Consider the following 42877-nt stretch of genomic DNA (forward strand, 5'->3'; position numbering starts at 1 on the left):
TATAGTTTTTATTTAAGATAAATTTAGTTTGTGAAAATATTAATAATGTTATTTACTATTATATTACAATTTTTCTATAAAGTCCATTTTAATTAATTACTAAACTTATTTTCATAAAAATGAAAAATATTTATATTAAATATATGATTGTCATTAATTATATTTATAAAAGCTTTACAGAACAAATTTCCAAACTAACTATTTAGCTTGGAAATTTGTTATTTATTATAATTTTATATGTATATTTTTACCTTTTACTCTTTAGGTTTAGGAAAAATCATATTTGGATATACTTTCTTTAGGTACGAATTTGGATAATGAGTATCTAAAAATCTATCCATACCGTTATCAGCTTTAACATGGTTTATTCTAGCAACTTCTCTTCTTACAGCTAATGCAGATAATATAATATTTGGTATCATAAATATTAAAAAAATATATGTCAATATCTTTATAGTTTTAAAAGAAAAATAATTAAAAAATTTATTAAACCAAGGATAAACTTCTTTTATAAAAAATAATCCTAATATACCCCAAAAGAAACAATATTCAACACTAGTTCTTCCATTAATACTAAGAGCTTTACTGCTATAATCCCAGGATATTGTTCCTACCATTTTTTGTTGTGTCCATGAACATAGATATTCAAAAACTCCTCCTAAAACTGCACTTACAAAAAAGATTATTAATCCATCACTTTTAGCAAATCTATATAATAATATAGTAAAAAGAACACAGCCTACTCCATATACTGGACTAAAAGGTCCATATAACAAACCTTGTCTACTTTCGAAATATCCATTTCTAATATAACACCAAAGCATCTCTACTGAATAACCTAAAACAGATCCTACCATAAAGATCCAAATTAGTTTATAAAAATTTATTTCTTTTCTTACATCAAACATATTCTTCCCTTCTGTTCTTATAAATTTTAATATTTAAAATCATACCATTATATTAAGTATTAATAAGAAAGTTTTTTTTAATTTTCTTTAAATTTTTAACATCATATTCCATATTGCTATTTAATTGTAAATACTTTATGAATAAAACTTATAGTCTATCTAAAATTAAATTAACAAAAAAAATAAATAAAGATACCATTGCTTATTTTTTATAACTAAAAATATGTTTTCTATTTATTTAATAATAACTAAATAGTTATTTATATATGTATCTCTCTGTAACAATTTATTTTTATTTAAATAAAATATTATAAAAGCTTTTTTATTTAGGAGGATTTCTATGGATTATGAAATGCTAGATTGCATAGATGCAGGAACTGAATATTGTCCTTATGACCTCTAATAGCGATATTTAAATTATTCATAAATAAATCTATAAAAGAAATTATGTTCTCTATTTTTGGATATGATTCAAATAAATATCCTGTTAAGGTAAATTTTAATTATGACGATTATTATAAAGCTAAATTAGATAGTGTTTTACAACCTGGAGAAACTTCAAAAGCTGATTGGGGCTGGACACTATATAATAATGCTAAGGAAATAACTGAATTAGTTGTTTCAGTTAGTGAAGTTCACTTTTTTGCAGGCGAGCCATGGAAAAATCCATCTTATAATAGTGATTTAACTAAATATTCCGACAAACCCTTAAAATAATTATAATAAAAGTCTAAGTTTTTAGATATTTAATAAAAACTTAGACTTTTATTTTTTCTTTTAATATTTTTATAATAAATATAAATTATTTAGATACAAAGTAAGTATCAATTATCTTTTCCGCTAATCTTTTACTTGATTCTGCTTGAGCTATTAATGTAACAACTATTAAAAATAATTTAACTATGTCTACATCATCATTTTGTATATTAAATTCATCTATCTTTTTCTCTAAAAACTTCACCTTATCTTTACATAAATTATAATAATTACTACTTTCCATATTTTTTGTTTCTAAAAAAATAGAATATATATCTTCAAGAGATATTAAATCATCTTTATCTGTATTTATATCATTTAAAATAGGTTTCATTAAAGATTTAATGTCATTTATAGAAAGAACTTGTTTTAAGTGATAAATTAAAATCAAAAGAATTATATGCTGTTTCGTATATTTCTTTTTATTTTCTGGAGGCATTAATAACCCATCTTTTGTATAACTATTAATCATTGTTTTAGTTAAAATCTTATCACTATCATTTCTTTTTAAATCTTTAAGACTATTATCTATAAAATCTGTTAATTGTTCCATATATAAATTCATATTTGGTATATCAGAAATTTCAATATCCTTTGACAAACTAATAGAATTAAGTATTTCTTTTATATTTAAATCCATATACATCACCTCATACAAATATTATACCATGTATTACATAGAAAATAAATCTATATACTAAATAGTTAATATTTATATATAGAGTAATTAATACCAATATAAAGAAAATGAAAGTAAATCTCATTTATTCTTATTTAAATCTAATATCCAACACATAGAATTAATTTCTACATATTGAATGTTTTAATATCTTATTATATCATTTACATATAGATATGATATAAATTCTTTTATATTTCTATATTAAATTAATTAAAATATATATTAAAATTTTTAATAAGTAATAAGGGGGATTATTTATGCCAGAAGTTAACCGTGGATTAATAAGAAAAATATTACAAAATAGATTTGACGAAAAAAATAATAGAATCTTAGAGTTTATAAATGTGTACAAACATAATGGTGTAAAAATTAATATGAATTGTTGTACTAAAGTTTTTAGTAATAAAAAAAATTGTATTACTAAAAGATTATGCTACTTAGAATTAATAGATAAGGAATTTAATAAAAGTTTAATTTGTTTATCTTTAGATGAAAATATAATTTGTATTAATTTTCTTGATAATACTAAAGTATCCTATATTCATTTAGGAGATGTACTATATGAAATATCTAATTTTTTAAATAAAAAGGTTCTAATAAATCAGTGGGGTATTCCTAAATTATATATAGATATGACTCATATATATAATTTACAAGCTACAGAAATATCAAGGTAATATTAAATTTAACTTTTAAACTACATATATTTTAAATTTTTTATATAAAAATCTAAGATTAAAAAATAAAGAAAAAATTTATTAAAGAAAATTATTTTTTAGATTTATATAGAATTCAAAGATCCAAATATAATTTTTATTAAATATTTTATAAATTTATAGTAATATATAAAATATACCCATTACATATTATTGACAGAAAGGATTTCTACTATGGACACTATAATACATAACTTTTTAGCCTATTCAATGATTATATTAGGAAGCTTTTTTTAATTATATCATTAATAGTTCCTAAAAAATTATTTTTTCCAAATCGAGAAAAATTTAAAATACTTAACAAAGAAAAATATATTAAAAATCAAAGAATATTATTTTCTATAGTAGGTTTTCTATATATTATATTAGGTGCATTACTACTACTTAAAATTTTTTTCATTAATAATTTATTGTATTTTATAATAATGTTACCAATATCAATTCAAGTATTTACAAATATAATAAATGAAAAATACTTACAAAAATTAGATTAATATTTTCTATTTCTTGTATGAAAAATATTATAAGGGGCTGCATCACTAAAGAATTTAAATTCAATATATTAATTTCTTAATTTAAGTTTAGCACAATATATTGTAGTATTATTTTTAATGACATAGCCTCTTATCTTTAAATTATATTTTTTATATGTTAAAGCTTATATCTAGTTTAATCTTTAATATTTTTGTCAATGTATATTTTAAAGTTATATATTTCTTTTAGTTTAAATTTATAATATAGTCTGATATAGCTTTAAAATCTCCATTATGACTTATTAGAATTATTATTCTATTTATAAATTATCTTATATTTTATAAATCTAAGTGTATAAGTTTTAATTAGATTCTTTCAATTCCTCTAATAATTCTCTACAAAAATCAATTCCATACTGCTTATATAGTGCTTTAGCTAATCTTTTGTTAAAATTAATTTTTATTTCATCTGTAAATTGCCCTTCTATATAAACTTTAATTTCCTTTACTTTCTTAGCCATACACTATCCCCTTATTTTTACACTCCAAAATAATATATGAATTAACAGTACATTATGTTACATATATAAAAAGCATTATTCATAAAATTAACTACTAAATAATTTATAAAGACAAAACTTTAGTTGTATAAATATACTGTTAATAAAAACTGTAAAAAATCTTAATATTATTTAATAAAGATGCTCTATAAAAATAATATTTTTATAAATTAAAATAGAAAACTTTATAAATGTTCATAAAAAAATCATATCTACAATCTAAATTATAGATATGATTTTTAAAACTTAAATCTAAACATATTTATTAACTTTAATAATTTTTATTTTTTAATTTTATCATTTATTATACTTAACATATTTAATATTAGCAAAGCAGCATTATTTGAGGCTATATCTTTAAATTTATCATAACTTAAACTAGTATTATCATCTGCATTATCAGATATACTTCTTATTATAATAAAAGGAATTCCATTTATATCAGCTACATGTCCAATAGCTGCCCCCTCCATTTCAACGCAATAAGGTTTATAATCTTTTATAATTGTAGCTTTTAAATTATCATCTGATACAAAAGACTCTCCTGTTATAATTCTACCAATATGATAGCTGTAATCTTTTAAAATACTGTTTTCATATGCTTTAATTGCTATTTTTTTCAATTGTTTATTTGCAGTAAAAAAGGTCTTAAAAGGAAAACTATTTTTCATTTGCATTTGTCTTACATCATAATATGTAACGTTATCTGAAATAACAATATCACATACCTTAACTTTTTCATTTAAACTTCCTGCAATACCAGTATTTATAATATCAGTTACATTATATCTATCAATTAATATTTGTGTACAACTTGCTGCATTTACCTTTCCTATACCACAAGATGTTAATACTATATCTAACTTTCTATACTTTCCTATAAAAAATTCGAATCCTGCATATCTTTCTTCCCTATCTATTATGATTTTATCTTTTATAAGTTGAATTTCCATAGCCATTGCTCCAATTATTCCAATTACTTTCAAATGAAACGCCTCCCTTTTATACCCTTTATAACATTTAATACTATATTAACTTTCTACAATCTTTAATAACTCTCTAAGACATATAATTAATATTTTATAATATTATAATCTTAATCCTTATGTTATGTATATAAATAATGAAACATTTTATTATTTCTTAACAAATATAAATGATTTTCTATATAAAATTTTATTTTAAAATAAATATTACTCAATTATAAAACCAATTATTTTTAAATACAATAAATTATAGCATTATATAAAACTTAAAACACGAGGTAATCATAGATGATATTTGCAATATATAGTAGAAAATCAATCTTTACCGGTAAAGGTGAATCTATAGAAAATCAAATAGAATTATGTAAAGACTATGCTAATAAAAATTTTAAAGGTAATAAAGAATTTTTAATTTATGAAGATGAAGGTTTTAGTGGAGGTAATACTAATAGACCTAACTTTAAAAAACTTCTTCAAGATGCAAAATCCCAAAAATTTAATGTTCTTATATGCTATAGACTTGATAGAATTTCAAGAAATGTAGCTGATTTTTCTAATACCTTAGAATTACTTCAAAATAATTCTATAGACTTTATATCTATTAAAGAACAATTTGACACAAGTACACCTATGGGAAGGGCTATGATTTATATATCATCAGTGTTTGCTCAGCTTGAAAGAGAAACTATAGCTGAAAGGGTTAGAGATAATATGATAGAACTTGCTAAAACAGGAAGATGGTTAGGCGGTCAAACTCCCTTTGGTTTTAAAAGTAAAAAAATCACCTATTTAGATGAAGAACTTAAAGAAAGATCCCTTATGACTCTTTATCCTATCGATGATGAACTAAAAGTAGTTAAACTTATATATTCTAAATATGAAGAACTTCAATCTATTTCTCAGGTAGTAAAATACTTAAACTTTATTAATATTAAGGGAAAAAAAGGTGGAAATTTAACTACAAGTCAAAGTAAAAGAATTCTTTCTAACCCCATATATGTAAAATCCTCTTCTGATACTAATAAATATTTAAGATCTATAGGTATAAATGTTTTTGGAGAAGGCAATGGTAATGGGTATCTTACCTATAATAAAACTAAGAATTTAATAATAGATAGAAATATTACTGAATGGATTGCAGCAGTATCTAATCATAAAGGAATAATAGATTCTACAAGATGGATTAATATTCAAAAAATATTAGAAAAAAATAAATCAAAAAAAATTCAAGGTAGAATTGGTACTGGAAAAAATAATTCTTCTTTATTTACCGGATTATTAAAATGTGGATATTGTAACTCTAATATGATAATAAAGCAAGGACATAAATCCAAAAAAGATTCTTCAATTAGATATGATTATTATGTTTGCTCTAAAAAGGATAGTTCATTAGGAATAAAATGTAAAAATAGTAATGTGCGAGTTGATAAACTTGATAGGCTTCTTATAAATAATCTTATAGTATACGATAAAAATCTATTAATAAATAGCCTTTCAGAAATAATAAAAGGAACTGAGGAAATAAACTTAAATAAAAATGAAATATTAAATATACAAAAAGAAATAAAAGATAAGGAAGTAGCGATTTCAAACTTAGTTAAAAAACTTTCTTTAACTTCTAATAATGATATATGTAGATACCTATTTAAAGAAATAGATACTTTAAATATAAATATAAAAACTCTAAAAAAGGAACTAAATAAATTAAATGAAAATAAAAATATTATAAATATATCAAGAGAAAATTTATCTTTGGTTTTAAAATCCATATATAATTTAAATAAAAATATTGATTTTTTGGATAATATAAATGAAAAAAGATTACTTATAAAGACTTTAGTTAATAATGTTATCTGGTATGGCGAAAATAATAAGGCAGTGATAAATCTTTTTAAAATAAAAAAATGATTTAATTTTATATTTTTAAAATATCGCTTTTATAGGTTATAACCTTGCCCTTGTAAGCTTGCAGAAGCTGGTGAATGCATTTTATGTTCTCAGCTTCATGAGAAATGCTTTTGTGATTGTGTTAATTGGAAAGGCGTTTGCATATATCAAGAATTTTTTAATAACGGTTTTAAAGCAAAGAAAGGAAGAAAGGTATATAATTGTACAGTGAATAAAGTAGAAAAAATAGATAATGATCTTCTTCATATAACCTTTACTGCTCCACATAAATTATCCTTAGATTTAGTTCATCCTGGAAGTTATATATTTGTAAGAACTGATGAAAATAACTACTTTGATGTACCTATATCTATTTTAGAATCTAATGTTGATAATGATGAAATTAGTCTATTAATTGAAATAAGAGGAATTAAAACAAAAAAAATATTAGATTTAAAGACTGGAGAAAATATTATAATTAGAGGTCCTTATTGGAATGGGGTTTTTGGTCTTAAAAATATAGAATCTACTAAAAACTCTAATGCCTTAGTTCTTGCAAGAGGAATAGGAATAGCTCCTATGATTCCTGTAATTAGAAACCTAAAAAATTCTAATAATAATATCTCTTTAATTATTGATAAATCTCCTTATAATGAAATACCTGTAAAAAATTATATATCTAAATACTTAAATTTATGGAATGAAGAAACTTTAATTGTTCAAGGAAAAATCCCTGAAAACACAAAAAACATTATTAAAAATACTATTAAAGAAAATAATATTAAACTAATATACTGTGCTGGTGCTGATATACTAATTTACAATATTATAGATTTTCTAAATGAACTAGGTAGAAATGATATTAAATTAAGCTGTTGTAATAACTCAAAAATGTGCTGTGGTGAAGGAATATGTGGTAGCTGTACTGCAAGGTTTAAAGGTCATAAAGTTAAAAGACTTTGTAAAATACAAACAGATCCTAGAAATATTTTTGAAGGGAGAAGATTTATATGAAGATTGTTATAATCGGTGGTGGTTGGTCAGGATGTGCAGCAGCTATTAGCGCCAAAAAAGCTGGTGCTGATGTTCATATTATAGAAAAAACAGATCTTTTATTAGGGCTAGGTAACGTTGGCGGCATAATGAGAAATAACGGTCGTTTTACTGCCAGTGAAGAATTAATAGCCTTAGGTGGTGGAGATTTAATTAATATTACAGATAGATTAAGTAGACACAAAAATATAGATTTCCCTGGCCACAAACATCCTTCTTTTACAGTATTGCAATCATAATTTTAAAATTTAATAATTTATAATTTTCTTCTAAAATATTATTTTTTAATTTTAAATTTATTTTATAAAAAAAGACCGTCCTACTAATAATTTAGTAGGACAGTCTTTTAAAACACAAATAATAATTTTTAATTATTATTTATATGTCTTATGCTCTTTCCAGTAGTTATTTACATATTTCCATTCCCAAGGATTAAATACTTTATTAATATCAGTTTCTTCAATCTCATCCTTTTTAGGTTCTGTTGTTTCCTTAATGATTAAAGCTATTCTAACTACAGTTAATTTTGTTCTATCTTCATTTGGAATCATATAGTAATGATCTACAACTCGTCCCTCTTTAGTATCAATAGATATATTATACATTCCTTGATTTTTTAATTCATTATGTAATTCTTCAGCAGTATTTGTACAATTTACTGTAACTTTTCCAGCAAATTTAGGTATTGATTTATACCACTTATTATCTGCTGGCTCATACCAAGCTTTATACATATTCCAATCATTTTTAGATATAATATATCCAGTATCTCTCATCATTTCTTCTGGTGTTGCTTTATTATTATCAACATAACTTGCTAGTCTATTTATCCAATTATAAGCACTATCATGGTATTCATCTTTTTCATATTTATATACAAATTCATCTTCTAATTTAACCCATTGAGGTACGTTTTGAGAATTATTTAAATCATAATTAGTAACTACATTATATTTATTTATTGACAATTGTATATTTTGTTGATTCAAAGCCTTTGCCCATAAAATATCACAATCATAAAAATCGTCTCCTGTTATTGGATTATGATAAACTAAATTTCCCCTAGGCACAAATTTCGGTATCTTAGGTGAAGGCATATCATTTGAAACATATTTTATAGCACGACAGTCTGAATCAAATTTCCATCCCTCACTTACTTCATCCTGTGCTAAAACTCCATTTTTATAACCATAATATCCCCTATTCTTTATTAAAAACCAACCTGTTCTCATTAATCCATTTTCATCAAAAGCATAACTTTTACCATTTATATTCATTATTTTATTTTTTATTCTATTTCCATTTTCATCAAGATATATGTATTTTCCATCTATATCCCTATCCCAACCAGTTTTTATACCTGGCCTAGTTGGTTTAGGTTTGTCCTCATTTTTATTGTCTACTTTCATTAATTTTTTTATGTTATTTACTTCTCCTTGTAGCCATTGTCTTGATTTTGGATGAGCTACTTTAGATATTAATCTTTCACATTCATTAACATTTTCTTCAGTTTTATTGTTCCAAGTATAAACTATCTTATCTATAGCAGAACATTCTTCTTTAGTATAAAGACTGCCAGATTTTGCCCATCCATCTAATTCTCCTAATAAATATCCTTCATTAAATTTTCTATCCTCTTCAGTTTTTAATGATGAATTTTTAATTTCTAACATTAAATCATTAAAGGTAAGTAAATTTTTATCATTAGCTAAAGCTTCCATTCTCTTTAATCCATCTAAAACATATGGTGTTGCAACTTTATTCCAGTATGGTGCAATCTCTGATCCTAATTTTTCTCTTATTCCTTGATCTTTAATTTTACATAATGCCTCATAACATTTATTATATGTACTAAATACTGGGCAAGATTTAAATTCCTTAACTTTATTTTCTGCTAAAGCTATATATTGATCCTGACTTAATTCTTTACCATTTGCTATATTAAAAATACTAATTGTAGATGTGAATATAATCCCAAAGCTTAGTATAATCGGTATAATCTTTTTCCTATTCACCTATATGTCCTCCCTAGTTTACATTTTTAATTAATTCTTAACATTATTTTATCATATAAAATTAAAATTTTATATTTAGATATATTACTAAAATATTCATTATAATAGAATTGTTATGGATTTTTTAAAGATTATTCCATAAGTTATAACTTTAATAGTGTTTATCTTTGCTTATCTTAATATATTTTATATAAGGCTACTTTAGCCTATTTATCCTTTGCTACTCTTCTTTAACTTTCTCTAAAAATTCAATTATTTCATCTAAATTATCTGGATACAATTTTAAAATTAAATCTGCTGCTGCATTATCTACTCTTTCTTGCCATTTTAATTGATTTTCCGGTAATGGATAATGAACTATAACCTTAAAATTTTTATTCATTATCTTACTCTCCCTTTTAAAATAATTAATATATCCATAATCATTTTATGAAACTATACTATATATGTTTACTAAAAAATAAACTCTTTATATAACAAATATATACTTAATATAATTTATATAGATATTTTATCTTTAAAAACTCTTCATTTTTTTATTAAACATTCTATATAAATGTAATAATCCCTTAAAAATGTATGAGGTGATAATAAATGATTGCAGCTATATATAGTAGAAAATCAATTTTTACAGGAAAAGGTGAATCCTTGGAAAATCAATTTCAGCTCTGTAAAGATTATAGTAAGAGCTATTTAAAAGATAAAAATATAACTAATTTTTTAATATATGAAGATGAAGGATATTCTGGTAGTAATACTAATAGACCTGCATTTAAAAAACTAATTGAAGATGCAAAAAATAAGAAATTTCATATTCTTATATGCTATAGATTAGATCGTATAAGTAGAAATGTTGCAGATTTCTCCTCTACTCTTAAAATTCTTCAAGAAAATAATATAGATTTTATATCTATAAAAGAACAATTTGATACAACTTCTCCTATAGGAAGAGCTATGATTTATATATCATCTGTATTTGCTCAACTTGAAAGGGAAACTATAGCAGAACGTATTAAAGATAATATGTACGAATTAGCTAAGTCTGGTAGATGGCTAGGTGGTCAATGCCCCTTAGGATTTTACTCTGAGAGAGTAAGTTATTTCGATGAAAACTTCAAGGAAAAAACTATGTTTAAATTATCTCCTAATGAAAATGAGCTTAATATAGTTAAGTATATATATGATTTATATTATAAAGAAAAAAGCCTTTATAAAGTCCTTAAAGAATGCCTTTATTTAAATATAAAGGGCAAAAATGGCGGAAATATGCATGCTATGTCTTTAAGGGATATATTAAGGAATCCTGTATATGTAAAATCAAATGAAGAAGTTTTAGATTATTTTAAAAAATGTGGATGTACCACTGTAGGAATTCCTAAAGGAGAAGGACTACTATCTTATGGAAAAATTTCTAATGAGAAAAAAACAGATGAAAGTAATTGGATTATTGCTGTTTCTAAACATAAAGGAATTATAGATTCTAACGTATGGCTTGAAATACAAAAAACTTTAGATATTAATTCTAATATAGCAGAAAAAAGACTTGGCACTTCAAAAACTGGTCTTCTTACAGGACTTTTAAAATGCTCAAAATGTGGTTCTCCAATGAGAATATCCTATGGAAGATCTAAAAAAGATGGTACTAAAAACTACTATTATATTTGCACTTTAAAATCAAATTCTAGTAAAAGCAAGTGTGATAACCCTAATTTATCCGGTCAATACATTGATAAAATTATTGAAGAAAAGCTTATAGAAGTAAGCATACAAAACTTGTCTCAAAATTTAATTAAGAAAAGAAAGACAAATATCTTACCTTTAAATAAATTAAATGCTTTAAAAGAAAAAATATCTTATCTTGATAACTCTATTAACAAATTACTTTCAAAATTATCAGAATCTAATGACGTAGTTTCTAAATATATAATGAATAAAATAAATGAATTAGATAAAGAAAAAAACTCTTATATTATAGAACTTAAAAACTTAAAAGTAAAAAGTAAGGATAGAAATTCTATTAATAATAATATTTTTATAAATACTTCCAATGAATTTAAAAGTTTTAATGATTTATATAAACACTGTAAATCTAATAAAGAGAAAAAATTATTACTTAAAAGTTTTATTAAAGAAATATTTATTGATGGAGAATCTGGAGAAACTAATATATTTTACTGGGGATCTAAAAAAGATGACTTTTCTTAAATAATAGCTTAAAGTTTTTAAGTCATAAACACCCTAAATTTAATGGTTAATTAGCTTTAAATCTATAAATAAGATTTTTAAGTTATCAATACTGTAAATCAATGACATGCTTGGCTTTATGATGTAAATAATATAGAAGCTGAAGTTAAAAGATATCTAGAAAGCTTAGGAATTAAAATAAGCCTAATATCTAGAGCTATTGATATAAAAAAAACAAATAATAAAATAGAAGGAATTTATTTAAGTGATGGCACCTTTATAGAAGGTGATGCCTTTATAGAAACTACTGGCTCCACTGGACCTATGGGAAACTGCTTAAGATATGGTAATGGATGTTCTATGTGTATATTAAGATGTCCTGCCTTTGGTCCTAGAATAAGTATTAGCGAAAGAGCTGGCGTTGAAGATTTACAAGGAGAAAGAAATGGAGATGAACTAGGAGCCTTTAGTGGTTCTTGTAAATTAACAAAAGAAAGCTTATCTCCAGAAATAGAAAAACAATTGAATGAAAAAGGTGTTGTTATACTAAAAATTCCTAAAGAGGATATAAATTATGATAAACTATCCACTAAAGTTTGTCAGCAATATGCTTTAAAAGAGTTTGCAGAAAATCTTATTCTTTTAGATACAGGTCATGCTAAACTTATGACTACTTATTATCCTTTAGAAAAACTTAGAAAGATACCTGGTCTTGAAAACGCCAAATATGTAGATCCTTATGCTGGCGGAAAAGGAAATTCTATAAGATATCTTTCTGTAGCTCCAAGAACTAATGATATGAAAGTAAAAACTATTGATAATCTATTTTGTGCTGGAGAAAAAAGTGGATTATTCGTTGGGCATACAGAAGCTCTACAAAACAAATTGCAACTTTAATTATAAACAAAATATTATTTATTTAAAATCTTTAATAAATATATTAGCTAAGAGTAATATATTGCTCCTAGCTAATATTTTTATATAGATATTCAATTTGTTATCTACTATATCTTCATATTTATTTATTATTAGAATATAATCTATATAAAAAGTTATTGTAACTTTTTGATAATGAAAAAATACAATAAAACTTAATAAACTTGCTATGATAAAAGGGGGACAATATTAATGGAAACATTAGAAACAAAAAGATTAGTTTTAAGAGATTGGTCTGAAGAAGATTATGAGGATTTATATGAATATGCAAGAGATAAAAGAGTTGGCCCTAATGCTGGATGGCGTATTCATAAAAATAGAGAAGAAAGTAAATCTATTCTTAAAATGTTTATAAGAAATAAAGATTGTTATGCCATTGTTTTAAAATCACAAAATAAAGTAATTGGTAGTATAGGTCTTCATAATAGAATTCCAGATGATTCTCTTAAGAACTTAAACCAAAGAGAAATTGGATATGTATTAAATCCAAAATACTGGGGAAATGGATATATTCCTGAAGCAGTAAACACCTTAATTGAGCATGGTTTTAAAAATCTTCAATTAGACCTAATTTGGTGTTGTCATTACAATTTTAATTCTAACTCTAAAAGAGTTATAGAAAAATGTAATTTTAAATATAAATTTAATAAAGATGTAAAATTATATTTATTAGATAATAAAATAGTAAATTGTTTATATTATAATATTTCTAAAAATGATTATAATAACTCTTATTTAAGATAAAAATATAAAGTTAAGCTATTTAGCTTAACTTTATTAATAAAATTTTATCAAATTAAAATGTAATTTTATAATGGCCTGAAATTATGTAAAATACTTCATAATTTTAATTTATTTAATAAGATATTATTTGTTTTATAAAATACTTAAAGCAGTTATTATAGATAAAATAACTAATAAAAGAAACATAAAAATGCTAATTTTCTTTCCTAATTTAGCTATACAATCATCTTTAAACTTATTTCCTATATAAATAGAAATAGCAAATAAACTTAATGACACCACAGAGGTTAAAACTTTAGAATTTGTTTGCCTTAAAAGAATTTGCCCTAAAGATAAATTACCAATGTAGCTAAAGGAACACATTATACCTAAAATGGAAAAAAACATCCCTGTTATTCCATATATAGAAAACTTCTTCTTATAAAGTTTTAAATTATTCAAAAGAACTCCCCTCCCTTATTTATATCCTAATTATATTATATATTACATATTGTAACATTTCAAAATTATATTATATATATTTTCTATTCCTTAACAAGTATAAAAGTCTGTAAATGTTAATTGTGTTTATTATAAAATAGAAATTCTTAAAATTTAAGAATAAATCTATATAAATTTTATTACAATATACTATTCTTTTAAATTTCATGAGGTGAACAATAAATGATTGCTGCAATATATAGTAGAAAATCAATTTATACTGGAAAAGGTGATTCTATAGAAAATCAAATTCAAATATGTAAAGATTATGCTATTAATCATCTAAAAGATAAAAATATTGAAGATTTTATAATATATGAAGATGAGGGGTATTCTGGCAAAAATCTAAATAGACCAAATTTTAAAAAACTCTTATTGGATGGTAAAAGTAAAAAGTTTCAAATACTTATATGTTATAAGCTAGATAGAATTTCTAGAAATGTAGCTGATTTTTCTAAAACATTAGAATTATTACAAAGTTATTCTATAGATTTCATATCTATTAAAGAACAATTTGATACTAGTACACCAATTGGTAGAGCTATGATTTATATAGCCTCTGTTTTTGCTCAACTTGAAAGAGAAACTATAGCCGAAAGAGTTAAAGATAATATGTTAGAACTTTCTAAGTCTGGTCGTTGGTTAGGGGGACAAACTCCTCTAGGATATAAAAGTGAAAAGGTTTCTTATTTAGATGAAAACTTTAAGGAAAGATCTTTTTATAAATTAATACCTATTGATTATGAAATCAATTTAGTAAAAAAAATATTTGAAAAATATCTTAAATATAAATCTTTAAGAAAGGTAAATCAATGGTTATTAGAAAATAACTATAAAACTAAACTTGGAGCAAATTGGAATGTAAGAGCTATTTCTGATTTATTAAAAAGTCCTACTTACGTTATGGCTGATGAGAAGGTTATTAATTTCTTAAAGAATAATAATATTTCCTGTATAGGTACCCCTAATTCTAAGCATGGAATATTAACTTTTAATAAAAAGAAAGGAAAAAATATCTATAGAGATAAATCCCTTTGGATTGCTTCTATTGCAAATCATGATGGAATAATAAGTTCAAATTCTTGGTTAAAAGTTCAAGAAATTTTAACCAAGAATAAATCCAAATCTCCAAGACTTGGTAAAACTAATAATGTTTTATTATCCGGGATTTTAAAATGCGGTGTTTGTGGATCTCCTATGGGAGTTATTCATGGAAAAAAAGATATACATGGTAATAAAAACTTTTATTATAGTTGTAGATTAAAAAATTATTCAAAAGGAACAAGATGTACTAATGGTAATATAAATTCAAAAGATTTAGAAAGGGCTATTTTAAATTTTCTAAAAGACATTTCTGTAGATTCTAATAAAATTATAAAAAAAATCAATAGAACTAATTACAATTTAAATAAAGAGGATATACAATTAAAAGAAATAGAATTCCTAAAAAAAAGTTTAGAAAAAAATCTTAGTTTAATAAAAAATCTTGTTAGAGAACTTGCATTAAATTCTAACTCTAAAGCTAATAAATATATAATTTCTGAAATAGAAAATTTAGAAAATGAAAATGAAAACCTAAAGAAAAACATATCTAACCTTTCATCAAATAACGGAAAAAAAAATAAATATAATGAAGATATTAAAATCTCTCCCTTAAAGGACTTTAATAAAAACTTCTTTAAAAATATAAGACTTCTAAATAATGATGAAAAAAAACATATAATCTCTCGAATTATAAGTAAAATAACTTGGACCTCTAAAGAAAGTCTTATTCATATTTATCTTTATAATGAAGATTCTAAATAACATATATTTTTAATAAAAAGATATTTGTTTAAATTTTAATGTTTATTCTATATTTTTAAATACAATATTATGAAAACTAAAAGTACTCTCTATAATTAAACATTAAAATATTGCAAATTGTTGTGTCGATGAGAAGCTATCTGTACAGGAACTTTAGCTGGTCATAATGCTGTTCGTAATTGTCTTGGCATTCCATTGCTTATATTACCAACTAATATTTCTATTGGAGATATTATAAAATATGCAAATGAAAAGGCTGAAACTAGAGATGGTAGGAAAAATAGATATACCTTTGCTGGATCTGAATATTTTAATAGAATGAAATCTTTAAATCTTTATACCACAAATATTGATGAAATTGAAGAAAGAATATCTAAAGTAAGATTAAAAAATATCTTTAATACTAAATTAATTTAAAATATCTATTTTATATATATTCAATTATAAATAAAAATTATATTAAAATGCCTTTACGATTATCTATATAAAATTATATATTCATATTTTATAAATTCCATATATTTATATAGAATTTTAATAAGTATTAATTATAAAGAGAAAGGATTTTTCATTAATTTGAAAAATCCTTTACACTGTGAAATAAATATTCTATGTAAAACTTTATGTTCTATAATTATTTATATTTATATAAATTAATAACTTTTAAAAATAAATAAAAAAAACCTCTGCACTTATAATGCAGAGGTAATATAGGGATCTAAAAACTTAATTAATAGTTTTTATCAATTGCCATAAAGTATAATACAAAGATATGTTTAAAATGTGTATTAAATAGGAGTATTATTAACAAGTAATTACTTGTTGTTAATATTATATTTACTTAAATTGTTTTTGTCAATTAGATTAGTTAAAGAATAAAATAATTATCATAATATTCAAAATATATTAATTATTAATTTTCAATTTTCAAATTACTTTCCTTTCCTTATTAATTTCTTTAAATAAAAATATAAATATATTAATATAAAATTTTATTTATATTTATTAGAAAAAATTTAACATTATTTAATAAATAATAGATAACTATAAATTTAATTAACAAAGTATTTAAACATATATGAATTTTCTTACTTTTTTCTTGTTTAAGTATTTTTTTGTTGTATAATTTTAATAAAGATAACAATAAGGAGGTAAGTAAAATGGTTTCAAAAAAATTAGAGAATCTTATTAATGATCAAATTAACTATGAATTATACTCTGCTTATCTTTATTTATCTATGTCTAACTATTTTGAGTCTAAAGGTTTAAAAGGTTTTGCTAACTGGTTCATGGTTCAATATAAAGAAGAAACTGATCACGCTATGTTTTTTTATAAATATTTGCAAAATGCAGGTGGCACAGTTAAATTCAACTCAATTCCAAAGCCACAAGACAGTTTTGAATCACCAATGGATGTATTCCAAACAACTCTTTCTCACGAACATAAAATTAGTGAATTAATAAATAACCTTGCAACTATAGCTCGTGATGAATCTGATTTTAGAACATCTCAATTTCTACTTTGGTTTATATCAGAACAAGCTGAAGAAGAAGCTAATACAGAAGATAATATTAAAAGATTAAAATTAGCTGGAGATAGTGGTCTCTTATTACTTGACCAAGAACTAGGTCAAAGAGTCTATGCTATAGCAGCTAATCCACCTTTTGTATTATAATATAAAAATTTATTTATCTATTAAGGAGGATTTTGAAATGCACGAATTAAAATTTTATGTATGTAAGCACTGTGGTAATATGGTCCTATTCATTAAAAATTCAGGAGTTCCAATAGTTTGTTGCGGAGAAAATATGGTAGAATTAGTGGCTGATTCAACTGATGCTTCTATAGAAAAGCATGTTCCAGATATAAAAATTGAAGACGGAGTTATCCATGTACAAATAGGTTCAACTCCTCATCCAATGATTGAAGAACATTATATAGTATGGATTTATCTACAAACTGAAAAAGGTGGACAATTAAAATACTTAAATCCTAATAAAGAACCAAAGACATCATTTACTGTTGTAGATGATAAACCATTAGCAGTATATGCTTATTGTAATATTCATGGATTATGGAAAGCTGATATTAAATAGTTTTTAATTCATTACACAACCGAAAAAACATTTCTGGAAATAAATATTTCCCACAATGTTTAAAAGATTAAAATAATAATTTAAAAAATACCTGTTTTCTAAATTAAACAAGACCTTCTTTAAAATTTTAAAGAAGGTCTTTATTTTAAATATAAAAATAATTTACTTAGATTTTATTAACGAATTACATTATATATTAGTGGAATTTCTTTAGGAGCTTCTGCTTTTATTACATAGTTGTTAAGAATTCCTCTTATAGCTTTTTCGCCTTTCTTTTCATCATTAGCATGAACGTATGCGATTATATCACCTTTCTTAACAAAGTCTCCTCTTTTCTTTTCAAGAACTATACCTACAGCAAGATCTATAACACTTTCTTTAGTAGCTCTTCCTGCACCTAATTCCATAGCAACTATTCCAATTTCTTCTGCATGGATTTTATTTACGTATCCTTCTTCTTCTGCTCTAACTTCCATAATATATTTAGCTTTTGGTAATTTTGAAGTATCGTCTATACCTTCAGTATTTCCACCTTGAGCTGAGATAAATTCTTTAAATTTCTTTATTGCTTTTCCAGAAGTTATTGTTTCCATAAGCATTTCCCTAGCTTCATCAGTGTCTTTAGCTTTTCCAGCAAGAACAACCATATTTGAACCTAATGTTAAACATAATTCTAATAAGTCTTTAGGTCCTTTTCCTTGTAATGTATTTATTGCTTCTTCAACTTCTAAAGCATTTCCTACTGCCTTTCCTAGTGGTTGATCCATGTCTGAAACAACAGCTATAGTATTTCTTCCAACATGCTTACCTATCTCAACCATAGCTCCACCTAGTTCGTATGCGTTTTCAGGAGTTTTCATAAATGCTCCTTCTCCAACCTTAACGTCTAAAACTATAGCGTCTGCTCCTGCTGCTATTTTTTTACTCATTATACTTGAAGCTATTAATGAAGTATTATCAACTGTTGCAGTTACATCTCTTAGTGCATAAAGTTTTTTATCTGCTGGTGCTAAATCTCCTGTTTGTCCTCCAACAGCTAACTTAATAGTATTAACATTATTTATAAATTTATCCTTTGGCATTTCTATTGTAAAGCCTTTAAATGTTTCTAATTTATCTAAAGTTCCACCAGTATGTCCAAGACCTCTACCTGACATTTTAGCAACTGGAATTCCTAATGATCCTACCATAGGTCCTAAAACTAAAGTAGTAGTATCACCTACACCACCAGTTGAGTGCTTATCTACTTTTATTCCTTCAATAGCTGATAAATCTAATATCTCTCCTGAATTAACCATTGCCATAGTTAAATCAGCAGTTTCCCTTTTATTCATTTTATTAAAAAATATTGCCATTAATAAAGCTGATGCTTGATAATCAGGTATAGTTCCATTTGTATAGTTTTCAACAAAGAAATTTATTTCTTCAGTTGAAAGTTCTTCCCCTTGTCTTTTTTTATGTATTATGTCATACATTCTCATAACTAATTACCTCCAAAAATTTTGTGTATATTTATAATGTATATATGTATGGTAACCTTTACATACTTTACACTTTTATTCTACACTATTCTTTATTAAAATGCAAATATTTTTAATATTTTTTCTTGATTAACTTGATAATACCTATATTGAAATCACTTTCATAAACTTTCTTAATTTCCATTATTTATATTTACTACATATCTTTATTTTACAAATAACTTTAACTAACTTAAATTTTAAAATAAAAAAATATAGAATAAATAATTTTTAAAAATATATATTCTATATTTTATATTCTATTATTAATTTTTTATAAAGTAATATCTCTTTTACTAATCTATAATAAATGTATTACAATTTGTAACACAATAGTTTATTTTTATAACCCTATTCTAGTTATCATATATTTTAAAATTGTTGGAGTTAGAAAAGCCTCTATAACAATTCCTATTAATAAAGCTGATACTATAAATATAATAAAATTAACAGATCCTGATAAAGAATCTTTTAAGGTAATTGTTTCTCCGAATTTATTTTTTAATTTATTTATAGATATTTGAAGAACAAAAGCTGACCATATTATAAAACAAGGAATTAAAATTAAATTTTGAGGAACTAAAGCTGCTAAGGATATTGCAACACCTTTTCCGCCAAATAAACTTGTTATTAAAGCAAAAGTAAATCCTAATGAGTATCCTTTTATTAAAAGAAGTATAAGAATTATAGGTCCTCCTATTGAAATAAGCCCTAATATCATAAAAACTAAAAATAATACTAAATTATTTTTAAGGGATTGAATTATTAAGTATCCATATTCTATAGAGTTTCCCTCTAATGTTTGAAAAAGAACATTAAAATATTTTATTAATTCCCCTTTCATATTTTGACCCATATAGTATACAGTATAAATTCCAAGTACAAATCCAATACACAAAAATAAAGTTGTTATAACATATATCCATTTATTTTTTTCTATTGTTTCATTTAAATTACATAATAATTTATTCATCTCTTTCCCCTCCTCTGTTTACTAATACTTATGAAAATTTCTTTCTTAATATTCTAAAGAGAGGAAATTTTTTATTTGTTAATTTTTATATAAAATAAATAAAATCTCTATATAAAATACTAAATTTTATATAAAAATTTCATTTTAAATTAGTTTATATATTTAAATAATAAAATATCCATATTTTCTATTATAATTTAATATATTATTACTGTATTTACTAATAACCTCCAAAAACAATCTTATAAAGTTTTAATAAGTTTAAATATACTGCAAAGCTGCAATTGTTTTACAATCAACTATAATTCCATTTTTTATTAATCTTTTTATTTCTTCTAATGAAAATTCCTTAATATTTATAAACTCATCATCATCGCCTTTTGCAAATTTTTCTTTTAGATTCTTTGCTTTAAAAAGGTGAATAACTTCATCACAAAATCCTGGTGCAGTTATAAAGTTTCCTAAATACTCAATATCATTAGAAGTATATCCTATTTCTTCTTCTAGTTCTCTTCTTGCACACTCTAATATATCTTCATCTTTTTCTAATTTTCCTGCAGGAATTTCTAATAGTACCCTATCAATAGCTTTTCTATATTGCTCTACCATAACTACTGTATTTTCATCTTTAAAAGCGATTATAGCAACAGCACCTGGATGTCTTAAAATATCCCTTTTAGCAATATTTCCATCTGGTAATAAAACCTCTTGTTTTATTAGTTTTAAAAAAGAACCTTCATAAATAGTTTTTTCATTTAATGTTTTCTCTATTAATTTCATAAATTTATCCTCCTAATAAATTAAGGCCTTAATTTAATTAAGACCTTAATTCTAACTTATTTGATTTATACTTAAATAAGTAGTAATAAGATAATAAAAATTTTTATTATCTACTGTAATATAAAAAAGCTAATTAATAAAAATTGTAACATTAGCTAAACAATATCAATATACTCTATTATTACTTTAAATTCAATATAATGTTATAAAAAATATTAATTATATTAATAAAAAATATTATTAATATAGTAAAAGCTCTAAGAATAAAATTATCTTAGAACTTTTTATTTAATATTATTTGATTTTTATCTTACAATTTATTTAAAATAAAAATTTTTCATTCTTTTAAATTTATATCTTAAATAAATTAAGATTTAATATCATATACCCATGATCCTAAGCTATTTTTAATCTTTTCACATTGATATTTATTTAGCCATTGAGTATCAAACCATATTTTCTTATCATCACTTAAAAGATAACAGTTAATAGAACCAAAATACTTAAGAATTTCTAAAATATTTACTCCAAATTCTCCATAAGGTAAATAATTTGTCACTATATACTTTTCACCATTTTCCTCTTCAGTTTTGTAATACAACTTTTCTTTAACTAATATCTCTCTTAAGTTTTTTTCCTCCTCTTCTGTTAAATATTCTGTTTCAATCCAAATATTATTACTGTAACTAAGTGCATATATAACTACTCCTAAAAAATAAGGCACTACATGTGAAAGATATATTCCTAAAGTACCATAATCTAAAACCTTTGTTTCTATATAATATAAATTATCCTCTTCTGGAGGTCTCAAAGGAATATTATAATCTATACCATTACATATAGCATATCCTAATTCTTCCCAAGAATATCTATTATAAATATCTATATCTACTTTAGAATCACAAAAACAAACCTCAACTATTATATTAGGAGCCTCAATATTCTTCATTTCATAAAGATTACTATTGTATTTGACTCCCCTATTAAAAAATCCAAGTTTTGATAAATTAAAAGTAATTCTTTTTGCAACTTCTTTAGCTTTACTATATTCATTATATACTAAGCATTCTGTTCCATTAGCTTTTCCATTAAATGAATTCATATGAAGACTTAAAAATAGATCAATATATTGACTATTAGCTTTATCAGCACCTTCCTTTAACTCTTCATTTTCACTATATCCATTACTGTTACAGTCTATAACTTTATGACCATACTTTACTAATATATCAGTAGTTATTTTATCTAATATTTTCATTTGTTCATGTTCATTTACAATTCCTACTGATCCTATAAAATTATCACTATGACCAGCCCTTTTTCCTATTATCATTAGAATATCACCTTCCATTTAAAATAATTGTAAAAGGTCTATATATCATTCAATTTATTATATGTATCTAGGATAATTTAGTGTTTCAAATGAAAATTTTACTACATAATACATAATGAGAAACTTAGTAAGATTTACTTATAAATAAAGCTTTAAAAAAATATGGTTTAATCCTTTATTTGAAAGAGAAAAAGAGATATTTTAATGTAATATTAAAATATCTCTTTTTCCAAATTATTAAATTTCTAAAAAATATAAATAATTACATTACTCTACTTGGTAATATCATATCTAAAATTCCTATAACTATAGCAGATAATAACGCTCCTAATATAGAAACTCTCATATTAGGTACTAAAAATTGGGTTACATAAATTATTATCACAGCAATAATAAAACCTTTAATACCTTTGCCAAGTGGTGATGCATCAACACCCATAAATGCTTCTACTAAATAATCCAATACAGTTATTATAAAAGCAGCCAATAAAAATGACCACAATCCTACAATACTAAACCCTGGTGTAAAAAATGATGTTAGTCCTAAAACTACTGCAAATAATATTAATCTTACAATCCATCCAAAAAAACTATTATTTGAATGTTTCATTTCATTATCTCTATAATCTGACATAAAAATTCCTCCTTAATATTATAAGTTTTTGTTAGACTATTTATATTATGCTCAATATAATTAATAAATATGTGTATAGTTAACTTCTAGCAAAACACTTAATATTAAGAAATTCCATACTTTTAAATAGATATAAATCTCTTAAATTTTATATGTTTTAATATATTAAATCTACAAATTAATTAAATAATTAGGGAAAGTAAATACCATATAATTATATAATTGTTATATAATTTAATTAATGTTTTATTTTATATAAAATATAGGAGGTATATAATGGATTTTAGGGAAATAAAAATATCAGATATAGAAACACTTACAATTATATATGTTGATACATTTAATTCACCACCTTGGAATGATAAGTGGACAGTTGAGACAGCATCAAAAAGATTAAAACAAATGATAAACTGCGAAGATTTTTATGGAATTTTAGCCTATGAAAATGATTTAATCTATGGCATGATTTTAGGAAGCGAAGAACAATTTTATAATGGTGCTATTTTTAACATAAAAGAATTTTGTGTAAAAAATGAAATGCGCAGTAAAGGTCTAGGAACAATTATATTAAATGAATTTGAAAAACGTTTAAAAGAAAAAGGAATATCAGAAATCATATTATTAACTTCTAAAGAAGATAAAACTGAAGGATTTTATCATAGAAGAGGATTAAAATCCCATGAGAAAATGGTTCTAATGTGTAAAAAATTATAACTATAAAATAGTTTTTTATTTTTTTAATCTATGTAATTTATTTTATTTAATTATACTATATTTATTAAGCAATATAATGTTAATATTATAAAAATACAAAAACTATATTTTAAAATATATACTTTAAGATTTATATAATTTAATAAACTAGTATTAATATAATAATATTAAAAACATCAACTAATTAATTTAAAAATTTAATTAGTTGATGTTTTAATTCTAAAATAAATTTGTTTTAATATGATTTCATTTACTCCATATAGTTTATAAAAATATATATTTTAGTAAAGAAAAATCATAATCCTAGCTAACTTTATTTTTAAGTCTTAGCTTATCAGCTACCATTGCTATAAACTCTGAATTTGTAGGCTTGCCTTTATCATTATGGATTGTATATCCAAATAGCTTATTAATAGCATCTACTTGACCTCTAGCCCAAGCGACTTCTATAGCATGTCTTATGGCTCTTTCTACTCTAGAAGCAGTAGTATTGTATTTTTTAGCAATTGAAGGATATAACTCTTTAGTAACTGCAGAAAGTAGTTCCATATCGTTTACTACCATTGTAATTGCTTCCCTTAAATACATATATCCCTTGATATGAGCTGGTACTCCTATTTCATGAATAATACTTGTTATTTCAGCTTCTAAATCCATAGGTTCTTTTTTAGGTTCAACTCTTACTTCTGGTGTATCCATTAATGAAATAGTCTTTTTAGAGTTATCACTTGAGATAGTATTATTAAACATTTGCCTTATTCTATTTGTAAAAACATCCATATCAAATGGTTTTACTACATAATAATCTGCTCCTAAAGTTATAGCTCTTTGAGTTATCTTATCTTGACCAACTGCTGAAAGGACTATAATTCTTGGCATAGGATCTAAATTCATAGAATTTAATCTTTCTAAAACTCCTAAACCATCTAAATGAGGCATTATTATATCTAAAACAACTAAATCTGGTTTTCTTTCCTCAATTAAATCTAATGCTTCTAATCCATCTTTAGCTATTCCAGTTACAACGATATCTCTTTGATTCAAAAGATAATCATTTAAAATGTTACAAAATTCCTTATTATCATCGGCAATTAACACTGATATTTTTGATTCTTGCATATTGTTCTCCCCTTTTTCACTACCAAATATTGTCAAAATACTTATTCGACAAAACCTTTTTAAATCCTTTTTATTTTCGAAAAAACTTTTTTATTTTATAGAAAAAAAGAAAATAGAAATACTTCTTACAGATTTCTACCTTCATTATAACATAAATTAGCAAATTCGTAAGAAGTATTTCTAAAATCCAATGAATATAATTATGATATTTTAACGATAAATTTCTAAATACTAATATTTTTTTAGTATTCCTACTTCTTCTAACATCCACTCTATATATATTCCATAACCTACATCTGGTTTATTCACCAAAACGTGAGTAACAGCACCTACTATTTTCCCATCTTGAATTATAGGACTTCCACTCATACCCTGAACTATTCCTCCAGTTTTCTTTAATAATTCTTCATCAGTTACCTTTATTATCATGCTTTTAGGAGAAGGTTTATCTTGAGATAATAGCTTTACAATTTCTATATCATAATATTTAGGCCCATTCTCATCTACTGTTGATATAATTTGAGCCTTTCCTTCTTTTATTTCTTCTTTATATCCTACTTTTAAAGGTTTAAGTTGACATTTTTTTAGCATTTCTCTTTTTCCACTTCCAAAGATACCACTAATAGTATTTTTGTTTATTTCTCCAAAATATTTTTCTTCATTTACAAAAATACTTTTTAGTTCTCCCGGTGTTCCTCTCTGTCCTTTTCTCACACTAAGAACAGCAGAATCTATAACCCTACCATCTTTTATTTTTATGATAGAATTTGTATCTACATCTGTTATTGGATGTCCTAATGCTCCAAATTTATTTGATTTTTCTTCATAAAAAGTTAAAGTACCAATTCCTGCTGTAGAATCTCTTACCCAAAGCCCTATTTTAGCTTTATTTTCATCTTTTACTACATTTACTTTTACTTTTATTTTGTCTCCATCTCTATCTAATAGTAACTTTATACTATCATCTTTTGTTTTAGAAAGGATTTCAATTAAATGTTTGGTATTTTCTAAGTTTGTATCATTTATTTTTAGTATTATATCTCCTACTTGTATACCAGCTTCCCTACTTGTACTTGATACCTTTCCATTTGTAGTATCTATATCTGAAAATCCTACCACTAATACTCCACTAGTAGAAACTTTAATTCCTAAACAACCTCCACCAGGATAAAGCTCTATATCCTTTTTATCTCTTATGGTAGCAGTTCCATTAACTGCTTCTGCTTTCAAAAAGCTTTTAGGAATTCTATTTATTAAATTGTCCTTATTAAAATTTTGTGATATATTAGGTAAAACAAAATTAGAAGAGATCACATAAAAAACAAATAAAATCAATGGAATAGTTATATATTTTAAGTTTTTCTTAAAAAATTTTTTCATTTTATCTCCTCCTTTCTTGTATTTAAGTTACCCAATTTTAATTTTTCATATGCTGTATTAACTTTGTTAGTGTAGTTAATAAAAATTAAAATACACTAAATTTTATCTTAAAATATTATTTTTAGCCAAAAAAATAGAACTAATTTAGTTCTATTTTTTCCAAATTAGTTCTATTTATGTATATATTTTAATTATATCTTTTTTCTTTTTGTCTGCTAACATAATCATATCTTTAGCATTAGCTTTTGTATTTTGTGTAACTTCTGCTCCACCAATCATTTTGGCTATTTCTTCTGTTTTTGTTTTCAAGTCAACTTTTTCTATATTAGAATAGGTTAAGTTATCTAAAGTCTTTTTAAAAATCAAATAATGATGATCAGAAAGTGCTGCTATTTGAGGTAAATGAGTTATACAAAACACCTGATGTCTTATTGAAAGTTCATACATTTTCTCACCTACAGCTTGAGCTATTCGACCACTAATTCCGGTATCTATCTCATCAAATATAACTGTTGGAATTTCATCTTTATCTATAAATGCAATTTTTAAAGCTAACATTATTCTTGAAAGCTCACCACCAGATACTATTTTATCTAAAGGTCTTAATGGCTCTCCTAAGTTAGTAGATATTGTAAATTGCACATCATCTAATCCTAAGTCATTATAATTTTCTAATTCTTTTATCCCTATAATAAATCTAGATTTTTCAAGACCAACTTCATTTAATTCATAAATTATTTTTTCTTCTAATTTTTTTGCAATATTTTTCCTTAAAGAAGTTATATTATTTCCAATTTCTTTTAAAATCTTAACTTTCTCTAATTTTTTTATACTTAATTCCTTTAATATTGACTCAGCATTTATCATTTCTGTATACTGATTTGATATTTTATCTCTATAAGATAAAATACTTTCAATAGACTCTCCATATTTTTTCTTTAAAGATGAAATTTTATATATCCTACTATTTATATTTTCTAGCTCTTCTTCATCATAAATTATTTCTTCACTAATAGACGCAAATTCTCTTGATATATCTTCTAAACTATAATATATTTCATTTAATCTTTCATTTAATAGCTTTATTTTATCTGAATGCTTTTCTATTGTATAAATTTCTCTTGCTATATAAGAAATTTTATCTAAGATAGACTCATTTTCCATTGAACCTTTTAATGTACTACAGGTTAAACTTAAAGTTTTTGCTATTTTTTCCGAGTTAGAAAGTAAATTATATCTTTCCTTTAATTCTTCCTCTTCTCCAAGTTTAAGCTTAGCCTCATTTATATCATCTATTTGAAATTTTAAAAACTCTAATACTCTTTCTCTATCTTCTTTTCCACTTAATTCCTCTATTTTTTTATCTAAATTTTTTATTTCTTCATAGATCTTTTTGTACTCTTTTAATTTAGAGTAAAGATTTTCATCTCCGTAACTATCTAAATAATGTATATGTGATCCTTTATTTAAAAGGCTTTGATTATTATGTTGACCATGTATATCTATTATTGCATCACTTATTTTTTTTATTATTGACAATATAACTGTTTTATTATTAACCTTCGTTATACTTTTACCATTTTGATAAGTTTCTCTTGTTATTATTATTAAATCATCATATTCAATATTTAATTCTTCTAAAATATCCTTTGTTTTTTGGTTTTCAATAGTAAAAACTGCTTCAACAAAGGTTTTATTTTCTCCTGTCCTTATTAAATCTTTATTAAACTTTCCACCTAAAACATAGGCAATGGCATCAATTAAAATTGACTTTCCTGCTCCAGTTTCTCCAGAAAGAATATTAAAGCCTTCATTAAAAGATATAGAGATATTTTTAATTAACGCAAAATTTTCTATGGTTAATTGTAATAACATTATACCCCACCTTGCAGATTAAAATTAATACTTTATCATAGTTGTCATCTTTTCTACTAATTCAATTGCCTTTTCTTCCGTTCTTACTAATATAAATATAGTATTATCTCCTGCTATAGTTCCTGCAATATCTTTAAAATTTAAAATATCAACAGCTTCAGCAGCTGCTGATGCTGATCCTGAAATTGTTTTTATTACTACCATTTTGTCTACTTTTTCAACAGATAACACAGTATTTGAAAAAATACTTTCCATCTTATCTACAAATTCATTACTTGTTGTTTGAATTGGTGCATATCTATATTTTCCATTAACACCTAAAACCTTTATTAACTTTAAAGTTTTAATATCTCTTGATACTGTGGCCTGTGTTACATCAAAACCTGCTTTTTTTAACTCTTCTGCTAATTCTTCTTGTGTTTCAATTTCTATATTATTTATTATCTCTAATATTTTCAAATGCCTTTTTGATTTCAATAAAATCACCTTACCATTCTATTTTTTGTTTAGTATCTTTTTCCTAAGAACTTTATAATAATTAAAGTCTGTAAGTTGTATAAGGTTACAACTTACTTTAGATTTTTTTATATTTAATGAATATGTTTTAAAAAGTTTAATTGATTTTTGACCATCTATTGTTACATATAATTCTTCCATATCACAATCAGACTTAATATTTATAGATGAAGTTCCTGGTAAAATTATAGGTCTCATATTAGGAGAATGAGAGCATATGGGTGTTATGCATATTGTATCTAAGGATGGATGAATTAAAGGACCTCCTGCAGAAAATGAATAAGCTGTAGAACCTGTTGGAGATGATATTATTATTCCATCACCTTTAAATTCATCATAAAAATCTCCATCTACATAAATATTAAATTTAGCTATTCTTGATAATGTACCCCTTGATATTACAATATCATTTAAAGCATTATCTTTATATTCTTCAATCCCATTAAATACTTCACAATTAAGCATCATTCTCTTTGACACTTTATATTGATGATTTTTTAATTTTTTTAAGGCAATATCTAATTCATTAATATCTACATTAGTTAAAAAACCTAGATTTCCAATATTTATCCCTAATATTGGTGCCTTTATCTTAGGCAAAATATCTCTTGCCACTCCAAGGATTGTACCATCCCCTCCAAAAACTATAATCACTTCAAGGTTTTCTGGAATATTATAAGAACAATAATTATTTTTTATATGATGTACTAAAGCTTTAGGAAAATACTCTTTTATCTTTAAAATAGCTTTATCTTTTATTGTACCCTGTCTATCCTTCATGGGATTTATATAAAGTCCTATATTATCCATATCTCCTCCGACTAAAGATCCTTATGTGAATTATTAACGATTTCCTCAATTAATTCCTTTGAAAAATCACTTTGTTTCTCTACATTTTTTGTAAAATACACTAAATATTCAATATTTCCTTCTGGTCCTTTTATAGGTGAAAAACTTAAGCCTAATATATTTAAGTTGTTTTCTTTTAAAAACTCAACTATCTTTTCTATAACTTCTTTATGGGTATTAGGGTCACGAACTACTCCTTTTTTACCAACCTTTTCTCTACCTGCTTCAAATTGAGGTTTTATTAAAGCTACTACCTCTCCATTTTCATTGAGTAAATTTATTACTGCTGGTAATACCTTCGTTAAAGATATAAAAGAAACATCTATAGATGCAAAATCACATTTATCTGGAACTTGTTCCTCTGTAACATATCTAACATTAGTTCTTTCAAGACAAACAACTCTTGGATCTACTCTAAGCTTCCATGCAAATTGACCATATCCTACATCAATTGAGTAAACTTTTTTAGCTTCATTTTGTAGCATGCAATCTGTAAAACCACCAGTTGATGCCCCAATATCCATACATATTTTATCTTTTAAAACTATATCAAATGCTTTAATAGCTTTTTCTAATTTTAAGCCACCTCTACTTACATAAGGTAACTTTTCTCCTTTAAATTCAATATTACTTGTTATACTTACCTTTTCTCCTGCTTTATCTACTCTCTTATCATCTATAAATATCTTTCCAGCCATTATATTAGCCTTTGCCATTTCTCTAGATGTAAATATACCTTTTTCAACTAATAATATATCAAGACGTTGTTTCTTATCTGCCATAATTCTCTCCTTTGTCATAAAATACTTACAAGGTTTAAAATTACATTAAACTCATTACGTTATCTATTATTGAATCTACATCTAAATTATAAACTTTATATAAAGTATTTACTTTTCCATGAGGTATAAACTCATCATTATATCCCATATTTATAATTTTTATATTAGAGTTTAATTCATTTATATATTCTAAAATTAAGGATCCTAATCCACCATGTAAAATATTATCTTCTATTGTTATTATCTTATAATTATTATCTACTAAATCTTTAATTAAATTTTTATCTATAGGTTTTATAAAGCAAGCATTAACTAATTTTATATTAATACCTTTTTCTTTCAATTTATCACAGGCTAATTTACCATGTTCAACCATTTTCCCTGTAGCTATTATACAAATGTCTTTACCATCCTCAATTGTTTCCCATTGACCATAATTAAATTCTTTCTTAGATTCTAAATTTAAGGATGTGTCACATCCTCCTCTTGGATATCTTATAGCACAAGGACTCTTAGAATCAAAAGCCCACTTAATCATTGGATAAACTTCTTCTGTGGTTTTCGGAGCTAAAATAGTCATATTAGGCATTAATGAAAGATATGATAAATCAAAAATCCCTTGATGCGTTTCACCATCTTCTCCAACTATTCCAGCTCTATCTATTGCAAAAATCACTGGTAAATTTTGAATACATATATCATGAAGAATTTGATCAAAAGCTCTTTGAAGGAAAGTAGAATATACTGCAAAAACAGGCTTTAGACCTTCCTTTGCCATACCAGCTGCTAAGGTAGTTGCATGTTGCTCTGCAATTCCTACATCAAAAAATCTTTTAGGAAAATTCAAAGAAAAATCTTTAAGTCCTGTACCATCTGGCATAGCTGCAGTTATTGCTACTATTTTATCATCTTCTTTAGCTAATTTATTTATAGCTTTTCCAAAAGCTTTTGAATAATTCTCTGAAATTGTTGAAGAAACACATACTTCTCCATTATTTGTATTAAAAGGTCCTATACCATGATATTTATTAGGATTTTTCTCTGCAAAATTATATCCTTTTCCTTTTTGAGTAACTGTATGAATTATAACAGGTCCTTTTATTCTTTTAGCCATAGAAAAAACATCTGTTAAATCCTTTAAATTATGACCATCTATTGGTCCTAAGTATTTAAACCCCATGTCTTCAAAAAGCATACTTGGAACAACCAATTGTTTTATGCTATCTTTGATTTTACTTATAGATGATGCGATATTTTTACCCATAGAGGATTGTTTAAGGGTAGAATTTATATCCTCTTTTAATTTATTATATCCTGGATCTAATCTCATTTTGCTTAAGTAAGTTGAAAGTCCACCTACATTATTAGAAATAGACATTTGATTATCATTAAGAACTACAATTAAGTTAGTTTTATTATATCCAACATCATTTAAGGCTTCAAAAGCCATACCTCCAGTTAAAGCTCCATCTCCTATAACAGCGATTACATGATTATTTTTATTTAAAATATCCCTTGCTCTTGCCATTCCAACTGCTGCTGAAATAGATGTACTGCTATGCCCTGTTTCAAAAGCATCATATTTACTTTCACAGCTTTTAGGGAATCCACTTAATCCGCCATATTGTCTTAAGGTATCAAACTCATTCATTCTTCCTGTTAAAATTTTATGAATATAAGATTGATGTCCTACATCCCAAACTATTTTATCCCTTTCTAAATCAAAGGATTTAAACAAACTTAAAGTAATCTCAACTACTCCTAAGTTAGAAGCTAAATGACCTCCCGTTTTAGATACCTTTTCTATTAAAAAAGATCTTATTTCTTTCGATAATGAATTTAACTCATTAAAATTCATTCTCTTTACATCATGAGGTTCTGATATACTACTTAAAATTTTATACATAACCATCTTTCCTTTTTAGCTTACATTTTTCTTTTTAAAAGAAGCATTGCTAATTCCTTTAGATTTTCACTTTTCTTTGTTAGATTATCTAATAACTCTATACTTTCTTTAGTTAATCTTTCACATTCTTCTATACAAAAATCTAATCCAAATTTACTTATAAAATTAGTTTTATTATTAGCCTCATCACTTTTTATTTTTTTTCCTAATATATCTGTAGTGCTTGTAACATCTAATATATCATCCTTTATTTGAAATACTAAACCAAGGTTATATCCAAACTTTTCTAAAATATCAATATCTTTTTTAGGTGCATTTCCTAAAATTGCTCCTGCTAATATTGAAGTTTTAATAAGTTCTCCTGTTTTTTTCAAATGCATATATTTTAATTCATCTAAAGTTATTTTTTTGTTTTCATTTATTATATCAACTACCTGACCGCCAATCATTCCTTCAACACCTGATGATCTACTTATTTCTAAAGCTGCATCTACTCCATTTTCTCCAAATCTTTTTGAAGATTTTAACATAAGAGTCATAGCTTCATTTAAAAGGCCATCTCCAGCTAAGATTGCAATAGCTTCTCCAAACACCTTATGATTTGTTGGCTTTCCTCTTCTTAAATCATCATTATCCATCGCTGGAAGATCATCATGTATTAAAGAATATGTATGAATCATTTCAAGAGCAGCTGCAAAAGGCATAGCAGCATCTATATCTTCTTTGTACATTTTATAAGTTAATAGTAAAAGTATAGGTCTTATCCTTTTTCCTCCTACATTTAAACTATAGCTCATGGCATCATATATAATTTTATTATATCCTTCTTTGTAAGAAAAGTAATTTAATAAATAGTTATCAATTTTACTTTTTAAATCTTCGCTAACCATAACTACTCCTTTAGTTCTTTTTCTATATTAGTATTTATTATCTCTATTTTTCCTTCATATTCCTTTAGCATCTTATAAATCTTATTTATTAAGCTTACTCCATCTTCATAACTTTTCATAGAATCCTCTAAATCCAAATCTTCATTCTCTAAATTATTTATAAGATCTTCTAATTTATTTACTAAATCACTATAACTTTCTTTTTTTCTAGCCATAATGAACACCTCATCTCAAAGTTTTAAAATTACATTTTAAAGTACCATCTTTAAAAATAACTTTATATTCTTTTTCTAGGTCAATTTTCTTTATAGAATTTATTAATGTATTTTCTTCATCTTTTACAACTGTATAGCCTTTATTCAACACATTTAATGGATTATATGCTTTTAAAAGCTCATTTAAATTTTTAACATGATTAGTTTCTCTTTTTAATTTTCTTAAAATTGAATTATATAAGTTTTTTTCAAGTTCTTTAGCTCTTTCCATTTTTCCTTTAATAATCTTATCTGGATTATGTTTTTCAATAGTCTTTTTAAAATTATCTAAAAGATAAAAATTTCTTTCAATATTAAATTCAATATTTTGATTTAATATATCAAAATAATCATAAAGTTTTTTTATAATATCATCTATTTTAGGTACTGCTAATTCTCCAGCCATTGAAGGTGTAGCAGCTCTAACATCACATACAAAGTCGGAGATAGTATAATCAATTTCATGGCCTACTGCAGAGATTATAGGAATTTTAGATTTAAAAATTTCATAAGCTAAATCTTTATCATTAAAAGCCCATAGCTCTTCAATAGCTCCTCCTCCTCTTCCAATAATTATCACATCTACGTTTTTATTTTTATTAAAATACTTTATGCCATCTATTATGGATTTTGAAGCACCTTCTCCTTGAACTTTAGCTGGATATAAAAAAATATTAACAAAGTTATTTCTTCTCTTTATAACCCTTTTTATATCCTGAAAAGCTGCTCCAGTTTGTGAAGTTACAACTCCTACAGTGTTCACAAAATCTGGTATATCTTTTTTATGCTCTTCTTCAAAGAGCCCTTCAAGATATAATTGATTTTTTAATCTTTCAAATTGAATATGTAAATCTCCAAGACCATCTTCTTCAATTTCTCTACAATAAAGCTGATAACTACCATCTTTAATATAAATAGATAACCTACATTTTGCAATAACACTCATACCATTTTCTAAGTCTAAAGATAAGTTTACTGCATCACTTTTAAACATGATGCAGTTTATCTTTGAATCTTTATCCTTTAACGAAAAATATATATGCCCACTGCTATGAAATTTTAAATTAGAAATTTCCCCTTTAATAGATAAATTGTTTAATATAAAATCATTATCTATAATTTTTTTTAAGTAATTATTTATTTCAGAAACAGTTAATGTTTTAATTACCATATCACTTCACAACCTTACACAGATTTCTTAAAAGTAAAGTAGTAGTTAAAGTTCCTACACCTCCTGGAACAGAAGTTATAAAGCTTACTTTATCTATTACATCTTCTAAGTCCACATCCCCAGTAATTTTCCCATTTAATGATGAGGTTCCTACATCTATAACTATAGCATTATCTTTTATATAACTCTTATCTATAAATTTAGGTTTCCCAATAGCAACCACTAATATATCTGCCCTTTTACATACAGCTTTTAAATCCTTAGTTTTTGAGTGACATATAGTTACAGTTGCATTTTTTCTAAGAAGAAGCTCTCCTATAGGTTTTCCTACAATATTACTTCTTCCTATTACAACTGCTTCCTTACCTTCAAAATCTAAATTTAAACTTTCTAATATATTTATAATGCTATTTGGAGTGCAAGGAATAAAACTATTTTGTCCCTTGTAAAATTTTCCCATTGATAAATCAGAAATACAATCTATATCCTTATTAAAATCTATAGAGTTTGTTATCTTTTCTTCTGAAATATGTTTTGGTAAAGGTAATAATATCATTATACCATGGGTATTATCATCACTATTTAAACTTTCAATTATCTCTAATAATTGTTCTTCTGTAGTTTCTTCTTTAAGAATCATTTTGTTAAAATTAATTCCAAGTTCTCTTGCTAACTTCTCTTGACTATTTTGATAATATATAGATCCATTATCTTCACCAACTAAAATCGAAGCTACAGTAAGGCTAATTCCATTTGAAGTAATGTTTTTTATTTGGTTTTTAGTATCTTCCTTTATATTTTTAGCTAAAGTTTTACAATCTATAATAACGCCCATAGTATCCCCCTTGTTATTTGCTTGTTTTAAATATTTTATCTAGTACTCCATTTATAAATGATACTGATTTATCATCTGAATACTTTTTAGCCATTTCTATAGCTTCATTTATTGCAACCTTTTCTGGAACATCATCAATATATTTCATCTCATATAAAGCAACTCTTAAGATAGATAAGTTAACCTTTGATATTCTGTTAAGTTTCCAGTTAACTAAATTCTTCTCTAATTCCTCATCTAATTCTTCTTTTTTAGAATATACTCCGTTTATTACTTCCTTAATATATTCTAAGTCTATTGTATGTAATTTAGCTTCATAATTTTCTATAAAATCCTCTATAACAACCTCTGGAGTATCTTTTGTTATCTCCATTTGATATATTAATTTTATTGCTTCCTCTCTTGATCTTGCTCTATTCATCTTTTCCTCCTAAGTCTTTTTATTAAATATTATTGTCTTTATTTTTGGTCTATAAACCTTTAATATAATTTCATATAATAAAATGATTATTGCCATATTAGATAGTATCATAAAGATTTAAAAATGACAACAATCTGTGATTTTAAGCCATTTTTAGCTTTTTTTAAAACTTATTTTTAAAAGTTATAAACTTACTGTAACAATATAAAAAGATTTATTTATTTCTAGTTCTTTCTTTATAAATAGTAACATTTTATAATATATTAGTGCAAATAAATTTAATTACATTTTAAGTATATTATTTTACTTTCATATAATTTTTTTCTACAAATTATAAATATTTAATACTTTTATATAAATATATTCTATATATTACCACAAATAAAAAAATAAGATATATTTTTTAAACTAAATATCTAATTTAAAAACATATCTTATAAAAAGTTCCTATAAAAAACACCCCCTAAAATTAGGGGGTGAAATTTTTATTCTTTTACTTCTACTTTTTCTTCTTTTTTAGGTAATATAAGATTTTGAATATATATATTTACAGAAGAAACTTTAAGTCCTGTCATAGCTTCTACAGTTCTTTTTACATTTTCTTGAACTTGAGCTACTATTTCTGGGATCTTTATTCCATATTTTACACCTAAATTCATATCAATAACAGCATCTTCATTTTCTACTGTTACCTTAACTGATTTCCCTGATGCTTTTTTACCTGTTAATATATGAGTTAAACCTCCAGATACCCCAGAATATATTTCAACAATACCATCTATTTCAGATGCTGCTATTTCAGCTATTACACTAACTACTTCATCTGATATTCTAACAACACCTATGCTATTTCCGTTATCTATACCTTCCATACCGTACACCTCCATAGTTTCGTTAATCAAAACTTTCTAATCATATGATTATTATATCAAAGAAATCTTTTCATTACAATTATTATTGTTTTACTTCAATAATTACATCCTTTGTCTTAGCTACAGCATAAACAGATTCTTGGATTTGTATAGTTTGCTTTTCAGTTAATTGTTCATCAGCTTTTACTATAACTCTTACCTTATCTCCACCAATTAAACATAAAGCATCATCAAAACCCTTACTCTTTAGGCTAAGCTCTATTCTTGTTTCATAGTTTCTACCTGTTACTAAGTCATTAAGCTTTTTAGTTGTTTCTTCTTTTTGTTCCTTAGTTGTATTTGAATCTTCTATTACAGATTTATAAGATTGCATAGTTTGAGCATCTGTTTGTTCTCTTTCATTTCTTGATTCGTAGAAATAATCTTTGCCATTTTCTTTCTTTTCATTGCTTTTTGCATCTTCTGAATCATTTGGGAAAGTATTTAATGTTAAGCTTCCAGCATCCTCTAGCTTTCCATTAACTCTTGTTGCTAAAATACCTACACACACTATAAGTGCTATTAAAGTTAAAATTATACCTGCTTGTTTTCTATTCATAAGATAACCTCCTAAAATTTAATTTATTTATTTTTTCATTGGATATACATTTACTTTATTTGAAGAAATATTATATAAATTAGAAACAGCTTTTGATATTTCATATTTTGTTTTACTATCTTCTGCCCCTTTTGCAACAACAACAACACCAACTACTTTAGGTTTATATGTTTTAAGTATCAAAGGCTCGTTTCCATTTCCACTAGTTGTAATTACTACTTTGCTTCCATCATTTTCTTGATTAGTTACTCTTTCACCTCCTTCTTTGTCTTTTTCCTCTGTAGTATTAGTTTGTTTGTTTGTATCCATTGCAGGCACTTTGGTTTCATCACTTTCAAAGGTAATCATTACATCTACGTCACCAACGCCATTTATTTTGTTTAATATGTTTTTTAAATTAATTCTTTGTTGCTCTTCATATTCTGATATTTCCATTTTTTTGACTTCATCACTATTTACTGTTTCCTTAGCTTCTTTATAAGTTTCTACTTCCTTTTTTTCTCCACCAAGAAAACCTATAATGATATACCCGAATAAAAAAATTAAGCATATAAGTATTAGCATTGATATTTTTTCTTTGTCACTTTTCTTTTTAAATTTTTCAAAGAAATCTTTTTTCATGGATCCTAAAAACTCCTCCTTACTACATTTATCTTCTCTTCATTAACTTTTAATTGATTAGCAACAAAGCACTTTATATCTTTTGTAATCTTATCTTCATCAGTACCTTTTTTGTTATTTGAAACGTTAATTTGAATCTTCTCCGCTACTCCAAAATCTTTACTATCATAGGTTATATTTACTTCTTTAAAGTCTAATTGTAGTTTGTCCATATCAATATTTCCTTTTATTTTAGTAGTAAATTTAAAGTTTGGATAATTTTCAATTAACATCTTATTACAACTATATTCAAGTTTGTCTATAAATATTTCATTTGTTTCAATATTATTATTTTGAAAATTTAAATTATCATTTTCAAAAGCCTCTACATAATTTTTTACAGAGCTATGAAAATCCTTCTTATCTCCAGTTAAAATCTGAACTATAGGATTTAAAATTACTGCCATTAAAATTAATCCTAAAATAAATTTTACATACTTTTTTATACTCCCATTAGGAATTATAAGTTCTATTGAACTTATAAATATTAAAGTGGCACAAAGAGTTATTACCCAATTCTTTAAATAGTCCATATTAACCTCCAACTATAAATCGCCCTGAATTTGCCATTATTGCAATCATTATAAAAAACATCACAGAAAGACTTAACATAGTTGCCATAACTAAAGTTAAAGATTCTGAGGCAAATTCTATACAACTTACTATTCTTTTATCTGCAATAGGTTCAACTAATGCAGCAGACAATTTATAGGTGAATATCATCAAAATCATTTTTAATATTGGAAATAAAACTAAAACTATAATTACTATAAGCCCTACAGTACTTACTGCATTTTTTAGAACCAAAGAATACCCTGCCATTGTAGTTATAGCATCAGAAAAAGCTTTACCAACAATAGGTACAAAATTATCTACTGCAAATTTTGCTGTTTTTAAAGCTACTGCATCTATTGTATTTGCAGATATTCCCCTAATACTTAAGATAGCTATAAAAATTGTTATTATAATTCCTTGAAGCCACATTACTATCTGTTTAAACATCTTACATATATTATTAATTTTATGATCATTACTTAAATTATTTACAAATACTAAAACAAATCCCATAAGGATTAAAGGAATTATTATATCTATATATATCCTCGGAGTTAAAATTACAGAGCCTAAAACTATAGGATCCATTGAAGCTGCTTGGGTTATCCCTCCTGCTGTAGATAAAAGAAGAGTTAAAACTGGGAGCAATACAATCATAAAATCTGCTAATCCTTGAATAGTCTCCTTTGCAAGATCTAATGAAATTAAAAAACTTCTACTTAAAAGCATTATCATCACAGCAAAGCAGGCATAAAATGCCACATTAGATATATTATCATTTGAAAAAGAATCCTGAAGATTTCTAATCATGGCACTGATTATTGCTAAAACTATTAAAGAAATCATAAGTTTTAAGGTAACTCTCACTTCTTTTATAAAATATGTTCCAACTATTTTTGTTAAAGATTTAAAAGATAGGTTTTCTTCTCCTGTTTCCATATAATGCTTTATATACTCTTTTAAATTTAAATCATTTAAAATTTCAGTGTCGCTTTCAAGATTATTAATATAATCATAAAACTTAAGAATTTTAGGGTTATTATTTATCTCAGAAATATCAGCATTTTTCATATTATCTTGAGCTTGTACTTCTATTGAAAAGATAAATAAAAATATAGTTAAGGTAACCATTATAATATTTAATTTTTTCATTAAATTCACCTACAATATCTTCAAAATAGTGTTTAAAACAGCCATTAAAATAGGCACTGCTAATAGTAAAATAAGTATTTTCCCTGAAAACTCTACTTTAGATGCAATACTACCTGCTCCTGAATCTTTACAAAGTTCACTACAAAAGGATGTAAGATAAGATATAGCTAAAATTTTTAAAACTATTCCTATATAAAAAATATCAATATTCGCTTTCTCTGCTATGGTCTTTATAAATCCAATAAGTTCATTTATATAAGGAACCATTATTAAAAATACTATTATTCCAGTAGATACTAGTATAAAAAGAGCGATATTAGATTTTAAATCCTTTAAAAGCATGTACAAAAACAATGCAATTAAGCAAAAGGAAACTATTTTAACAATAAGCATAACTCCTCCTAAAGCATAAACATAGTTTTAACAGAGTCAAAAAGTTGTACTATTAGGTTTATTACCATCATTAAAATAATTACTACTCCTGCAATATTTGCAATAGTTGCAATATCATCTTTGCCACTGCTTTTTAAAACTTTATCTATTATAACTAGTATTATTCCAGCTCCTGCTATTTTAAATAAAAGTGAAAAATCAAACATAAAAATCCTCCTAAATTAAAAAGATAACGATCATTATTCCAGAACAAACACCTAAGTATTTATAAAGCTTTTCATTTTTTACACATTCCTCTTCTTTAAACTTAATCTGTTTTTTTATTCTTTCTAAGATTAAAGTAAATATTTTTTGCTGTCCCTCTACAGAAGTTTGTCCTAAATTTTTACCAAAATCGAAAACAATCTCCATATCTTCTTCCTTTAAATTTAAATTATTTTTCTCTTTATCATAAGCAGTAACAAAAGCTTCATAAGGTGAGTCTGCTCTACCACTTTCTATAATTTTATAAACTTCCATATAATAGTCTTGTAATGGCTTTTTAGATTTTTCAGCAATATATTTTATTCCATCTGGAAGAGGAGTCATTACGTAAGTTATTTGATGCTCTAAAGTCATTAAAGAGTCTTCTAAATTCTTTAATTGAACAAGCCTTTTTTTAAAAGTACTTCCATATATAGATCCTATATAAGTTGTTAAAATAAATATAAGTGCTAAAAATACATATTTAATCATTATATTCTCCTTCCTTTGTTAAATCATATATGCTTTCAACTGTTCCTATTCCTTTTGAATTGCTTAAAACTATAACCTTTTCTAATATTTTATTTTCTATAAGCTCTTTTAAGATTTTTCTATTATAAATATCCTTTATATTATTTCCATGAATTGTTGTAATAAGTTTAACTCCAGAATTAAATGCTGATATTACTGCCTCTATATCTCTTACACTACCAATTTCATCGCATATTATAACTTCTGGAGATAAGCTTCTGATTGCCATCATTATTCCTTCTGATTTAATACAATTATCATAAACATCACTTCTTATTCCTACATCCATTTGAGGAACACCGTGATAGCAGGCTGCTATTTCACTTCTCTCATCAACAATTGATACCTTTTTCCCTGAAATGTTACTTCCGTAATTTCCATTAGATATTAATCTTGCTAAATCTCTAATTAACGTAGTTTTTCCACATTTAGGTGGAGAGATTATTAATGTATTATATATTTTATCTTTATTAGCTATATTAAAAATAATTTTATTTCCACAACCTTTTATTTCCCTTGCCACCCTAATATTTAAGGAATATATATTTTTTATAGTTTTTATTTTTCCTTTATCAAATACACATTCTCCAGATATACCTACTCTATGTCCTCCTTTAATTGTTATATATCCTTGTTTAAATTCTTCTTCAAAGGCATAAATAGAATAGTTACTCATTCTTTGTAAAACCTTTTTTATATCCTCTCTTGTAATAATATAATTTAATATATATTCTTTATTCCCTATATTAACTATAATAGGTTTTTCTATTTTTAATCTGATTTCTTGAAGCTTGTCTAAATCCTTTAAACTATTAATTTTTTCATTAATATGTTCTAACAATAAGTTTTGTAAATTTTTCATAATCCCCTCCCCTTTTTATCATCCTATAGTTTTTCTTTTGTATAATTCATATTAATCTTAAAGAAAAAATATTACTGAAAATAAAAAAAACCAATTTTTCAATTTAAATTAATTGAAAAATTGGTTTTAAATCATAATTAAAAACTATATTTTATAAAAAATAATTTTTAATTAAACGATTATTATATTATCACAATAAGGGCAAGGTATATTTTCCTTTTTATCTAATACAGATTTCTCTATATAGATTTCCTTATTACATTTATCACACTTTATTTCAACATATTCATCTTTGCTATCGTCTAAAGCATCTAATTCGTCTATAGTTACTTCTTCAAAAATATCATCTTGAATTCCTGCTATGTCCTTATCTATTAATTCTAGATTTTCTTCCATAGTCTCTTGATTTATTTGAAGTTTTTCAATTTCATCATATAAATCCTTTATTAAATCTAAGATTCCTTCTAATATTTTTTTACTACCTTCATCTGATGATTTTTCCATATTCTTTACCATACTATAAAGATTTGAAAGTTTTTTCTGTTGAATACTCATGTAATCACATCCTTTAAAAAATATGCTAAGTTCTAAAGAACTTAGCATAATTCATATTAAACTCTTTCCATGTACTGGTCTTATGTCAATATTTTGGACACAAAAAGTCAAACTTTTTCATGCTGCACTTCTAGCTAATAATTCACATTGATCTGGAGTCATGTAATTAATAGAAGAGTGTATCCTTTTTCTGTTATACCAACCTTCAATATATTTAAATA

43 protein-coding genes and 4 pseudogenes are annotated in these 42877 nt (G+C 24.6%); 13 read left to right on the forward strand and 34 right to left on the reverse strand.

Translation table 11 applies throughout. The features are described 5' to 3' along the window. Positions 1-254 precede the first annotated feature (254 nt). The gene (locus tag BUA70_RS09335) at positions 255-908 is read right to left on the reverse strand and encodes a putative ABC transporter permease (protein ID WP_072896664.1); all 654 of its coding nucleotides are present in this window, start codon (positions 906-908) and stop codon (positions 255-257) included. Between the two features lie 435 nt (positions 909-1343). On the opposite strand from BUA70_RS09335, the gene BUA70_RS09340 reads away from it, so the two are divergent. Further along, positions 1344-1625 (forward strand): DUF5780 domain-containing protein, encoded by a 282-nt coding sequence (locus BUA70_RS09340; RefSeq protein WP_278337211.1) that lies wholly within the window; start codon positions 1344-1346, stop codon positions 1623-1625. A gap of 85 nt (positions 1626-1710) precedes the next feature. On the opposite strand, the gene BUA70_RS09345 is transcribed toward BUA70_RS09340, so the two are convergent. Next, positions 1711-2304 (reverse strand): DUF1836 domain-containing protein, encoded by a 594-nt coding sequence (locus BUA70_RS09345; protein WP_083573503.1) that lies wholly within the window; start codon positions 2302-2304, stop codon positions 1711-1713. A 299-nt stretch (positions 2305-2603) separates the two neighbouring features. Here BUA70_RS09345 and BUA70_RS09350 point away from each other — a divergent pair, with 299 nt between their 5' ends. After that, the gene (locus BUA70_RS09350) at positions 2604-3023 is read left to right on the forward strand and encodes a hypothetical protein (RefSeq protein WP_072896671.1); all 420 of its coding nucleotides are present in this window, start codon (positions 2604-2606) and stop codon (positions 3021-3023) included. 874 nt (positions 3024-3897) lie between these two features. Here BUA70_RS09350 and BUA70_RS13065 read toward each other — a convergent pair. Beyond that, positions 3898-4056 (reverse strand): hypothetical protein, encoded by a 159-nt coding sequence (locus BUA70_RS13065; RefSeq protein ID WP_159429646.1) that lies wholly within the window; start codon positions 4054-4056, stop codon positions 3898-3900. Positions 4057-4376: 320 nt separating this feature from the next. Then, positions 4377-5081 (reverse strand): 5'-methylthioadenosine/adenosylhomocysteine nucleosidase, encoded by a 705-nt coding sequence (locus BUA70_RS09355; RefSeq protein WP_111944821.1) that lies wholly within the window; start codon positions 5079-5081, stop codon positions 4377-4379. Between the two features lie 288 nt (positions 5082-5369). On the opposite strand from BUA70_RS09355, the gene BUA70_RS09360 reads away from it, so the two are divergent. From BUA70_RS09360 to BUA70_RS09370, 3 genes and pseudogenes are all read left to right on the forward strand, one after another. Then, entirely contained in the window at positions 5370-6989 is a 1620-nt protein-coding gene (locus BUA70_RS09360; protein ID WP_072896673.1) for a recombinase family protein, read from the forward strand. A gap of 45 nt (positions 6990-7034) precedes the next feature. Further along, a pseudogene (locus BUA70_RS09365) lies at positions 7035-7982 on the forward strand (sulfide/dihydroorotate dehydrogenase-like FAD/NAD-binding protein); the annotation flags it as partial. Then, a pseudogene (locus tag BUA70_RS09370) lies at positions 7979-8233 on the forward strand (FAD-dependent oxidoreductase); the annotation flags it as partial. The pseudogenes BUA70_RS09365 and BUA70_RS09370, both read left to right, overlap by 4 nt. A gap of 162 nt (positions 8234-8395) precedes the next feature. Here BUA70_RS09370 and BUA70_RS09375 read toward each other — a convergent pair. Beyond that, positions 8396-10036, reverse strand: a complete 1641-nt coding sequence (locus BUA70_RS09375) for a hypothetical protein (RefSeq protein WP_072896675.1) — start codon at positions 10034-10036, stop codon at positions 8396-8398. A gap of 220 nt (positions 10037-10256) precedes the next feature. After that, on the reverse strand, positions 10257-10418 hold the full coding sequence (locus BUA70_RS13070; protein ID WP_159429647.1) for a hypothetical protein: 162 nt from the start codon (positions 10416-10418) through the stop codon (positions 10257-10259). A gap of 212 nt (positions 10419-10630) precedes the next feature. On the opposite strand from BUA70_RS13070, the gene BUA70_RS09380 reads away from it, so the two are divergent. The 3 genes and pseudogenes from BUA70_RS09380 to BUA70_RS09390 all read left to right on the forward strand — a co-directional run bounded on the left by BUA70_RS09380 (position 10631) and on the right by BUA70_RS09390 (position 13900). After that, complete coding sequence (locus BUA70_RS09380) at positions 10631-12241, forward strand: recombinase family protein (protein WP_072896677.1); 1611 nt, start codon at positions 10631-10633, stop codon at positions 12239-12241. A 105-nt stretch (positions 12242-12346) separates the two neighbouring features. After that, positions 12347-13096 (forward strand): annotated as a pseudogene (locus BUA70_RS09385) (FAD-dependent oxidoreductase); the annotation flags it as partial. A gap of 252 nt (positions 13097-13348) precedes the next feature. Beyond that, entirely contained in the window at positions 13349-13900 is a 552-nt protein-coding gene (locus BUA70_RS09390; protein WP_072896679.1) for a GNAT family N-acetyltransferase, read from the forward strand. Between the two features lie 132 nt (positions 13901-14032). Here the strand turns inward: BUA70_RS09390 and BUA70_RS09395 are convergent, their stop codons facing one another. After that, on the reverse strand, positions 14033-14341 hold the full coding sequence (locus BUA70_RS09395) for a hypothetical protein (RefSeq protein WP_083573505.1): 309 nt from the start codon (positions 14339-14341) through the stop codon (positions 14033-14035). A gap of 222 nt (positions 14342-14563) precedes the next feature. On the opposite strand from BUA70_RS09395, the gene BUA70_RS09400 reads away from it, so the two are divergent. From BUA70_RS09400 to BUA70_RS09415, 4 genes and pseudogenes are all read left to right on the forward strand, one after another. Further along, the gene (locus BUA70_RS09400) at positions 14564-16186 is read left to right on the forward strand and encodes a recombinase family protein (RefSeq protein WP_072896682.1); all 1623 of its coding nucleotides are present in this window, start codon (positions 14564-14566) and stop codon (positions 16184-16186) included. A 132-nt stretch (positions 16187-16318) separates the two neighbouring features. Next, positions 16319-16603, forward strand: a pseudogene (locus BUA70_RS09405) (FAD-dependent oxidoreductase); the annotation flags it as partial. 743 nt (positions 16604-17346) lie between these two features. After that, positions 17347-17862 carry a ferritin gene (locus BUA70_RS09410; RefSeq protein ID WP_072896684.1) on the forward strand — a complete coding sequence of 172 codons (516 nt, stop codon included), beginning with the start codon at positions 17347-17349 and terminating at the stop codon, positions 17860-17862. A gap of 37 nt (positions 17863-17899) precedes the next feature. After that, positions 17900-18283, forward strand: coding sequence for a desulfoferrodoxin family protein (locus BUA70_RS09415; protein ID WP_072896686.1), 384 nt, complete (start codon positions 17900-17902; stop codon positions 18281-18283). 176 nt (positions 18284-18459) lie between these two features. Here the strand turns inward: BUA70_RS09415 and BUA70_RS09420 are convergent, their stop codons facing one another. From BUA70_RS09420 to BUA70_RS09440, 5 genes are all read right to left on the reverse strand, one after another. Further along, on the reverse strand, positions 18460-19764 hold the full coding sequence (locus BUA70_RS09420; protein ID WP_072896688.1) for a pyrimidine-nucleoside phosphorylase: 1305 nt from the start codon (positions 19762-19764) through the stop codon (positions 18460-18462). 382 nt (positions 19765-20146) lie between these two features. Next, a complete protein-coding gene (gene spoIIM, locus BUA70_RS09425; protein ID WP_072896691.1) occupies positions 20147-20776 on the reverse strand; it encodes a stage II sporulation protein M in 630 nt (209 codons plus the stop codon). A 261-nt stretch (positions 20777-21037) separates the two neighbouring features. Then, complete coding sequence (locus BUA70_RS09430) at positions 21038-21556, reverse strand: NUDIX hydrolase (RefSeq protein ID WP_072896694.1); 519 nt, start codon at positions 21554-21556, stop codon at positions 21038-21040. Between the two features lie 367 nt (positions 21557-21923). Beyond that, positions 21924-22889, reverse strand: a complete 966-nt coding sequence (locus BUA70_RS09435) for an N-acetylmuramoyl-L-alanine amidase (RefSeq protein ID WP_072896696.1) — start codon at positions 22887-22889, stop codon at positions 21924-21926. 262 nt (positions 22890-23151) lie between these two features. After that, positions 23152-23523 (reverse strand): phage holin family protein, encoded by a 372-nt coding sequence (locus BUA70_RS09440; protein WP_072896698.1) that lies wholly within the window; start codon positions 23521-23523, stop codon positions 23152-23154. A gap of 276 nt (positions 23524-23799) precedes the next feature. Here BUA70_RS09440 and BUA70_RS09445 point away from each other — a divergent pair, with 276 nt between their 5' ends. Beyond that, positions 23800-24237, forward strand: coding sequence for a GNAT family N-acetyltransferase (locus tag BUA70_RS09445; RefSeq protein ID WP_072896701.1), 438 nt, complete (start codon positions 23800-23802; stop codon positions 24235-24237). Positions 24238-24540: 303 nt separating this feature from the next. On the opposite strand, the gene spo0A is transcribed toward BUA70_RS09445, so the two are convergent. The 22 genes from spo0A to BUA70_RS09555 all read right to left on the reverse strand — a co-directional run bounded on the left by spo0A (position 24541) and on the right by BUA70_RS09555 (position 42656). Then, positions 24541-25356 carry a sporulation transcription factor Spo0A gene (gene spo0A, locus BUA70_RS09450; RefSeq protein WP_072896703.1) on the reverse strand — a complete coding sequence of 272 codons (816 nt, stop codon included), beginning with the start codon at positions 25354-25356 and terminating at the stop codon, positions 24541-24543. 231 nt (positions 25357-25587) lie between these two features. Next, positions 25588-26736 (reverse strand): SpoIVB peptidase, encoded by a 1149-nt coding sequence (spoIVB, locus tag BUA70_RS09455; RefSeq protein WP_072896705.1) that lies wholly within the window; start codon positions 26734-26736, stop codon positions 25588-25590. A gap of 174 nt (positions 26737-26910) precedes the next feature. Then, the gene (recN, locus tag BUA70_RS09460) at positions 26911-28611 is read right to left on the reverse strand and encodes a DNA repair protein RecN (protein WP_072896707.1); all 1701 of its coding nucleotides are present in this window, start codon (positions 28609-28611) and stop codon (positions 26911-26913) included. A gap of 24 nt (positions 28612-28635) precedes the next feature. Continuing rightward, the gene (locus BUA70_RS09465) at positions 28636-29088 is read right to left on the reverse strand and encodes an arginine repressor (RefSeq protein ID WP_072896709.1); all 453 of its coding nucleotides are present in this window, start codon (positions 29086-29088) and stop codon (positions 28636-28638) included. Between the two features lie 18 nt (positions 29089-29106). Then, a complete protein-coding gene (locus tag BUA70_RS09470; RefSeq protein WP_072896711.1) occupies positions 29107-29937 on the reverse strand; it encodes an NAD(+)/NADH kinase in 831 nt (276 codons plus the stop codon). Between the two features lie 11 nt (positions 29938-29948). Further along, positions 29949-30758, reverse strand: coding sequence for a TlyA family RNA methyltransferase (locus BUA70_RS09475; protein ID WP_072896713.1), 810 nt, complete (start codon positions 30756-30758; stop codon positions 29949-29951). Between the two features lie 40 nt (positions 30759-30798). Continuing rightward, the gene (gene dxs, locus BUA70_RS09480) at positions 30799-32664 is read right to left on the reverse strand and encodes a 1-deoxy-D-xylulose-5-phosphate synthase (RefSeq protein WP_072896716.1); all 1866 of its coding nucleotides are present in this window, start codon (positions 32662-32664) and stop codon (positions 30799-30801) included. A gap of 20 nt (positions 32665-32684) precedes the next feature. Further along, positions 32685-33554, reverse strand: coding sequence for a polyprenyl synthetase family protein (locus tag BUA70_RS09485; RefSeq protein WP_072896719.1), 870 nt, complete (start codon positions 33552-33554; stop codon positions 32685-32687). 2 nt (positions 33555-33556) lie between these two features. Then, entirely contained in the window at positions 33557-33769 is a 213-nt protein-coding gene (gene xseB / locus BUA70_RS09490) for an exodeoxyribonuclease VII small subunit (protein ID WP_072896721.1), read from the reverse strand. Positions 33770-33779: 10 nt separating this feature from the next. Beyond that, entirely contained in the window at positions 33780-34979 is a 1200-nt protein-coding gene (gene xseA, locus BUA70_RS09495) for an exodeoxyribonuclease VII large subunit (protein WP_072896723.1), read from the reverse strand. A 1-nt stretch (position 34980) separates the two neighbouring features. Beyond that, positions 34981-35814 (reverse strand): tetrahydrofolate dehydrogenase/cyclohydrolase catalytic domain-containing protein, encoded by an 834-nt coding sequence (locus tag BUA70_RS09500; protein ID WP_072896725.1) that lies wholly within the window; start codon positions 35812-35814, stop codon positions 34981-34983. Positions 35815-35827: 13 nt separating this feature from the next. Then, positions 35828-36235, reverse strand: coding sequence for a transcription antitermination factor NusB (nusB, locus tag BUA70_RS09505; protein WP_072896726.1), 408 nt, complete (start codon positions 36233-36235; stop codon positions 35828-35830). 485 nt (positions 36236-36720) lie between these two features. Further along, complete coding sequence (locus BUA70_RS09510; protein ID WP_072896728.1) at positions 36721-37107, reverse strand: Asp23/Gls24 family envelope stress response protein; 387 nt, start codon at positions 37105-37107, stop codon at positions 36721-36723. Between the two features lie 82 nt (positions 37108-37189). After that, positions 37190-37705 (reverse strand): SpoIIIAH-like family protein, encoded by a 516-nt coding sequence (locus BUA70_RS09515; RefSeq protein ID WP_072896730.1) that lies wholly within the window; start codon positions 37703-37705, stop codon positions 37190-37192. 27 nt (positions 37706-37732) lie between these two features. Then, entirely contained in the window at positions 37733-38326 is a 594-nt protein-coding gene (gene spoIIIAG / locus BUA70_RS09520) for a stage III sporulation protein AG (RefSeq protein ID WP_072896732.1), read from the reverse strand. Between the two features lie 5 nt (positions 38327-38331). After that, positions 38332-38898, reverse strand: a complete 567-nt coding sequence (spoIIIAF, locus tag BUA70_RS09525) for a stage III sporulation protein AF (protein ID WP_072896734.1) — start codon at positions 38896-38898, stop codon at positions 38332-38334. A 1-nt stretch (position 38899) separates the two neighbouring features. Then, positions 38900-40072 carry a stage III sporulation protein AE gene (gene spoIIIAE, locus BUA70_RS09530; RefSeq protein ID WP_072896736.1) on the reverse strand — a complete coding sequence of 391 codons (1173 nt, stop codon included), beginning with the start codon at positions 40070-40072 and terminating at the stop codon, positions 38900-38902. Positions 40073-40081: 9 nt separating this feature from the next. Then, the gene (gene spoIIIAD, locus BUA70_RS09535) at positions 40082-40465 is read right to left on the reverse strand and encodes a stage III sporulation protein AD (protein WP_072896738.1); all 384 of its coding nucleotides are present in this window, start codon (positions 40463-40465) and stop codon (positions 40082-40084) included. A gap of 8 nt (positions 40466-40473) precedes the next feature. Beyond that, positions 40474-40671, reverse strand: coding sequence for a stage III sporulation protein AC (gene spoIIIAC, locus BUA70_RS09540; protein ID WP_072896740.1), 198 nt, complete (start codon positions 40669-40671; stop codon positions 40474-40476). 10 nt (positions 40672-40681) lie between these two features. Further along, on the reverse strand, positions 40682-41200 hold the full coding sequence (spoIIIAB, locus tag BUA70_RS09545) for a stage III sporulation protein SpoIIIAB (protein ID WP_072896743.1): 519 nt from the start codon (positions 41198-41200) through the stop codon (positions 40682-40684). Beyond that, positions 41193-42101 carry a stage III sporulation protein AA gene (spoIIIAA, locus tag BUA70_RS09550; protein ID WP_072896746.1) on the reverse strand — a complete coding sequence of 303 codons (909 nt, stop codon included), beginning with the start codon at positions 42099-42101 and terminating at the stop codon, positions 41193-41195. The genes spoIIIAB and spoIIIAA overlap by 8 nt, the downstream gene beginning before the upstream one ends. A 171-nt stretch (positions 42102-42272) precedes the next feature. After that, on the reverse strand, positions 42273-42656 hold the full coding sequence (locus tag BUA70_RS09555; protein ID WP_072896748.1) for a CD1247 N-terminal domain-containing protein: 384 nt from the start codon (positions 42654-42656) through the stop codon (positions 42273-42275). Positions 42657-42877: the final 221 nt, after the last annotated feature.

Source organism: Clostridium fallax (assembly GCF_900129365.1).
Lineage (GTDB): Bacteria > Bacillota > Clostridia > Clostridiales > Clostridiaceae > Clostridium_AH > Clostridium_AH fallax.

Coding starts and splice junctions, on each gene's coding strand:
- BUA70_RS09335 (WP_072896664.1), bottom strand. CDS start 908: ATGTTTGATGTAAGAAAAGAAATAAATTTTTATAAACTAATTTGGATC.
- BUA70_RS09345 (WP_083573503.1), bottom strand. CDS start 2,304: ATGGATTTAAATATAAAAGAAATACTTAATTCTATTAGTTTGTCAAAG.
- BUA70_RS09350 (WP_072896671.1), top strand. CDS start 2,604: ATGCCAGAAGTTAACCGTGGATTAATAAGAAAAATATTACAAAATAGA.
- BUA70_RS13065 (WP_159429646.1), bottom strand. CDS start 4,056: ATGGCTAAGAAAGTAAAGGAAATTAAAGTTTATATAGAAGGGCAATTT.
- BUA70_RS09360 (WP_072896673.1), top strand. CDS start 5,370: ATGATATTTGCAATATATAGTAGAAAATCAATCTTTACCGGTAAAGGT.
- BUA70_RS13070 (WP_159429647.1), bottom strand. CDS start 10,418: ATGAATAAAAATTTTAAGGTTATAGTTCATTATCCATTACCGGAAAAT.
- BUA70_RS09380 (WP_072896677.1), top strand. CDS start 10,631: ATGATTGCAGCTATATATAGTAGAAAATCAATTTTTACAGGAAAAGGT.
- BUA70_RS09390 (WP_072896679.1), top strand. CDS start 13,349: ATGGAAACATTAGAAACAAAAAGATTAGTTTTAAGAGATTGGTCTGAA.
- BUA70_RS09400 (WP_072896682.1), top strand. CDS start 14,564: ATGATTGCTGCAATATATAGTAGAAAATCAATTTATACTGGAAAAGGT.
- BUA70_RS09410 (WP_072896684.1), top strand. CDS start 17,347: ATGGTTTCAAAAAAATTAGAGAATCTTATTAATGATCAAATTAACTAT.
- BUA70_RS09415 (WP_072896686.1), top strand. CDS start 17,900: ATGCACGAATTAAAATTTTATGTATGTAAGCACTGTGGTAATATGGTC.
- BUA70_RS09420 (WP_072896688.1), bottom strand. CDS start 19,764: ATGAGAATGTATGACATAATACATAAAAAAAGACAAGGGGAAGAACTT.
- spoIIM (WP_072896691.1), bottom strand. CDS start 20,776: ATGAATAAATTATTATGTAATTTAAATGAAACAATAGAAAAAAATAAA.
- BUA70_RS09430 (WP_072896694.1), bottom strand. CDS start 21,556: ATGAAATTAATAGAGAAAACATTAAATGAAAAAACTATTTATGAAGGT.
- BUA70_RS09435 (WP_072896696.1), bottom strand. CDS start 22,889: ATGATAATAGGAAAAAGGGCTGGTCATAGTGATAATTTTATAGGATCA.
- BUA70_RS09440 (WP_072896698.1), bottom strand. CDS start 23,523: ATGTCAGATTATAGAGATAATGAAATGAAACATTCAAATAATAGTTTT.
- BUA70_RS09445 (WP_072896701.1), top strand. CDS start 23,800: ATGGATTTTAGGGAAATAAAAATATCAGATATAGAAACACTTACAATT.
- spo0A (WP_072896703.1), bottom strand. CDS start 25,356: ATGCAAGAATCAAAAATATCAGTGTTAATTGCCGATGATAATAAGGAA.
- spoIVB (WP_072896705.1), bottom strand. CDS start 26,736: ATGAAAAAATTTTTTAAGAAAAACTTAAAATATATAACTATTCCATTG.
- recN (WP_072896707.1), bottom strand. CDS start 28,611: ATGTTATTACAATTAACCATAGAAAATTTTGCGTTAATTAAAAATATC.
- BUA70_RS09470 (WP_072896711.1), bottom strand. CDS start 29,937: ATGGATAATATAGGACTTTATATAAATCCCATGAAGGATAGACAGGGT.
- BUA70_RS09475 (WP_072896713.1), bottom strand. CDS start 30,758: ATGGCAGATAAGAAACAACGTCTTGATATATTATTAGTTGAAAAAGGT.
- dxs (WP_072896716.1), bottom strand. CDS start 32,664: ATGTATAAAATTTTAAGTAGTATATCAGAACCTCATGATGTAAAGAGA.
- BUA70_RS09485 (WP_072896719.1), bottom strand. CDS start 33,554: ATGGTTAGCGAAGATTTAAAAAGTAAAATTGATAACTATTTATTAAAT.
- xseB (WP_072896721.1), bottom strand. CDS start 33,769: ATGGCTAGAAAAAAAGAAAGTTATAGTGATTTAGTAAATAAATTAGAA.
- xseA (WP_072896723.1), bottom strand. CDS start 34,979: ATGGTAATTAAAACATTAACTGTTTCTGAAATAAATAATTACTTAAAA.
- BUA70_RS09500 (WP_072896725.1), bottom strand. CDS start 35,814: ATGGGCGTTATTATAGATTGTAAAACTTTAGCTAAAAATATAAAGGAA.
- nusB (WP_072896726.1), bottom strand. CDS start 36,235: ATGAATAGAGCAAGATCAAGAGAGGAAGCAATAAAATTAATATATCAA.
- BUA70_RS09510 (WP_072896728.1), bottom strand. CDS start 37,107: ATGGAAGGTATAGATAACGGAAATAGCATAGGTGTTGTTAGAATATCA.
- BUA70_RS09515 (WP_072896730.1), bottom strand. CDS start 37,705: ATGAATAGAAAACAAGCAGGTATAATTTTAACTTTAATAGCACTTATA.
- spoIIIAG (WP_072896732.1), bottom strand. CDS start 38,326: ATGAAAAAAGATTTCTTTGAAAAATTTAAAAAGAAAAGTGACAAAGAA.
- spoIIIAF (WP_072896734.1), bottom strand. CDS start 38,898: ATGGACTATTTAAAGAATTGGGTAATAACTCTTTGTGCCACTTTAATA.
- spoIIIAE (WP_072896736.1), bottom strand. CDS start 40,072: ATGAAAAAATTAAATATTATAATGGTTACCTTAACTATATTTTTATTT.
- spoIIIAD (WP_072896738.1), bottom strand. CDS start 40,465: ATGCTTATTGTTAAAATAGTTTCCTTTTGCTTAATTGCATTGTTTTTG.
- spoIIIAC (WP_072896740.1), bottom strand. CDS start 40,671: ATGTTTGATTTTTCACTTTTATTTAAAATAGCAGGAGCTGGAATAATA.
- spoIIIAB (WP_072896743.1), bottom strand. CDS start 41,200: ATGATTAAATATGTATTTTTAGCACTTATATTTATTTTAACAACTTAT.
- spoIIIAA (WP_072896746.1), bottom strand. CDS start 42,101: ATGAAAAATTTACAAAACTTATTGTTAGAACATATTAATGAAAAAATT.
- BUA70_RS09555 (WP_072896748.1), bottom strand. CDS start 42,656: ATGAGTATTCAACAGAAAAAACTTTCAAATCTTTATAGTATGGTAAAG.